Raw genomic sequence first — 49,934 nt, forward strand, 5'->3', positions numbered from 1 at the left:
CGCTATGATCTTAGAATGAAGCTATTCGCCGGTGTTGTTAATTTCGAGCTTAACCTATGACTTTTGCAAGAGGTCTAATGGATAGTAACTTTTATATTAATAGAAGCCGCTTCTGGTGGCTCATTGTCCAAAGCGCCGTCAACGATGTGAGCGATTTTCATTGCTTCTACTTCTTTAAGCTCAAAGCCGTTTGCTTTGGCACCTCTCATCACTTTTTCATAAATTTCTTTTTCGCTTGTGTAGCGCTCTTTATTCTTAAACGATAACTGCATAACTTTAGAATGAGTAACGCTAGACATCTCCATCGGCTTTTGCATTTTAAACCTATCTAAACTAGGATCAGCTGAACTACTAGCAGAAGCCAACACTAGGGTTGATGCTACCATCGCAATCGATAAAATCTTCATTTTGAATTCCTTTTGGATTAATTTATTCCTTCTAAGTTAAAACACTATTAGCGAATATATTCGCTATATCAACTATATCCTAATAAATTATTAATTGAAAATTTAAATTAATATTAGTAATACTAATATTATTAAGTAATGGGTAATTTTAATCAGTTATCCCTATTTTGATTTTCTGCACAATATTAATTATTACTTTAAATCAAACAAAAAAAAGCCCTGCTATCTTTCGATAACAGAGCTTTTAATAGTCAAATAGACTTTATGACAAAATCATACTTTTAGCGAAAAACGATTTACCGAGGAAGATAAGCAAAAATAGTACTTATTGTACATTGAGCGTATCTGACAAAGATAAATCGCTTTGCAGCAGAAGTAAAATTACATCATGCCGCCCATTCCACCCATACCGCCCATTCCACCAGCGCCGCCCATAGCAGCCATACCATCATCACCTTGTGGTAAATCAGTAATCATCGCTTCAGTGGTAAGCATTAAGCCAGCAACAGACGCCGCGTTCTCTAGTGCTGAACGAGATACTTTGGCTGGATCAAGGATACCCATCTCAAGCATATCGCCGTATTCGCCAGAAGCAGCATTATAACCGTAGTTACCAGTGCCATTTTTTACTGCGTTCACTACGACTGAAGCTTCTTCACCAGCGTTGGTGACGATTTGACGTAATGGCGCTTCCATTGCACGACGTAGAATGTTGATACCAGCGTCTTGGTCGTCGTTATCGCCTTTTAGCTCAGACAATGCATTCATTGCACGAACTAAGGCAACACCGCCGCCAGGTACAACGCCTTCTTCAACCGCTGCACGAGTCGCATGTAGCGCATCATCAACACGGTCTTTCTTCTCTTTCATTTCAGTTTCAGTTGCTGCACCGACTTTGATAACTGCTACGCCGCCTGCCAATTTCGCAACGCGCTCTTGTAGCTTTTCTTTGTCGTAATCAGAAGTAGACTCTGCGATTTGACGGTTGATAGACTCAACACGGTTTTCGATGTCAGCTTTGTTGCCAGCGCCATCAACGATAACAGTGTTCTCTTTACCAACAGTGACTTTTTTCGCAGTACCCAATTGCTCTAGAGTAGCAGTCTCTAGGCTTAGACCAATCTCTTCGGAGATTACAGTACCGCCAGTTAGCGTTGCGATATCTTCTAGCATTGCTTTACGACGATCGCCAAAACCTGGTGCTTTAACGGCACAAGTTTTCAAACCGCCACGCATGTTATTTACAACTAGGGTTGCCAACGCTTCGTTTTCTACGTCTTCAGCAATGATAAGCAATGGCTTGCTCTGCTGCATGACTTGCTCAAGTAATGGAACGATCTCACGGATGTTGCTGATTTTTTTGTCAACCAATAGGATATATGGGTTTTCAAATTCAGCAGTCAAGCTGTCTTGCTTGTTAGCAAAGTACGGGCTGATATAACCACGGTCAAACTGCATACCCTCAACAACTTCTAGGGTATCTTCGAAGCTTGAACCTTCTTCAACAGTGATAACACCTTGCTTACCCACTTTTTGCATCGCTTGCGAGATCAGCTCACCAATTTTGGTGTCTGAGTTAGCAGAGATAGAACCTACTTGCGCGATGGCTTTTTCGTCATCAGCTGGCGTTGATAGGTTATGGATTTCTTGCACAGCTGCGCGAACGGCTTTGTCGATACCGCGTTTCAAATCCATTGGGTTCATGCCAGCGGCGACTGACTTCATGCCTTCTTGCAGGATTGACTGAGCCAATACGGTCGCAGTCGTTGTACCATCACCAGCAACATCATTAGTACGGCTAGCAACTTCGCGAACAAGCTGAGCACCCATGTTTTCGAATTTGTTTTCTAGCTCGATTTCTTTGGCAACTGAAACACCATCTTTAGTGATGGTAGGTGCGCCAAATGATTTGTCGATAACAACGTTACGACCTTTAGGGCCTAGTGTTACACGTACTGCGTTTGCTAGAACGTTTACGCCGTCCATCATTTGTTTACGGGCATCAATGCCGAATTTTACGTCTTTTGCCATGTTAAATTACTCCACTATTATAAGTATGAGAATACAATTGATTGATTTGATAGTTGCTTATCAAAAGCGATTATCAGAAACTGCTATCAAAATGTGCTGAGTATAAAATAATACTCAAAAGGACTAGCCTTCTAGCACACCCAATACATCAGACTCTTTCATAATCAATAGTTCTTCACCGTCAACCTTTACGGTTTGACCAGCATATTGACCGAACAAAACTTTGTCGCCAGCTTTTACATCTAACGCACGAGTTTCACCGTTGTCACGAACTTGACCATTACCAACTGCAAGCACTTCACCTTGTGAAGGTTTCTCTTGTGCTGAACCAGGAAGCAAGATACCACCAGCAGTCTTTGTTTCTTCTTCTATACGGCGGACGACAATACGGTCATGTAAAGGACGAATGTTCATCGATATGACTCCAAAAATTAGTTGTTTGAATAAAGGGTTTATTTGAATTAATAGTCTCAATACCAGTATCTATAGGGAACACTGCCAAAAACAACGCTTTATAGATAAGCCTTGAGCTTGTAACAAAAAGTGGGGGCAAGGTGAGTTCGGTTCAAGTGTAAAGCCCAAAAATTTACAAGATTATTTTGCAAAAATTGATCAATCAACGTTTCATATAAATGAATGAGGCTTAGTAAAGCCGATATGCTATTCAAATAAGGAACAAGAAGTAGGAATATTTAGAAATATTAGCGAGCTGAATTTATATTTTGACCAATGCCAAATTAGCTATAGAAACATTTGCTACAAGCACTACACGAAGCGGTATGACATCACGCTTGAAAATGTAACAGCGTATGACCATTATAGGTCTGGTAAACATAATAAGAACGAACGAAAAAAGTTGCTATATCGGCAATAAATTAATGAAGGGGTATCTATGAGTTTTTCATCAATGTACAAAAAGTCATCAAGCGACAATGTTGATAATGCTAATAACGCAAAACGCAGTCCATCTAAATTTTTATCTGCCTTAGTGACAGGCATCAGTATCTCTACCGTTGGAGCTTTGAGTATGACCGCACCTACCCTTGCTAGCGCAAAAACTATTCAACCATCAACGGCCAGTTATAGCTTTACCGTTGAGGACAAATACAAAGGCACAGCAACTCGTACGTTAAGTAAATCTGGTAATACTTGGAAATACAACGTTAAGGCGCGCGTCGCTGGTGTGGCTAGGGCCTCACAAAATAGCACCTTTACAATTAACGGTAACAATGTCAGCCCCACGCAAGCGAGCACCACTTACAAATTACTTGGCATGGGTCGCACGCACAAACTAGATTTCAACCCAAGCAGCAAAAAAGTCACCAGTAACTATAAAGGCAAGTCGACGACTATGAATATGTCGCAGCAAGCCTTTGATGATTTAAGTCTTGAGGTACAGATTCGTCAGGACTTATTAAACGGTAAATTCTCTGGTAACTACTACATGGCGAAAAAAGACAAAATTGAGAAGACGCCATTTAAAAAATCAGGCAGCACTAAGATTACCGTACCAGCGGGTACCTTTGATACGGTACGTGTTGACCGTGTCCACGATGACGACAGCCGCTCTACCAGCTTTTGGTTAGCTCCAAGCTTAGACTATATGCCAGTTAAAGTTAGCCAAATTAACGATGGTAAGAAAATGGATTTAGAATTGACTAAGATTAACTAATCTACTTATTTTTAACGTTATAAACAAAAAAGCGGCGCTCTAGATGGAGTGCCGCTTTTTTATGGTTTTAGATTGATAGGTATAATTTATTAGGCTTCAGGTAATTTCAATTATTGACGAGGTTTCTTCACAACGTTGTTCATCGAAGGCAAACGTTTGAGCAGAATAAATAGCCAAACATTAATGGCAAGCAATAGTAAGAAATCCGCTAAGTACACAGCGATTTCTGCCCAGCTACTGCCATATATACGAGTAAACAGCACCACGCCACTCGCACCCAAATATACCAAGGTAAACATACTACTTATCAACAATGCATAAGGTGAACGACCACGCAATATCCATGGCGTCAGAATCAACGCGGGCACTAGCCATAATGCCTGCCAAGCAATACCGCCAACGATATCAGGGCTACTAGGATTAAAGATACTAATAAAGATAGGCAATCCGAGCAGTCTATAAACGAGCCAAATTAACCACGTAACCTTCAAGCGCTGTGAAATAGGTGCGATAGGCTTAACCGTTTTAAGAGGCTTTGTATTAGGGCGGATTGTGGCCATTAGATATTTTGATTTCCTAAATGAATAATATACTGCTGAAGATGAATAAGTAGCTCTTTGTTATAACCACTTGCTTATAATCAGGTGGTTATAAACATTCAGTCATAGACTTTGAGACTCAGACGATTCTAGACAGCAGGTTTATAAAAGTTGCTTATCGGCCCCAATCAGCCTTTGCTAATGCAGCTGCAGTAATCGCTAAACGGCGACCCTGCGCAATACCCAAATCTCGCTCGTCAGTAGATATAGGCTGATCATGTGATGCACCGCTGACATGACTGGCACCATAAGGCGTGCCGCCGCGATGAGTACGGTTCAATGCTGGCTCTGCATAGGGCACACCTACGATGACCATACCGTGATGCATCAGCGGCAACATCATCGTCAACAATGTCGTTTCTTGGCCACCATGCATAGAGCCTGTCGCCGTAAACACCGATGCAGGCTTGTTTTGTAGGTTCCCTGCCAGCCATAGGGTCACGGTATTATCCCAAAAATACTTCATGGGTGCAGCCATATTACCAAAGTGCGTTGGGCTACCAAGCGCTAGACCGCTACAGTCCTTGAGATCGTCCATCGTACAGTACAAATCACCCTCATCAGGTATCGCAGGCTTACTTGACGTGGTTTCAGGTGCCACTGTCGGTACCGTACGGATACGCGCAGTCATGCCAGCATCTTCAATACCTTGAGCGATAGCATATGCTAATGTCTTAGTCGTACCGTAATTAGAATAATAAAGCACCAAAACATAAGGGTCGGTCTGACTCATTAGCAAAGCTTCCTTATAAAATCGTTAGTCGTACTGGCCACCAAAAATGCGGCGAAATATATGACTAACTGGCATTGTAGAATATGTGCACATTATGCCCGAGTCATTCACTGTCATGCAAATACCCATGATTGATAACCTAACTTATATTGTATCTGATGTGCTACGCGGTGCATTTTGACACAATTAAACCGCAGATGATAACCGTTCATCTTTGTTACACTATTGTCACTCTTACTTTTGCTTAATGGTCGACATGGAAAAATTCTCACAAAAACTGCCATTTCTACAACAACGCTGGTTTCAATTCTTGCGATTTTTGGTTCGACATTTTTTTGAAGACAACTGTCAGCAAAAAGCAGCATCGCTAACCTACACGACTATGCTGTCGATCGTGCCTGTATTAACGGTATTACTGATGATTTTATCATCTGTACCGGCACTGGCATCCGTCAGAGCGCAGATATACGAGGTCATTTATAGCAACTTATTGCCGCAATCGAGCATGCAAGTCAGTGAGTATATCAATGACTTCGCCGAAAAATCCTCCAATCTAACCATCATCGGTGCGATGGTGCTATTTTTTACCACCATCATGACCTTGACCACCATTGAGCGTGCCTTTAATCAAATCTGGCGAGTAGAAGATCGCTCTGGTGGCATCAAAAGCATGCTGCGTTATTGGACTATCGTTACTTTGGGACCATTGGTATTGGGCACCGCTTTTATCGCTTCAAGTACTGTACAGAGTCTGAGTTTTCTTAATCGTCAAATTGCTGGCTACGGTATCGACTGGAGCTTTTGGGTACAAATGGCATCGATTGGTATTACGATGGCGGGTTTTATCGGTATGTACTGGTTTATTCCAAAGGCGCGCGTACCAGCAAAAAATGCAGCCATCGCTGGCGTGTTCGTGGCCATTGTCTTTGAATTAATGAAGCATCTGTTTGGTACAGTGATGGCTAACTTTACTAGCTATGAAGCGATTTACGGCGCTTTTGCTGCCTTGCCTATTTTTCTACTATGGATTTATCTGTCGTGGAATTTGATTTTATTAGGCGTTGAAATCAGCTATACCTTGACGATTTTTGAGACAGAAGAAGTCTACCCTCGTCACCCGTTACTCAGCTTGTTAGACATGTTGAATTTGGTTTATACCCACCACTTAAAAGGTGAAGCTGTTAGCGAGCAAGCACTGCGTAATGTCTTAGGTCGCAAAGAGCTGCCAAAATGGTATACCTATATCAACTACCTACAAGACAGCAATCTGATTACCATGACAGATGATGACGACTATGTACTCAAAAAAGACCTGAGTAGGATGACGTTATGGGACTTTTATCGTACCTTGCCCTACCCACTTCCTATCAAGGATGAGTTGGATGAGATGAAATTGGAAGGTCAAAAACCTTGGCTAAGTTTACTGGTAAAACGCTTTGAAAATACTGAGGCGTACGCCAAACAGCAACTGCATCTGCCGCTAAATGCTATCTTTGCCAATAGCGAACCGCGTAAACAATCTACTAGTAAGCATGGCGATGACCGTAAGCTATTTAGAAAAACCTCTACCGCCACTGAAAATGTACAACGACATGATAATCTAGATAGACATAATGAGAATATTTATAACGGTAATGATTCAAATATTGAAGCCTCACCGCACCTAGAGCCTATGGCTTATGATAAAGACAGTGATATTGAGTATGACGATCACGACAATGAAGCCATCATACCTCTAGGGACTAGTGAGAGTCATGCTGAGACAAATATGAGCAGACGTACGCACAAAAACGCTATTATTACAGAAGCAGATAACCCTAAGGCTCATCACAGTGAATAAAAATGATGGAGACAGTGTCTGGACACGTACGATCAATGCAGGTCAAAACAGGCTTAAGCAGTTCACTAAGTTGTGGTCAATACAAACGCTGACCGACTTGCCTGATCGCTTAAATAACTTGTGGCAATGGCTGATTGGCTCTTATTGGTTTATTCCAACCGCTTGTGTCATCGTCGGTATTTTGCTTGCTCCTTTACTAGTCGCGATTGATCAGCATTTTGATCGTGAAACCGTAAAAGAGATCTCCTTTGCTTTTACTGGTGATGACGAGGCGGCGCGCGCGATTATGACCGCCATCGCTGGTGCGGTACTGGGCGTGGCGGGTACGACATTTTCGATTACAATCGCCGTCCTGTCGATGGCATCCTCACAGTTTGGTCCAAGACTACTACGTAACTTTTTGACTGACACTCCAAATCAGTTTGTCCTTGGCGCTTTTATCGGTACATTTAGCTATAGCTTACTGGTATTGAAGTCTATCCATAAGTCTGACGTAGCTTTTGGTGTGCCGCAATTGGCAGTAACTTTTGCTATTATCATGGCGATTATCTGTGCGCTGCTTTTAGTTTATTTTGTACAGCATATGGTACATGCTATTCAAGCGTCACACGTCATTCAAAATGCTAGCAACGATGCGATTGCAAACATTTACTATTGGTATAATGATCGATGTGATATTCAACATCAACGCGATGCTGAGCACCATGATATCGAGCAGTTCCAAAACTGGCCTGCTATGCCGATTTATTCACCAAATTCAGGTTATTTACAGCAGATTTATCTTGAGTCATTGATTGCGCTGTCACAGGATTATGGTGGCGTGGTACAGATGCATGTCAACCTCGGTAATTACGTCACTGACAAAAACGTCATTGGCTACTTTTATCAGCGACCTGAATCTCATCCAAATAACCAACAGAAGACAGCAACCCCGCATCTGGCAGTGATACCGCGAGCGCCTGATGGACTGTTTTGGCAACGTCTTGCAAATTGCCTGCGACTTGAGCAACGATTGGCGCACTCTAACGACATTGCATATAGCTTAGGTCAAATGACGGAAATTGCTGTACGCGCACTATCCCCTGGTATCAATGATCCAAAAACTGCGGTCAATTGCGTCCAGTCTCTAACCAGCTGTCTGAGTATTATGATGCGTCGTCAGCCACCAAGCCCTTATCATTTTCACATACCGCAGTCAGACACTAACGATAGCTCTGAAAATACTATCAAACAGAAGCGACTGGCCATATTGGCGCTAGTGACTCATATCCCCAAAATTTCTGACTTTATCAATGTATCACTTGGTGAGATACGTCGTTATGCAGCTGCTGACCTAATGGTCTTAAAAGCACTATGTCAGGCAATGGTCAATCTGAACTATGCACGGGTAAACAGCGCGCAGCAGCAAACGCTATTACATGAATTGCATCTGATTCAGCGCGCCGGAGAAGAGAATTTAAATTATCAAGAGTTGGTCGATGATTTGGTCGCTATGTGCGAACAAGCAAAGCAATTTATCCTTGATAATGATGCGCAGCACAAGCATTTTAATTACGTGAGTAATTTTGAAGCCGATATTCGTCAAGCGTTACAGACACAGTCTAGTTAATGACATGAGCAATTAACTGTTTAAATATATGGCAATACCAGCCTTTATAAATACATCACTTATAAACACAACCCCTATAGCTAGCAACACTTATAACGTCCCTATAAGCCCTGTGCTTTAGATACTTTTTATATTTATACGAGACCTACTTTTTATGGCATCTGCAACCAGCCTCACCATTCTAGAAATTAGCGCCATATTTTTGTCGATTACCGCTTCGTTAACTTATATTAATCACCGTTTTATTGGTTTGCCGACCACTATCGGTGTCATGGTCATCTCTATCTTACTGTCAATCGGTGCGATATTTTTGGGCTTCTTAGGGTTTGATCAACTGATTGATTACGAAGTCAGTTTATTGGAGCAACTTGATTTTACCGAAGTGCTCTTAGACGGCATGCTGTCGATGTTGCTATTCGCAGGTGCATTACACGTCAATATTGGTGACTTAAGACGCTACAAGCTACCTATTGGTATCCTTGCCGGACTTGGTACGATCATATCGGCGATGCTCATTGCGACCGCGATTTACTTTATGCTGCCGCTATTCGGTTTCGGCTTACCGTTTCTCTGGTGCCTGTTATTTGGTGCGCTTATCTCCCCTACCGATCCTATTGCTGTCATGGGCATTCTCTCATCAGCAGGCGCTCCAAAAAGTATCGAGACCGTCATCGCTGGCGAGTCATTGTTCAATGATGGTATCGGCGTGGTCATCTTCGTTTTATTACTAGGGATTTTATCTAGCGGTGATATTCCTACTGCCAACTATGTCGCACATACATTAGCGGTTGAAGCTGGTGGCGGCGTTGTATTCGGACTGGTACTTGGTGCGATTTTGTATTACTTACTCAAAAGTATTGATAGCTATCAAGAAGAAGTGCTATTAACATTAGCAGGTGTCATCGGTGGCTACGCGCTGGCCAGTCATTGGCACTTATCAGGGCCACTCGCCATGGTCATGATGGGTCTGATGGTCGGTAATCGAGGTCGCGAGCTAGCCATGAGTGATAAGACACGGCACTATATTGATTTGTTCTGGGAATTGATTGATGAGATTTTAAACGCCATTTTGTTTGTGCTCATCGGTCTAGAAGTGGTCATGATTGCTTATTCAGGCAATTTATTTATTGCGAGCGGTTTGACGATTTTGATTGCGCTCGTTGCCAGATTTATCGTGGTAGGCATGACGACCAAGACCTTTCATCGTCAGCTTGATCTGCCTACGGGCGCATGGAAAGTTTTGACTTGGGGCGGTTTACGTGGTGGTATCTCAGTCGCGCTAGTATTACAGTTACCGATCGGGGCTGAACGAGAGATTCTATTGGCACTCACTTATGCGGTGGTGATTTTCTCCATCTTGGTACAAGGTCTAAGCGTCGGTAAAGTCGCCAAGAGCATTCGTACGGATGAAAAACCAGTAGACGTATAAGCTAAAAATATAGCAGGCACAAAAAATCCAGCATCAGATACTTGTCTTATGCTGGATTTTTTGACTTAAATTTAAACGTTATATCAAGCCCTTTCGTTTCATATTGCGATAAACCACAATAATAATGAGCAGATTAGAAACCAATATTCCAAGCTTAAACCAGTCAAATGGGCTAACGATCAGATAGTAGATTTCTATAGGAATAAATACCCCATAGCCTAACACCCCGAACCAATATGCCCATGTTTTGTCATGCCATAAGCCATAGGCTTCTAGGAAGCGCAAACTGGCGTAAGCAAATATCAATAATAAAAACATCGGCCAGTTTTTACTTGCCTGCTGAGCAATACGTACGGCACTATCGATTTGCGGGGCAAGCATATGGCCGAAGCTGCGCTGCCAAGTAACGGTTGCCGTCGTCAGCCAATGCTCAAGATTGGTATGCCACCACCATAATGCCCCTGCTCCTAGTAACGCACCAACACCTTTCACTACCTCATAAATGGCCACTGCTTTGATAGACTCACTCGCCGTACTGCGCGATTTTTCTTGCTGACCATTCATGGTAACCCCTTTATCCTTCGAGGATGGCGGCAGACGGTCATCCTGTTGGGGCAAATTAGCCAAAGAATGTCTCCACAACACGTCCTTGCAACTGCTGATTGAAAAACGGCGTGTTCTTACCACTCGATAGCATCGATTGCGCGGTTACTTGCCACTCAAGGTTAGGATCGACCAATACTGCACCGCCGATAGCTTCATACTGCTCACTAATACCTGCGATTTTTGCAGGATTTAGGCAGATTTTGTCTACCAGTTGCGAGAGTGTTAATACCTCGTCATTTACCAGCTGACAAGCTAGCGCCATAAACGTATCAAAGTTTGAGATACCTGGCGTACTTTCAGCAAATGGTGCTTTTTTGGCGGTACTATTCAGTGGCTCGTGATGACTACAGATAGCATCGATAGTGCCATCCTTTAATCCACGGCGGATTGCCTGCTGATCCGTATTACTACGTAGCGGTGGCAACACGTACGCCTGAGCATTAAAGCCTTCAAGATTGTCATCAGTTAGATAAAGCTGATGCATCGCAACATCGCACGTAACAGGCAGACCTTTGTCTTTTGCCCAGCGCATGAGCTCGATGGAAGACTTACATGACAACTGGCTAAAATGAGCAGCGATTCCAGTCTCTTCAACCATCAATAGCTGCGTAGACAGTGCAACCGTTTCTGCAATCCAAGGAATCCCTTGTAGACCATGATAAGAAGCAATATAGCCCTCATGTGCCACGCCATCTCCAGACAGACTTGGCTCGTCAGGATAAAAGAATACTTTCATACCAAAAGTCGCCGCGTATTCTAGTGTACGTAGCAATACTAAGTCATTACGAAAAGGTCTACGCGCATTAGATACCGCAATACAGCCGCCCTTTTTAAGCCCTGCGATATTAGATGGTCGTTCGCCCTCTAACCCTGTGGTCAATGCACCCAAAATATGCAAGTAAATCCCGCCATCACTCAAGGCACGCTCACGTAAACCTTTTAAGAGTGAGCCATTTTCTAAAATAGGATTGGTATCAGGTGGCGTCACCACATGCAAAAATCCATTACCATGAGCAGCGCTGCCTTCTGATTTTAGCGTACCGTGTTGCTGCTGGCCTGGCTCACGCAAACGCGCGCATAGATCTACTAGTGGTGGCAATAACCACATCTCACGGTCAGAATCGAGTGTAGATAGTTTTTCTGTTGCAGTTTGCGGCAATGCATCTTTAAATACTTTTGGTAAATGGTCAAGAATGGGTGCATCCGTATTAAGCATGGTAGACATAACGTTATTACCGTATCAATAAAATTAAATAAATGAGAATAAGTCGCTCGGCAGCCTATTATTTGCCAGCCGCTTGATGAGCGCGTTGACCTTCCATCGCAAGTGATAAGACTGCCATGCGAATGGCAATGCCGTTATTTACCTGCTTTAAGATAACGGATTGCGCGCCATCAGCCACACTAGAGGCAATCTCAACACCGCGGTTCATCGGCCCCGGATGCATCACTAGTGCATCAGGTTTAGCGAGAGCTACTCGCTCTGGCGTGATTCCATAATGCTTATAGTATTCACTTGAGGAGGCCAATAGCGGCGAACCGATACGCTCATTTTGTATTCTTAATCCCATGATCACATCACAGTCGGTGACACACTCGTCCATGTTTTCATATACTTGCACGCCAAAACGCTCAATACCTTTGGGTAGTAGAGTACGCGGCGCACAAACACGGATGTCTGTCACACCTAGTGTTTGCAATGCACTGATATCAGAGCGTGCCACGCGTGAGTGCTTAATATCACCAACGATTGCGATAGACAGCTCTTCAAACGGGCGCGGAGCTTCACGGTGAATGGTCAACATGTCGAGCATTCCTTGAGTGGGATGCGCATGCCAGCCATCACCGCCATTGATAATAGCGATATCAGGCGTCACTTCTGTCGCCATAAAATGCGCGGCACCTGATGCTGAATGTCGAACTACAAAGATATCCGCAGTCATTGCCTGTAGATTCCACAACGTATCGCGCAGACTCTCGCCTTTTTTGGTACTAGAACGTTCGATATCGATATTGAGTACATTGGCACCCAAACGTTTTTCTGCCACCTCAAATGTCGTCCGGGTACGAGTCGATGGTTCAAAGAACAAATTCATGACCGTATAGCCGTCTAACTCAGGACGATTAATTAACTGTCCGTTTTCATCAAAGAAAGTCTCTGCTTTTGCGATAATAGCTTTGAGCTGTGCTTTGTTAAGACCTTCAACACCTAAGAAATGCCTAATACTGCCATCGGTGTTGAGCTGCGGACGACTCAATGAGGTATTGAGCCTTTGATGAATCGTACTGGGATCAAATTTTGCATAATCAGTCGGTGAGACTGGTTGTGTAGCGCTACTATCGATAGGATTTGACATAATGGCGAGTCTTTATTGTGGGTTTATATGAGTCTATAGTAATCACTTATTCATCTTTGTTCGATCATTTATCACTGATAGGCATAGATACAAAGGACATTTTGACGCTTATTTGCTACAATTTACCGTAATCAAATTCGACCGAAAAATAGCCTCAGCAGACAATCAGAAAGCGTGAGTAGACATGCTGTATTCTCATAGAGAATAATTCTGACAAAACTATAAATGAATAACAATAGATATAGTGTAGCCGATTTTGTGGTCGGGACAAAGATGCCGTATTAGCTATTTAAGAATTTACCTATTTCAGGTGTGCGAAACGCCACCCATTTCTTTACTTTGACACCTATCCGTTCTTTTACTTTCCATACCATTTATTAGGAAGCCTTATGACGACCTTAGCAGACTATCTAAACCAACATGCCACTAGCCCTGCACTTAACGACGTGATTACCACTGTCACTGATGTCGGTAAGACGATTTCACAGTTGCTCAGAAAAGGCGCTTTAGCAGACATTTTGGGCGAAGCGGGTAATCAAAACGTCCAAGGCGAAGATCAGAAAAAACTAGACGTACTGGCCAATGACTTATTGCTAGATGCATTGGCAAAAAACACGCACTGTGCAGGCGTTGCTTCAGAAGAGCTCGATGATGCCACCCCTGCTAATGATGACGGTAGTTTATTGGTTTTATTTGACCCACTAGATGGCTCATCAAATATCGATATCAATATGGCAGTAGGTACGATTTTTTCTGTTTTACCGTATGAGCGTCAAGGTCAAACCAGTGAAAACAGCGACTATTTGCAAGCAGGTAACAAACAGCTAGCCGCCGGTTATCTGCTATATGGTACGTCTACCGTACTGGCGCTGACTATCGCAGACAAGGTCGTGATGTTTAGCCTAGACCCAGAGACGTCTGACTATGTGCTGATAGAAGACAACGTCCAAATCGATACCGATACGAGCGAGTATGCTATCAATAGCTCAAACTATCGCTACTGGCGCGCCCCGATGCAACAGTACATCGACGAGCTCATCGCTGGTGAAGCAGGCGTACGTGGACGCGATTTTAATACGCGTTGGGTAGCCGCCATGGTCGGTGACGTCCATCGCATCTTATGCCGCGGTGGTCTGTTCACTTATCCGTTTGATACCAAATATGCTCATAAAGCGGGCAAACTGCGTTTGATGTATGAAGCCAACCCAATGAGCCTATTGATTGAACGTGCCAGTGGTGCTGCGACAGACGCGGTCAATCGTATCCTAGATATCGAACCGACTGATATTCATCAACGTGTCCCTGTGGTACTCGGCAGCAAAAACGAAGTTAATTACGTGAAAGACTTACACGTCAATTATTCTGAAAAATAATTGATTTGCACGCCTGTTAAGAACAACCAGTAGAATGCTAAATCAATAATAGGCATTGTGCTGGTTATCTAAACAACTCCTTTACTCTTCTCTAAGCGGTCCACTATGGTATTAAATCCCACCGAGCTGATTACCTCAGATAAGAACACAACAGTGAAGCTTGTGAAAGCACTGTTGTCCCAAGCACGCCAGCGTAAGAAGAACGGTCAAACAGTCATAGAAGGCGTCCATTTGATAGATGCTGCGCTGCGTAGTGACTATCCTTTCACCCAGATATTACTGTCCGAATCAGCGCGAAGCCATCCTGAAGTTCAACAGGTACTCACTCGTCTGCCCACTTATACACCTATTCTTGTTTTGTCAGACTCGCTCTATGAGAGCATACGTAGCTTGGGTACTGGCATTGATATCATGGCAATTATCAAGGTGCCAACGCCTAGCTTGCCAATGATCGATGAGGATTGCTTGATCTTAAATGATGTACAAGATAGCGGAAATGTCGGTACGCTATTACGCACAGCGGCTGCCATTGGTATTCGCAATATCCTATGTACCAGTGCGACAGCTCAAGCTTGGTCGCCTAAGACGCTACGAGCAGGTATGGGTGCACAGTTTGCCCTAACTATTTTTGAGGGCTTGAGTACGCAAGGTATCCTAGATCATGTACAAGTGCCTTTACTAGCAACCAGCTCACATACAGATACTATTATTTACAACCACGACTTATCAGCACCTGTGGCTTGGATTATGGGTCATGAAGGTCAAGGTGTTAGTGACGAGCTAATGCAATGTGCGACGCCTATAGCACTACCGCAGCCAAACGGGCAAGAGAGCTTAAACGTAGCCATTGCTGGTTCTCTTTGTCTTTATGAGACCTTGCGTCAAAGACAATACTCTTAGCCTCCATTTATAACTGCGATCAAAACAATACCTATCAAGCATAAAAAAACCCACTATCATTTAATAGTGGGTTTTTTATTATCTGTCTATTACTGATATGGTCAAAGAAGTCTAGAACGAATACAAGGCAGCCGACTGCAGATTGTACAAGTAGTACATCTAAGGAGGGTAACGCCGTAACCGTTTAGTAGTTCTGTGACTATATATTAAACCTTGCTGGTTAGCTCAGGCAATGCTTCGAACAAATCAGCTTCTAAGAAGTAGTCAGCAACGCTAGCGATAGGGGCTTCTGGGTCATTGTTGATAGCAACGATAACTTTAGAGTCTTTCATACCAGCCAAATGCTGAATCGCGCCTGAGATACCAGCAGCGATATATAGCTGCGGTGCAACGATTTTACCTGTTTGACCAACCTGCATATCGTTTGGTACATAGCCTGCATCAACAGCGGCACGTGATGCACCAACAGCAGCACCTAGCTTGTCTGCTAGTGGCTCGATATATTTAGTGAAGTTTTCACCGTTCGCTAATGCACGACCACCAGAAACTACGATACCAGCTGACGTTAACTCTGGACGGTCAGACTTAGCCATCTCTTCGTTCACAAAGCTTGCTTTGCCAGTTTCTTGTACGTTGTCGATAGTTTCAACAGTCGCTGAGCCACCTTCGCTTGCTACTGGGTCAAATGCAGTGGTACGTACAGTTAGTACGACTTTATCTTCTGTCGTTTTTACTGTCGCCGTTGCATTACCTGCGTAGATAGGACGCTCAAACGTTTGCGCATCTACTACACCTGAGATTTCAGACAACATGCTGACGTCAAGTAATGCAGCAACGCGTGGCATAAAGTTTTTGCCAGTCGTGGTCGCAGCCGCTAGGATATGGCTGTAATCACCAGCGATATCAGCAACCAATAGTGCCACGTTACCTGCCAATTGATGCTCATAAGCAGCGTTGTCAGCCAATAGTACTTTAGTCACGCCTTCTGCTTTTGCCGCTTCATCAGCAACAGCTTGGCTACCACTACCAGCAACCAATACATGGATATCATCACCCATTTGTTTAGCAGCAGCGATCGTGTTTAAAGTTGCCTTTTTTAGACTGGCATTGTCATGTTCTGCATATACCAAAATTGCCATGGTTTTAGTCCTTTATATATTCGTATTATCTATTCATGCGGTTGTTTGTGTACAAAGCTATTTGAGAAACTATCATTTAATCTAAGATAAAGCAGTCAAATTCACAGCCTTGTACAGGATATGCCGTAGCGAAGTATCCAATCATTAAAACATTAAATGACTTTTGCTTCGTTTCTTAGCTTATCGACCAACTCATCAACTGACCCTACTGTAATACCAGCTTTACGGTCAGCAGGTGGCACGACTTTAATAATCTCTTGCTTAGATGTCATATCAACACCGAAATCTGCTGGCGTTTTCTCATCAAGTGGCTTTTTCTTCGCTTTCATGATGTTAGGCAATTTAGCATAACGTGGCTCATTCAAACGTAGATCAGTCGTGATGACTGCTGGCAAATCAAGAGCAACAGTTTGTAGGCCACCATCGATTTCACGTGTTACGTTTACTTTGTCGCCTTCAACCTTCACTTCTGATGCAAACGTACCCTGACCGATACCCATCAATGCCGCTAGCATCTGGCCCGTTTGGTTGTTGTCATCATCAATCGCTTGCTTACCTAATAAGATGATATCAGTGCTTTCAGCTTCAGCGATGCTTTTTAGAATCTTAGCAACTTGTAAAGGATATGGCTTTTCGTCACTTACGACTAACACACCACGGTCAGCACCTAGTGCTAGGGCTGCTCGAATCTGCTCTTGTGACTCTTTTGGACCGATTGAAGCAACAATGATCTCATCAATGACGCCAGCTTCTTTTAGACGAACCGCTTCTTCTACTGCGATTTCATCAAAAGGGTTAATTGACATTTTAGTGTTTGATAAGTCAACGCCAGAGTTGTCGGCTTTTACACGAACTTTTACGTTATAATCAATGACACGCTTGACCGCTACTAATGCTTTCATACGTTCCTCGTTTATTAATGTTATGAGTTAAAAATTGTCAGTTAAGAACCAAAGGTTCGTTGTGGTTCAAATTGTCGTTCAAAATACTGCTCAAGGTTATTACTACATCAACAGAATATAGTTAACTAAGAAAGATAAGCCAATATCTAAGAGCATATTAGCATTGTATCTCTTACTAATGAAATCTGCTAAAGCTAAGCCAACCGTTATTATCAGACCTATGTATCTTGCGTCAGCAGGCAGATAAGGTCAAGACACTGCCGTGAATAATGCGTCATAAATTTGTCAACACTCTATAATAAATAGTCTATAAGCGCATCATTTCACGATTTTCATTGTTCACTAGCTTGAAATGCTCGTACCTTTATAGCATTCTAAGCCTCAGCTTTACTTAATATTTTGTTATTATTTATCTCTTCAAAGTTAACGGATGAGAATAGTTAGGCAAGCTAGACCTGCGACTTACTATTCTTACTAGCACCAAGCAATAATTCACTATCTCGTATATCGTCAAATAAAGACCAGTCAGGTTCAACATCGTTACTTTTGATGACACTCATATCACCTGTCGTCTCCATAATTACTGCGAACACTTCTGTTTTCGCTTTGATACCATTTTTACGTAGCACTTCCTGCACATCGCTGGTACTAAGATTGGCTTCTTTTAAGTTGTCTTCTAGATACTCACCATGAGCCATTAGGATAATAGCTTGATTGTCTATCAGTGCTTTTAGCGGTTTTATTTTGCGCCTGATAACTGAAATAACGCCCTGAATTAAGAATAATACCGCAACAGCAAACAATCCTTGAAATAGAGAGGGCTTATCTGACAATACCGTCGACGCCAATATACTACCAATACCAACCGTCATCGCAAAATCATGGCTTGATAACTTAGAAAAACTGCGTAAACCCATCAATCGAGTAAACAACATCAGCCCTACATAAAAGCCTACAGCAGATAAAGAAATCCCGAGCACCTGTTGCCAGTCAATTGAAAGCCAGTTTTCCCACTTCATAGTACAACCTTATCTATTACATCTTTATTAAATTATTGTTCGTTATTACCTGATGATGTTAACCGTCAAAATCAATAGCACTTTACATTAGCAACACTTTGCCATACCAAAAAAGTCCCATAAAAAAAGCAACCTGATAAGAGGTTGCTTTTTTTTAAAGTCGATACAGTATTTTTATTGTTTTAACAAACAAAGTAATCAATGCATATTGATAATCTTATTGTCATTAAGTTTACTGACAAGCAGTTAACCTAATAATAAATGAGATTAGATAGCTTCGATTTGCTCAGCTTGTGGGCCTTTTTTGCCATCACCTAAGATGAAAGACACTTTTTGGCCTTCGGCTAGAGTTTTGAAACCGTTACCTTGGATAGCGCTGTAGTGAGCGAATACGTCTTGTCCGCCGTTGTCTTGAGCGATAAAACCAAAACCTTTAGCTTCATTAAACCACTTTACAGTGCCTTCAACTTTATCTGACATAAATTTTCCTGACTCTTTAACTGTTGGCGAGACTTGTGTCATCACCGATTAATTGATATATACCCTAATATTTTCTGCTAAATGCGGCGGCCAAAAATACTAAACAATCTTAAAGAAAACTTGAATTTTTTGCCTCAAATATTTTGAGTACCGTCTGATTATAACAGTTTTCTATGGTAGGAACAGTCTAAATTGCTGATTTTTGTAAATAAATACTAACCATTGTTGCAAGCGAACATCGATAGTAATCAGTTTCATATCTTATTGATATAAAATAGTTTTTATTTATAGATATACTACAACTTCATCAGTAAATCACTAATTAACTAAGTCGACATAGATGATAGCAGGTTGGAATATTAGTTACTGCAATGGTGATGTCGGTAGCCATGCTGAACTCAATACGAGCAAACATAACGCAAAAAACACCAATGAAAATGACTGACTGTAGGCAATATATTTTGCTGGAATGACCAAATCTTTAGGAGAGTCAGGAATGCCTTTGCGCTTAAGTAGCTTGGTACCATATATCCAACCAAAGGTCGTGTATATGCCATATGCAGCAGGCACTGCGATAGCTAACGGGGTCAAATCAATAACGTATAAAATCACCACTGATATGAAGAACCATAGAGTATCTAACAATGAACTGACTTTAAAAAATTTAGATTGAGGCAGTTTACCATCGGTCTGTTTGAGCATCTCCCCTTCTATCCAAATTAAAACTGCTACCACAGCGCTAAGAGTAATATATACGAATTGCGGCGTTAGCCAGTCTGAATAAGATATTTGCACAGCATACAACCTATTATCTATAGAAAGTGAGAATGAAGCATTCACCCGATTCAATTACTTAGAAACGGATTGGAACAATGACGGATGTTAATCGCAAAGGCACTTTGGCCAATGTTAAGGTGCCTGCTTATATTGGGTAGCAATTACTGGTTTTCAACCGATAACCCTGATTCAAATAAAAGCGAAAAGCATCTATCAAATACTTTGCATAAAAAAACCCATGCTATCAAGTGATAACATGGGCTATTTAATCTAAATCAGATTTTTATCTGAATAAGACTTTCATTTGTATAAAACTTAGTTTTTGTCTTTATCGATGATTTTGTTACCACCAATCCACGGCATCATGCCACGTAGCTTAGCACCAGTGATTTCGATTTGATGATCAGCGTTGTTACGACGACGCGCAGTCATTGATGGATAATTGGTTGCGCCTTCAGAGATGAACATCTTCGCGTATTCACCAGACTGGATGCGTTTTAGTGCATTACGCATAGCTTCACGTGACTGCTCATTGATAACTTCAGGGCCAGTAACATATTCGCCGTATTCAGCGTTGTTACTGATTGAGTAGTTCATGTCAGCGATGCCGCCTTCATACATCAAGTCAACGATAAGCTTTAGCTCATGTAGACATTCGAAATAAGCCATTTCTGGTGCATAGCCCGCTTCTGTTAGTGTCTCAAAGCCCATTTTAACTAGCTCTACTGCGCCACCACAAAGAACCGCTTGCTCACCGAATAGATCCGTTTCAGTCTCATCTTTGAACGTTGTTTCGATGATGCCTGAACGACCACCACCAACGCCTGCAGCATACGATAATGCTAACTGTTTGGCTTGACCAGAAGCGTCTTGATAGATAGCGATAAGATCAGGGATACCGCCGCCTTTAGCGAACTCTGAACGTACAGTATGACCTGGTGCTTTTGGTGCAACCATGATGACATCAAGATCACCACGTGGGACAACTTGGTTGTAATGGATTGCGAAACCGTGAGCAAAAGCTAATGTCGCGCCTTCTTTAATGTTTGGCTCGATCACATCATTATAAAGCTCTTTTTGGAACTCATCAGGCGTCAAAATCATGATAACGTCAGCAGCTTTTACCGCTTCTTCTACTTCAGCGACTTTTAGACCAGCATTTTCAGCTTTTTTCCATGAGCTTGAGTTTGCACGTAGACCAACAGTTACATCGACGTCTGAATCTTGTAGGTTAAGCGCGTGTGCATGGCCTTGTGAACCGTAACCGATAATGGCAACTTTTTTACCTTGGATAATAGATAGGTCACAATCTTTGTCATAATAAACGTTCATAAATAGAGTCCTTGTTCTCAATCATGGCTTGCCATGGATAGTAAACGCTTATGCTGTAGTCAATATAATAACTAAGATAAGCGCTTTGTTGATTAGATAAATAAATATTGGTTTAAACTGGTTTTGATAAATAATTAAATGCTTAGTGTTTTTTCACCGCGGGCAATACCGATAACACCTGAGCGAACCACTTCCATAATGCGCTCACGGCCAATCACATCGATAAAACCATCAAGTTTGGCTTTGTCACCCACGATTTGAATCGTATATAAGTTCGAATTTACATCGACGATTTGTGCGCGGAAAATGTCTGCGCTACGTTTAATCTCTTCACGCACACTGCCTGTTGCGCGGACTTTGATAAGCATCAATTCACGCTCAACGTGTACGTTCTCCGTCAGGTTAAGCACTTTAACCACTTCAATCAATTTATGCAATTGTTTGGTGATCTGCTCAATTCTTTCAGGCGACGTAATGGTCGTAACCGTTAGACGTGAAATACTTGGATCATCAGTAGGCGCGACGTTCAAAGTTTCGATATTGTAGCCACGTTGTGAGAACAAGCCGACTAACCGCGACAACGAACCCGCTTCGTTTTCCATCAATACCGAAATCAGATGTTGTTGTTGCATTAGGTACGCTCCCCTTTTGTTAACCACATATCACGCATGGCCTGTCCAGCGATTTGCATTGGATATACATGCTCATTACGATCGACGTAAACATCGATAAATACCAGTTTATCTTTCATAGCCATTGCTTCAGCCAATTGTGCTTCCATGGTCGCAGGGTCAGTAATTTTGATACCGACATGACCATAGCTTTCAGCCAATTTGACAAAATCTGGTAAGGAGTTCATATAAGACTGGGCATGACGACCTTCATACAGCATATCTTGCCACTGCTTCACCATACCTAGCTGCGCATTGTTAATGTTCAGAATTTTAACTGGTAAGTTATATTGCAAGCAGGTTGATAGCTCTTGGATATTCATCTGAATAGAGCCTTCACCCGTGATACAAACCACATCACGCTCAGGATTGGCAAGTTTGGCAGCCATTGCATACGGCAGACCAACCCCCATGGTACCAAGACCACCTGAATTCAGCCATTGACGTGGCTCATTGTAAGTATAGTAAAGTGCCGCAAACATCTGATGCTGACCAACGTCACTTGTGATAATAGCGTTGCTGTTAGTCACTTTATCTAGAGCTTGTACGACACTTTGTGGCTTAATACCATTATCTGTGCTGGTGTCATAACGTAAGCCATGACGCTTACGCCACTCATTAATTTGTGACCACCAATCGAGCAATGCGTGCTGCTCTAACTGCTTGTCTTGACCAACAATCTCTAGCATGTCCGTTAAGACCGACTTCACATCGCCTACGATAGGAATGTGCGCAAGAATCGTTTTTGAGATCGAAGCAGGATCGATATCGATATGAATGATGGTTGCGTTAGGGCAGAATTTTTTAACGTTGTTGGTCACACGATCATCAAAACGCGCGCCGACAGCTAAAATCACATCAGCGTGATGCATACTCATATTGGCTTCGTAAGTACCATGCATGCCAAGCATACCTAAAAACTGACGATCAGAGCCAGGGAATGTACCAAGACCCATCAAGGTGTTGGTCACCGGTAAATTCAGACGATGCGCAAGATCTGTTAACTCTTCGTGCGCATTGCTCCAAATCACACCGCCGCCTGCATATACAACAGGACGCTGCGCTGCTAATAGCGTTTCAATGGCTTTTTTGATTTGACCGCTATGGCCTTTGAGTGATGGCTGATACGAGCGTATAAACACTTCTTCTGGATATTCGTAAGCGAATTTTTCGCTAGGCGCAGTCATGTCTTTTGGCACATCAATGACGACAGGGCCTGGGCGACCAGTCTGGGCAATATAAAATGCCTTTTTTACAATCATTGGAATTTCGCTAGCATGGCGTACTTGGAAGCTATGCTTAACGATAGGACGTGATACGCCTACCATATCTGTTTCTTGGAAAGCATCTTCACCGATTAGGCTGCTTGGCACTTGACCTGCGATTACCACCATTGGTACAGAGTCCATAAAGGCAGTAGCAATAGCTGTCACAGTATTGGTCGCACCAGGGCCTGATGTGGCCAACACGACGCCAGTATTACCAGTCACTCGAGAATAAGCATCGGCCATGTGGCCCGCTGCTTGCTCGTGACGTACCAAGATGTGCTCAATATTTTCTTGCTGAAACAGCGCATCATAAATGTGTAAGACCGCGCCACCTGGATAGCCAAAGATGTATTCGACACCTTCGTCAGTCAGTGCTTGCACCAGCATTTCAGCGCCCGATAGCATCACAGGCTGTGCGCTACCTTCTGCAAGACATTGTTGCTTTTGTTCAAAATTTTTGGCGGCATTACCCGTTTGGGTATGTCCCGTCATGTTCGGACTTTGCGTGGTTTGCGTCACTGTCATCACCTTTTTTTGCGGCGAGAATTTGCGGGATTCTATGAGTAAAAATAATTACTTACCGTCATTATTTTTACTTACTGAATGATCGCTAATTCTTGTCCATATCAAGAATATCTGCCTAATAGGTTTAATCAAAACTGTCTCATAGGACAATACTAATCAAACATAGCAGTGTATTTTAGGTCAGCTTTGTGATGGATGTTTATCGATATACAGTGACAAGATGCGAGTGCATCTATAAAAGAAGACGCTTATTATTGAGATTCGATAATAGCAAGTACCTATTGTGACTTTATTTGTACAGATGCATCGATATACACAAGCAAAAAAACTTCATAACCAATGCTAAATTATAAGATCTTTAGAACTTACAATCGGCTTTAGTGAAACCTCTTAACGGCGTACTATATCGCGTTTGATACAACTGCTAAAAACACATTTAGCACATTTCAAATAATAAGTTTATCTTAGTCATTGTAGACAGATAAGTCCGGAGACAATGTATCGCTATCAACAGTGGTCGTTATGCCACTATGCTTGCTATATCATTATCACAAAGGAAATAAAACTGCGTTTGCTACCGATAAGTAACTCGTCGTTTTCTTTCTCAAGTGCCACGGCAACATCGTAAAAGCCGCTCACTGACCAATCAACTGCTATTATATTCGATGGTTTACGAGTTATTGTCAAGAAAAACTTCTAAAGCCTATCCCAAACTATTAGTTATTAAATAATATACATTGATAAGTATTATTTGCTAGAATCGATAGTCGATACATTATTACTACCAATAAAACGTTCAAGTGTTATATTTACACCCATATACATTTGATTTTTATTAAATAAAAGGATTGCTACTATGGCATATGCGTCTAAGATAAATACCGCTGCCAAACTGTTGATGAGTACTGCGTGTATGCTAATGCTGTCCATGAATGCCAGTCAGGCTATTCAAGTTTATAAATCTATTGGGGCACATGGTGAAGTAAAATATAGCCAACATGCGCCGCAAGTCGGCAAAAATATTGAACTGATTGAGTTTCGTAGTGACGGCAGACAGAACAATGCAGGACAAATGGCAGGAAAAACAGATCCCAACCAGAGCAGCAATGCTCAAACGGCAGAAGAACAACGAGTAGCAGCACTTGAAGCACGTATTAAAGAACAAGAAGCTCAGGCTAATGCTCAGCGCTGCCAATCATTACGTAATAACTTGACCAACCTAAATGTAGGCGGACGTATCTATGAGATGGATGCTAACGGCAAACGCCAGTATCTAGATGGTCGTGAGATTGAGCTTAAGCGCGAGCGCGTACAGCAAGCGATTACTCAGTATTGCTCCAACCCTTCTACCTAGTCAAATCTCTTGAAAGCAAATATCAAACTATCATAAGCTGCATGACGTGACGAATGGCTGCTGGCATATCTTGAGCTTGTAGCCCTCTTTGCCCCACTAGCAATGTATTGGTGTTGTTATTCGCTTGACTCACCAATACATCTCCTGCAAACCCATGTATAAGAACCGCTTGATGTAAGCTACGTGCCTCTGCTGATAAGTCTTGCTGTGCCAATAGTCCCGCGGTCACCCCAGATAGTACATCGCCCATGCCAGCAGTGGCCATACCAGCATTACCAACATTACATACATATATTTTCTGTTTTCCTGCTATTTGCTCCAGCACCAATGAGCCTACCCCCTTTAGCACCCAGTCGCCACCATAAACATCAGCCAAATGTTTGATAGCGTTTAGCCTATCTCTTTCTACCTCGCTTATTTTTTGATCGAGTAATCTAGCCGCTTCGCCACTATGCGGCGTCAAGCAGACTCGATAATTGGCGCTATATTCTCGAAGCTCTTTTACCAGTGCATGATTGCACCTGTGCAGCGATGCCAAATGATAAAGTCCATCGGCATCAATCACGATTGATTTTTGCTGTGCTATGCCAGTCTGTATATAATCGATAAATAGTGCTTTTGCTTTTTCGTCACGGCCCAACCCCATGCCAATAGCCACGACGCTGGCTTGCTCAATCAGCGTCTTTACCCCCTCTACATCATGTAAGTTGATAGTCATCGCATCTGGCAATGAGGTTAGTAGGGCACCATGGAAGTCCTCATGACAGGCAACGGTTATCTTCCCCGCGCCCGTTGCCATCGCACTACTTGCAGAAAGTATCGCCGCACCGCCCATACCTTGAGAGCCATTGACACGATTGCCACCGATAATCAGCACATGTCCATAGCTACCCTTATAGCTGTTTTGGCGTCGCGGCTTCATACTGTGTGCCGCTGTCAATAAGGTGGCAACTGGCGTAAATGCTTGGCTAGCATTTTTTTCAGGTATCGTGTGATTGCTGGCTGTTTGCTGAAGCGCCATTTGATAAGGTATCAACGGTATATCGACTATATCTCCGCTATAGTCTGTACCATCTTTGGTATGTAGACCAAACTTGCGCGCAATCAAACATAGAGTCACGTCAGCTTGTATCGCTATACGTTCGAAAACTTCACCAGTAGAGGCCACTAACCCACTTGGAATATCAACTGCAATTGGTAGTGCGTTATTTTGCTGAGTAAGACTATTGAAGGTATTGATAGCTAATTCATAAATACCTTTTGGTGCACGATCTAAGCCAATACCAAATAATGCATCGATATAAATGTCAGCTGGCAAGTTTATTTTATCCGCATCATCGTGACTAACAATATCTTCAAATCGTTGATAGTGACAACTGCTAGCTAGAGCTATCTGTAATGCCTTTGTCGCGTCCGTTATATTTCCACTGTCACTGTCTCCATTGTTAGGATTTTTAGAAGTTACTGGTTGATCATCGATAACAAAATCATTTTCGCTAAAACCAACCGTCATTACTTCTACTTGCCAGCCAGCTTGCTGTAAATAATGAGCGATAAGCCAACCATCACCACCATTATTACCTTTCCCTACCCAGATACTTGCTCGACGTGGATGAGCACTACGGTGATAAACGTTAGTATTGGTAGAATGGCTGGCACTGACGGTTTTTCGCTCATAAATCTGCTCTATTTGCCGTGTCATTTGCCAAGCAGCTTGTTTCATCAAACCAAAACTGTCGTATCCCTCTGCAAACCAAGCCTGCTCCATCGCATAAACCTGCTCACTATTATATAGCGCAATAGGTTTTGTATTTTTTATAGGTGACAAATTGGTATTATTTCTCATAACTTATCCTTGGTGTTTCTACTCATTTTTTATTCTATTTAAATTTGATTGCTCATTTCTCATATCAGCTTAGCAAAAGCTTACCTCGACTTATGTATCAATATGAATGTGAGTTTATTTTCTTTTATACTTGCACTCATTGCTCACTGGCTTATCATAGCGGTATTTACATTATCTCTTATTGTCAGATATGAATAATCTGATTAAAACAAACGAGAAAACCATCTAATAAGCACCTACTCTCTATGCCTACTGATAAAAACAGAATTACCATTACCAATCCAACTGTATTTGCAACCACAGCTGATGTTAAGCAGTGGATTACAGCACAAGCACAGGCACTAGGATTTGCTGATTGTGGTTTTTTATCTGTGCATCATCCTTTGTTTACTCAGCAGATTGAACAACTACAGAAGTGGCTAGATAAAGGCTATGAGGGCCAGCTGCAGTTTATGCATAATAATCATGATCTGCGCGCTCATCCTGATCAGCTAGTCGAGGGCGCAAAGACCATCATCAGCGTACGTATGGATTATCTAACTCAATCACCGACGCCGCGTGCTGTCACTGATAGTGATCATCCCAATAAAGGCATCATCGCGCGTTATGCAAGAGGGCGCGACTACCATAAGACAATGCGTAGCCGTTTAAAGCAATTGGCTTTAAAGATAGAAACAATGCTCCCTGAATGGCAACATTTGGATATCGGTTCAGAAAAAGAATTTGTGTTTAGACCTTTTAGCGATTCGGCGCCTATCTTTGAGCGGCCGATTGCAGATGCAGCAGGTCTCGGTTGGACAGGTAAACATACATTACTTATAAATAAACAAGCTGGCTCATTTTTTGTGCTCGGTGAGCTATTTTTGAGCCTTGAGCTGCCCGATGACAAACCGGTCAAGGAGCATTGCGGTAGTTGTAGCGCTTGTATTGACATATGCCCTACTCAAGCAATTGTAGCACCCCATGAGCTCAACGCCTCTGCTTGTATCTCTTATTTGACTATCGAGCATGATGGTGTCATCGATACTAAATATCGACGCGCGATTGGCAATCGGGTCTTTGGCTGTGATGATTGCCAGTTAATCTGTCCATGGAATCGTTATGCCAATCTAACTACCGTTGATGACTTCGCACCAAGGCATGGATTAGACAATAGTAGCTTGATTGAACTATGGCAGTGGCAAGAAGCCGACTTTATGAAGAACACTCAAGGTAGCCCGCTAAGACGCACCGGCTATATGAATTTTTTACGTAATATCGCTATCGGACTTGGCAATGCTAATGCCAGCTTAGAAGTGGTCAAACAATTAAAATCTAAATTGACCTTACATAATGACATGCTAGATGAGCATATCGAATGGGCTCTAGCTGAGCAGCACAATAAGCTAGACTCGACTAATTAACCAATCACTTTATGACTATCAAATGTCACTGAAATAAAGTGTTTATTTGAAGTGTACAACATAAAAAAGCCTCTTAATAATAAGAGGCTTTTTTGATTAGAATGTTATATTTAAAATACTATCTTTCTGTACACTACCTTTCTATACGCTTCTTCTAGCATTACGGCTTAGGAATGCGTAATACTTGACCTGGATAGATTTTATCTGGATCAGATAACATTGGCTTGTTCGCTTCGAATATCTTCATATAATCGCCAGATGAGCCATAAACTTCTTTAGCAATCTTAGATAAGCTGTCACCAGACTTTACCGTATACATTGTAGATTCAGGTGCATCTTCTTCAATATCAATGTTATCAATAACTTTTGCAACGTTTTGCACGTTACCGATAGCGATAATTGCTTTTTCACGATCAGCTTGAGTTTTAGCGTTACCACTGATTTCTGCAGTATCTGTAGAACCATTATATTTAATTTTCAGGTTACTGATATTGAGGTTCTGCTGCTGAATACGGCGCAACAGAATATTAGCAACTGATTGTGCACTCGGTTCACTGCTTTGTACTGGTGTATTAGCATCTGCTTTCGTTTCTGTCTTAGCATCATGCTTTTCGTCATCACGGTTAAAAATCTTATCACCGATATCTTTTGCAAAGCTAAACATACCCATATATCTACTCCTTGAAATATTATTATTTGTCATTCTTCTAATAAAACACATAGTCAGACAATATACTAAATGTCTGACTGCCATCTTTTTCTACGACTTACTATTACAAGTATAGATAAAAGGAGTCGATGTGGATAGTAATAGTATGTTGAGTAATGTTGAATTGACGTAGTCAATGTTAAATTCGATTGCTGCATTTGAAAATAACAATCACGCGCCCATAAAAAAACCGCCTATCTAATCAGATAGGCGGCATTATAACTCTGCTAAATAAGTAGCAAATTATAGTTGGGCTTGTACGTAATCGATTGCTTTTTGAACAGTAGTCAATTCTGCAGAATCTTCATCAGGAATAGTGATACCAAAATCACTTTCAAATGACATAACCAATTCAACTAGGTCTAAAGAATCTGCACCTAGGTCTTCCATGAATGAAGCATCGTTGTTGATGTCTTCAACATTCATACCTAGTTGCTCAGCTACTGCTGCTTTTACTCTTAGCTCGATATCATTACTCATGTAGATCACTCCGTTATCATCTATTATTTTTAATAAACTGCTATATCGCCTTATTTAACGCTATAGCATGATATATAAAATGCGTTTGCCAGACCAGCAATGCTGTCTGAGTACTCTATGACATGTTATACAGTTTGTCTGATGTCTAATAAAGCCCTGCTATCATACAAGGCTTTGACTCAAAAGTATCCGTCATTATAGCACCCTTTATTATAGTTTACACTCGTTCACACAGTTTTTTATTATAACTATGTAACGCTCGTATATTGACTACATATACATGCCGCCATTGACAGGAATAACAGCGCCTGTGATATAGCTGGCCTCGTCGCTAGCCAAGAAATGTACCGCTGCAGCGATGTCCTCTGGCTGACCAAGACGGCTGATAGGCACAGCATCTAACATAGAGTTCAATAGGCGCTCATCAAGCTCATCTGTCATATCCGTTTCGATCAAACCTGGTGCAACGCAATTGATGGTCACTTGGCGTGAACCAATCTCACGTGCAAGCGTACGACTAAACCCTTCTACGCCAGCTTTGGTCGCCGCATAGTTAGATTGGCCCGCATTGCCCATTTGAGCGACGACAGAGGTAATGTTGATAATACGACCACGGCGTGCTTTCATCATACCGCGTACGGCACGTTTACTCATGCGATATACCGATGTCAAATTGGTATCGATGACATTTTCCCAATCTTCGTCTTTCATGCGCATCAGTAGGCCATCTTGAGTGATACCGGCATTGTTAACCAATACTTGTACAGCGCCATAGACGCTTTCGATCTCTTCAAACAGTTTGTCAATTTGAGCAGTATCACGTACGTCTAGAACACGACCAATACCACCAGTATCATGAAGGTAGTCATCGATAAGCTCAGCGCCCTTCTCAGTGGTCGCAGTTCCGATGACAAAATGTCCTTCTTTAGCAAAACGCTTGGCCACTGCCTTGCCGATACCTCGGCTAGCGCCAGTCACTAATGTAATCGTACGGCTCATGATAACACCTCCAATAATTTTTCTAGACGGGCAGGCTTGTCAGTAGGATAGCTGGCGATTGGCTGCGCCTGACGCTTCGCCAAATTGCTCAGTACATTACCACTGCCACATTCGATTAAGATATTGATTTGCTTGTCAGCCAGCTCTTGCATGGTCTTTGACCACAATACTGGCTCGCTCAGCTGTTCGGTCAATGCTTGCTTGATACCGACCGCACTGGTTTCGACGCGTGCATAGCGATTTTGTATAACAGGAATGGTTGCCTGATCAAACTTGATACCCGCTAGTATCTCAGCCAATGCATTGCTGGCAGGTTCCATAAGTGCGCAATGAGACGGCACACTCACTTTTAGAGGAACAGATTTTTTGCCCGTGTTTTTGACTTTATCAATAACAGCATTAACACCAGCAGCGTTACCCGAAATAACCACTTGTCCTGGACTATTGAAATTGGCTGCCCCAACAACGGCATCTTCGACGTGTTCGGTTGCTTGCTCACACAAGTTTTCAACTCGGTTGTCTTCTAGTCCTAATACTGCAGCCATAGCAGTATCAACCCCTACAACGGCCTCTTGCATCAACTGACCGCGCTTATGTACTAAAGTGACTGCATCACCCAGCGATATCACATTGGCAGCACACAGGGCACTGTACTCGCCTAGAGAGTGACCAGCTAAATAACAAGGCGTCTCTTCTATTTTTTGTTGTAGAACACGCCAAATAGCAATACTAGCGGTCAAAAGCGCAGGCTGAGTATATTGGGTCTGATTGAGTTTTTCTTCGTCCTGACAGATTGCCCACAAATCCTCACCAAGCGCATCACTCGCTTCGGTAAATGTATCGCGTATCTCTGGATAGATTTCGGCAAGCTCACTCGTCATCGCGACTGCTTGAGATCCTTGTCCAGGAAAAATGACCGCGATACGAGCGGGTTGCTTTTTTACCATATCGGGTACAGAAGCCATAACCAATATTCCTTATCTGATTAGAAATATCCCTAAAAACAATGGGGGGTATTATATTATGAGATGTTATACAAAGCCGCTACTTCAAGTATTTATGCAAGAAAACAGATTGTCAGTAAACTATACACTGACAGACACTATTATCATAGCGGATGCAAACCAAACAGCAAGAGTAACGCTGCCCAAATTAAAGGAGCAGATTATATCAGCACATTTTTAAATCTACTAAAAATAACAAGCGAATTAAGCAATAAGTCTAGTTATAAATAACAAAAAGCCAAGTTATCCAGCCACATAATATATGATAGCGAAATAACTTGGCTTTTTTTAGCTCAAAGCTTATTGACTAATAATAACTAGGCAAAAACAATAATAGTCACCAGTACTATTATCATCTTCGCCTAAGCTATCACAGAGCCAATGTCTTAGGCGTCTTGGCTGACTTTGAACAGTTGACGACCACGGTAGAAACCATCTTTAGTCATGTGATGACGACGATGTTTTTCACCAGTAGTAGCATCTACGCTTAGTTCAGCAATTTCCATACGGTGATGTGAACGGCGCATGTCACGACGAGAACGGCTTTTACGACTTTTTTGAACAGCCATGATATAGCTCCTATACTTAAAAGGGATAAGCTTGAAATTCAGCTTAAGTCGATACTGACAGAGGCTATATAATCACAACAACCTAAGTCTTAAGCATCATTAGTTAAATAGATTGCCACTCACATAAAGCACTGACCAAGGCTGAATTTTATAAAAAAATTACCCAGTCAGTTTCTATCAGCAAGCAACAGGTTGCTCGAATGCAATAAACCGGACATTATACGCATGTTTATTAAATTAATAAAGCCCTGCCTTGCACTCTTCTGTACAAAGCTGATAAAAGGTTTTTCAAATGCATCGAGTAGATAGTTTTGGTGCTTATAGTTTGCCTTTTAGCGAGGCTAAAGCAGCAAAAGGATTTTCACCTTCTTCTTCTTCTGGTATTTCACCAAACTGCTCAACAGACATTTCACAATCGTCATGCTTTGGTGCCATAGGCGTTTTGAGCAAGATTTCATCTTCTACCAATTTTTTAAATGGTAACAGACGCTCTGGAGATTGCTCGGTGACGATTTCATCCAGTAATAAATAATCTTGTTCATCTTTAACTAAACGAACCTGACTATCGTTTTCGAGTAGCGCGATGTCATAATCATCAGATAAGTCTATAGCGATTGGTTGTAAACAGCGCTGACAAGTTAACCAAACATCACCTGTCAAAGTAAATGCTAAATGCAAGACGTTGTTGCGACGATACAAGTTAGCGTTGAGCTGTATATCTGACTGCTCATGTTCAGTACTCAAAGTAGTAGCAAGGCGATCAAACGAGCTTGGTTTGACCTCTCCTGACCATTCATAACCAGTGTCTGCCCACTTATCTAAGGAGATGTGCTCAGGCATGCCAGTAGATACAGGCGCTTTTTTATTGTCAGCGTGAGGTGCTGACGGTTTAGTTTCTGGAGTGCTTGACATGCGCGGCCTCATTCATAAAAACGGTGTATAATATTGCCTGCCATACTAACGGAAAGTGCCATATTCTGCTAGCGCTAGTATGTTAAGATTTTTTGATAGTAAATTTGTTTAAGCTCTTTTACTACTTACCTTTTACCTAAAGTTTTTTGTCTTTAGTATTTATTAAGTCAATGTCTTCTCTATGAATCTATCCGATAATAAAATTAATTTTTCTGATTTACTTTCTCCTACTGAAGCAAGTTCGTTACTACAACAGCTTATTCAATTAAAGAGTCATACTGAAAAGCCATCTAGCAATATACTCTCTTATGATAAAAATGAGTATTTAAACGAATTAAGAAGTCAGTGGCAAGAGTTGTCTATTACTCAATTTGACAATACTCACACAGCAGAATTGATAATCGATAGCGAACGACTAGCTACCGACTGGCTCATACAGTTATTTAATACTTTATTCGCTGATCAGCAAGTTATATTGATTCGTAGTGATGGAGAACCCGAGTATTTTCCAGCTAAAAATGATAAACCTGCCAGAATTGAGTTCGCTCATGACTTTTTTGCCAGTGCTTTACATGAAATCCACACATCTCCTTATAGGTTGACATGCTAGAAACCTCTTATTCTAATAGTGTACATCGCTATATTATTTGTAGGCATCTAAATTAAAACTATCACTTCGGTGATTATTACAACCTATCAGAACAAATCACTTTTACCTATCCAAAAGATAATGGTCGTTCTATCAATTAGGTATCATAACAATTAAGTTTTTCAGGTATCTTTCACATCTTCAGAAGCATTCTTTCTAATATCATCCTATCTAAGCTATAAACGCGGACATGATGCGCTTCGCTACGTCTATCTATTAATGGTTACTTTTGATCAATCGTACCATCCTCTAATCCAGTAGATTTTATCTATGTCAGATAGGTAGAAGTAAAAGTAGTTTTCTGCTATTCATGTTTATCATTAACGTCTTTGCACATAGTATTGTCAGTTGCAAGATATCGAATCATATGAACACGGATATAATGATGGTAATATTAAAGCACGCGAGTGTAGATAGAAGCAGACCCAAGGATGTAATTCACCACGGTGATATTAGGTCTTAATGCTTATCTATTCACTAAGCGAATAAGCTGACTAGCTATAGCATTATTATGTTTGTGGGCAGAATAGTTATTCTTTATTTCGGAGATGGCTGGACGAGAGTTAGTGATACTGGACTAGTAATCTTACATAGGTGAAATGATTTGATAAATATGATTGAATAGCACAATTAATTATGTTTCATCTTTCGATACTGGCTGTGAAAAGCAATACTATAATAGCTTAGCAACGTCGGGCTCAAACTATAAGAGCTAATTATCTTCGAGCGCTATCTTAGTATAGTGAGCATGTAGCAAAGCTTTTACTTCCTTGCTAGTTGCAATTTTACCTTCCTCAAAGTCTTGAAAGATGTGCTGAGTATCTGGGTTAATAGGAATATTATCGACTGCGAAGCTGCCCAAAGTATCAAAGTTAATGCGGCGGCGCTTTTCTATTTCTTGTTTGCTAACGAGGATAGGACGATCATCGGTAATCGATGCTTCAAATTTAGAATCTTCCATACTAGCTCCTATCAGTAGTAATAAAATTGTTCAGCAAGTCATATAATATTCTATCTAGATAACTTTTCTCTCACTAGTATGGCTTATTCGGCTAATTTAGTTGTATTAATGATTTAGACGTAGGTAGATCATGATTGTTTGATATCAAGAGCTATTGTGACTGAATAAATAGTGTTTCTAGCGTTTCCTAGAGCTGCATAACTTATTGGCTCTAAAGCTTTCTGAGACCTATATGGGCTGAATATCTCATCAATAGTGTAGTGAAAACTACCATCATCTACTCCAAATACATAATCAAAAAATATTTTGGCCATTGCAGACTGAGGATGGCTAGCATCGCGAAAAGATTTATTGTGACTCCAACTACCACTGTATATTTTATTGAATACTCTCTCTATATTACCAGAAACAGAATTTGAAGCATGTTTTCGAGTAATACCTGGTTTTTGCACGTATGCAGCAGCATTTTCCACAGACTTCCAAATGATATAATGCATGGTTGATACAGAGCATTCAGCTAAACATGATCTGAGAATACTAATTAGCTTTTCGCCAATAGGCGGTGCTAGATAGTTCAATCTTGACCTAGTAATCAGGTAGCTTAAACACTCTCCTAGCTGTAACTTTTCACACCAGTTCTTAAATTGATCATTCGCTACTAGAGCACTGGTATTTTTCTGAGATTTAGCGTTTATCAAGATTTTAGTAAGATTCTCAATACTATAAGCAAACTCAAAGATCGCTTGATAGAAATCTATCTCTAGCTCTTTTTCTTCGTTGATAGTTACGTATTCGTAGCTATTTTCAGAAGCGAGTATGAGCAGATTTCGGTTAAAAAGATGCTGTAGTATCTCTTCATCTAATTTAGAGAACGGTGATAAAGGTAATGATAAATTGTCACGTAGAGAGACTGTATTCCTTATATTATCTGCCCCTAGGCTCTCTACAGTCGCTGCGAGTAGAAGTTTATCCACATCGTTAAGCTCAGTGACTGAAGGAATACTGCTTAATTGAATGCTTCGGCATTGATTGATGTACTCTAGAGCGGTCTGTCTCTTTTCTTCTGCTAAACGGTCTTGTTTAAGACGATACTCTAAGTACTCTTGATCCATTCTTTTTTCAAGCGCCGCCCTGCAATCATCACACCGCCATCTAATAAGATCCAATCGAGTTAGCTGTGAGCGAGTATAGCAAATCTTAGTTGTACCGCAGTCTATGCATTGGCAGTCTAGTACGACAAGATGAGCATTTATTTTAACGATACTAGGTATATCCTGATGCTTAACATCAAACTCTTGACCTATTTCTTTACAGGTATATATAAAACCACTTCGTTTATCGCCTTCTCTTAACCAGTACCTCTCACAGATCAGCTTATTAGTTTCTGTTATATCTGGCTGATACTCTAGTTTTGTTTTCATACTCACCTCATAATACCGACTATATCCCGTGGATATTATAGCCCACCACTGTGAGTATTGCTATTTTTAGCAGTGGTTGGTGAGATGAAGACAGATGAACGCATGATAGCCTTTGGAAAGCGTATCCGTGATGTGCGCAGAAGCAAAGGAATATCTCAAGAAGTGCTGGCAGAGATGGCAGATATTGATCGAAGTTATATGGGAAATATCGAGCGTGGAGAGAAGAATGTCACTCTCAAAAAGGCCTATGATATTTGCGATGCATTGGATATAGATATTAAGGATCTAGTCTAAATTGTTCGATTCATAATAATATGATAGTTAACTATAGTCAGTCTAGAATAAAAGAGATACAACCCATATCATGAAACAGCTTAGGTAGATTATTCTCCATCCAGCCTTGACGTAGAAATTTTGCCTGTGCCCACTTCTTTTCAATGGGATTTAGATCAGGGCTGTAGGGTGGCAACCAAAGAATACGAGAGACCATCCCAGATTCTGTGTAACTGACGTTTAGATTAAATACTTACACAAAATTTAGGAAGGTCTCTGAAAATTAACCACCTGACACAACTCGTCACCTACTAACAGATCTTGGCGGTCATAAAAGTTGCCCCAACGCTTATAATTATTATCCGTTCTCGACTCAGGGTTATAAGTAATGGCGATGTAGGTTTGAATTTTATTAGTGTCCTAAATTAGTTGACCACCACCAGATTCTTATCAAAGACTTCATCATCTATTATTCGCCAAACGGCAACTTGCTGATGGTCTTTGGTGGTGACTAGATTTAAAGTTTGTTCAATCATTGCTTGAGGTCTCATATCCTTATGATGTTTATTTGCTTCAAACCCAGTTACTTTACACTTAGCGGTTTAATTAAGCTACTTACTTGAGCTATTTGCTTCAGTTATTAGGCTTGGCTACTTACTCAACTTCAATATTCTAAAGGCGCCCTGAATAACTAAAGCAAATACGATGCTACCAATAATCAAATCAGGCGTACTAGAGTGTAACCAATTAACCAAAATCCCTGCAACAATTACCCCTAAATTGATAATCACATCGTTTGAAGTGAAAATCATACTGGCTTGCATATGGGCTTCTTCTCCTTCTTTGCTTTTCGATTTTTGTAGTAAATAGAGGCAAATCAAGTTTGCAATTAGCGCAAGAATCGATATGACTATCATGGTAGAAAAGTCAGGTAACTGCTCATTGCCAAAGAAACGTCTTAGTACTTCTAAAAAACCAAGAATCGCTAGCGTAATTTGAAAATATCCGGCAATTCTAGCAATCCGTTTTTTCTTAATGACCGTTCCACCGACCGCAAATAAGCTAATTCCGTACACCAAGCTATCTGCTAACATATCTAAGCTGTCGGCGACCAACCCCATCGAACGAGAAATCAGTCCCGTGCTCATTTCAATAATAAAGAAAGCAAAGTTAATGACCAGCACTATCCATAGTAGCTTTCTTTGCTCAGCATCTTTTTTGTGACTAGAGTCAGCATCAATTTTAAAATTATTGTTGGGATCAGAGGGGTCAATGGTTTCGGTCGAGAGTAGGGTGTCTCCTAATTTTAGGTCATGAATAGCAGTCTCTATCCCTTCTATATTGTCATGATGAAACACAGTTAATTGACGGTTAGGAATGTCGAACTCAAGATGTTCAATATTCGAGTGGCCCTCTAATTTCATTCGGATTAGGTTTTCCTCCGAAGGGCAGTCCATCTTCGATATTTTAAAAGTTGTTTTATTCATAGTTACATTTATATCCGGGTGGTGGTTCAAAAAGTAGGCTGAAAAAAAACAGGCTGAGAAATTGATAAATAGTGAAATGCAAATGACACTATACATCAAATGCCCAGCCTGTCTAAGTAACATTACCTTCCAGTTCACATTTTATAAACATACTCAAGTATAAAAAGTATTTTTCCGTATAGAGTGAATACGACGCTAGTTCATTTTGTTTGTGATAATCGGCATCAATGTGCTTATTTATTACGCTTACTTTCTAAAAATATCATGTCAATTATAATCAATGCGACACCGACACAGACACCTATATCTGCAACATTGAAAAGAGGATAATTCCAGACATCAGCATAATGCACATGGATAAAGTCAACCACTTTACCAATTCTTAAACGATCGATTAAGTTGCCAATCGCACCACCAAGCATTAAGGCCAACCCCATAGATAATAGCTTGGCTGCACGTGGCGCTTTGATTAAATAAACCGTTAAAAAGATAGCCATTACAAAAGCTACGCCTGAGAAAAACCATTTCTGCCAACCGCCAGCGTTGGCTAAAAAGCTAAATGCTGCCCCATAGTTATAAGCGAGTGTCCAGTTGAGAAATGGTTCAATGACCGGTACGGGGTCATTGAACGCTAATGTGGTTTGGGCCAACCACTTAGTCCATTGATCAAGTATTAATACCATTATCGCCAACAAATACCAGATAAAAGCGCGACTGCCATTGGCAACCATTTTTGGTATTTTGTCCAACTTATCTTTAGGTGTTATTGAGTTGCCTGAAGTCACGTACATAGCTTTAGGCGTATGATTTATGGTTTTAGAGTCAATCGATTGATGAGTACTACTCACAGCTATAGGTACCTTCTTGTCAGCAATATTAGTACTAGCCGATTCAACGCTATTCAATTTAGTACTATCTAATCTGTCGGTAGATTCAGTCATAGTTGTTTCCTTTATCTATGTTTATACAATGAACAATGTTAAACGTATATGTTTTTGGTATACGATTATTAATCGCGCCACTTTCATAAACGGCTCCACTTACCGCTCTGGTATTATGAAACTTACGGTAATAATTTTTTATTAGGGAATCTGTTGATTGATTTCAACATTAACCTGAGTCTGTTCAACGCTAATCATTATAGGATTACCCGATAAGTCGCCTGATTCTGCTATGGCATTACCGCTATGACTAATACGAGCAACGACTGCTAACTGAGTTTTGTCACTACGAGCTGAATTTAACGTGCGATCTGGCATCATCGCATCAAGATTGCTTAAGCGGATACTAGCCTCACCTTGCTTGATAATACTAATGGGTAAACGTTTGGCGGCAAACGGAGGGCCCCCTTTCACATCACGTATCGCTACAAACAACACATCATCAGCTTTCACTAACGGTAATAAATTAGCGTTAATTTTCACTGTCACGTCAATACCTTCTAGCGCTTGCTTTTCTTGCGTGCTAACGTAGTTGCTTAACTCATCTAAGCTTGCTAAAGCTTTAGTATGATCACCTGGTTTGGCCACAATGCTGCCTTGTAAGCGTTTAATCCAACCTTGCGCTTGGGCAAAGTTACTACCACGTGCCTCACCCATTGCCATTAGCATCTGCGCACCTTCATGCTGTGGATTTTTGGCAAGGACATCTTGTAATACACGGCGGCTACTGGCATCAAGCTGACCTTTATTGGCAAAAAAGCTAATCTGCGCATAAGTGGTCGCAATCTCTTCATTGTCTGGTGACAGACGGTAAGCGCGTGACAAAGCTTCAATCGCTGAGTCGGTAGCTTCAAGCGATAAAAACAGCTCTGACAAACGCATCCAGCGATCAGGATCATCGGCATGACGATAAACGTTGGTCTGCATCGCGCTGATAAGCTGCTGGCCGTTTTCGATTGCCCATACAGGTGGCTGATCGATTTTGCCAGTCAACAAGTCATCAGCGACTTTTCCGACCTTGTCTTCGGCCGTCCACAGATCAAACACAGGCGTTCGGTCACCCACCATCAGATACGCCAGCGCAGCCAATACAGGCACCCAAACCATGAGGATCAAGCGGCTTTTGATACCAGGGGTGACCATCGGCGTGACTTCACGCTGGGCATCCAATAGCTGACGCTCCAGTTCCAGCTTTTGATTTTGATAATGGCTATTATTAATAGTACCGCTGTCTTTATCTGTTTGTAGCTCAGCTAAACGTTCGCGAAATACTGCAACATTAATATCTAGCAGTTGATTGTCTATTGGTTTGGACTGCAAACGCGGTGCTCGTAGCCATGGCATAATAGCAATTAGCGCAAATATAAGAGCAATCAGCAAGCTTAGAGCTACAAATAAGCCAAAAGTAGAAAATAGAGTCATTTTTTGTCCTCTATGCTAGTAATATCGTGGTCGACATTCTCAGCTTGCGATAATAGACGATCAAGCTCAGCCTTTTCCGCAGAGGTCAAGGCAGCAGTACTGTTCACTGTAACGCCGTTTTGGCCACGGGCGACAACTTGGCGGCGTTTACTTTGCCAAAACCACCCTATCAATAATACGATCAGTAGCAATGGCGGAAAAAACCATAAAATCCATGTCGATGGACGTACAGGCGGCTTGTAGCTGATAAAATCGCCGTAGCGCTCTTGCATATAATCCCGGATTTCCGCATCACTACGTCTGTCTTTAATCAAATCATAGACTTTTTGCTTTAAGTCTTGGGCAATCGGCGCATCAGAACCTGCCAAGTTTTGGTTTTGGCATTTCGGGCAACGTAGCTCTTCGATTAGCCCTCGATATTGGGCTTCTTGTTGTGCAGAGTCAAAATCATATACCTCTATCGCCGCATAGCTGGTCACACTTAGGAGACAGGCAAGTATTAAGCTCGCTACTTTTATCGTAACGGCCTTTATTGAACGGGCTATCATTTGCACACCTCTTCAACCTGAATCGCATCTGGACTGACGTTATTATCATTGGCATCATTGAGTACCGTTAAGCAAGGCTCAATACGATCTTGCCAGTTACTCTCGTTAATCTCACCAACAATGTGCTGGCGAATAACGCCTTCACCATCGACAGTGAAAGTCTCAGGCGCACCCGTCAACCCTAAGTCCAAGGCAAACTGGCCGGACAAATCCTGAATAGACATCGAAAAGGGATCACCGCCTCGGTTGAGATAGCTGAGCGCATCACCGATATCGTCTTTATAATTCACGCCAACCAGATTGACACCACGCTCTTCTAGTTGCATCAAAAAAGGATGCTCAATAACGCAAGTTGGGCACCAAGAGCCCCAAATATTCATCAAAAAGGGCTCATCAGGTAAGTTGTCATTGGTCATGATCCGACTGGTATCGGACAACAATGGCAGCTCAAACGCTGGTACTGGGCGTTCAAGCGCGGTATTGGTTACGATTTCAGTCGGCTGCCCCAAACGAAAATAAAGCATAACCATAACAGCAGCAAAGATGATCAGCGGGATCAAAAACCATATTCTAAATTGGCTTTTTTTCATTGTTCGATTACCTTTTGTTTCAGGGGGTTGCTCGGAAAAATGATTAGACTTAGTCATTTTGCTTCTCCCCTATTAGTGTCGTGTTATTAGTAGTGCTTTTAACATCTAAATCAGTAACCGTCGTAAAGCCTGACTTACTCGCTGCAATTTGTGCAGGGGTCTTGGATGTTTTGAGACGATAGCGCCTATCAAGCATACTCAGCAGACCACCCAATGCCATAATAATAGCGCCGAGCCATATCCAACGAATTAATGGTTTTACATAAATCCTTAATGCCCATTGGTTACTACCATCGGCAATAGGTTCGCCCAGTGCGACATAAACATCGCGCATAAGACTGGGGTCAATAGCAGCTTCAGTTGTTGGCATCGTGCTGATAATATAAGTACGCTTTTCTGGAGTCAGTTTCGCCACTTCACGACCGTCTTTGGATACCACCACTTGCGCTTGCGTTGCATCAAAGTTACTACCCTTTATTTCAAAAAATTCAGTTACTTCAAAATCGTAACCTTGAACATTGACTGTATCGCCAATACCCATTGCTACGTCACGCTCAATACTCAGGCTACTAGTAAAGGCTATGCCAATGACAGCAACCAATACGCCAATATGAGCAGTCTGTTGACCCCAATAGCTCAGACGCAACTGCCGCAAACCGTTAAAAAGATTAGGCGCATTCTTAGTTTTATCTTTAAAATCAACTGCCATCCATAGCAGTGCCCAAAAGCTAACGGCTAAAGTCACACCAATATTAAGCATAGACGATGGATTAACAAAGTAAGTAATAATGGCGGCTAATACTAAGCTACTAACGGCGATGACCATGCCTATACCCAGTAGTGGACGGGTGTCTTTTTTCCAGCGAATATTTGAGCCCATACCCATAGCTATTAATAACAGCCACGTTAAAGGTACAAATAATGCATTAAAATAAGGAGGGCCAACGGACACTTGTCCTAAACCAAAAGCATCAGCGATAATAGGGTAAAGGGTGCCGAGCAGCACCACTAAGGTTGCAATCAAAATGATGGCGTTGTTGATCACTAAAAAGGACTCACGTGAAATCAGCTGATATTGACTTTCAACGGTTAAACGCCAACCTCGAACGGCAAACATTAATAGACCACTACCGATGATAATGCCAAGAATAGCTAAGATAACCAAACCACGCGTCGGATCAGCGGCAAACGAATGCACTGAGGTAAGGACTCCAGAGCGTACCAGGAACGTGCCAAGCAAGCTTAAGGCAAAGGCGAAAATAGCCAGCATGATGGTCCATGCTTTAAACACCCCGCGCTTTTCAGTGACTGCTAATGAATGCAGCAATGCTAAGCCGACAAGCCAAGGCATAAACGAGGCATTCTCTACCGGATCCCAAAACCACCAACCGCCCCAGCCAAGCTCGTAGTAGGCCCACCACGAGCCCAGTGCAATACCAATGGTCAAAAATCCCCAAGCCGCGAGCGCCCATGGACGTGACCAGCGTGTCCAAGCAGCATCTAAACGCCCTTCCCACAATGCCGCCATACAAAATGCAAAAGGTACTACCATACCCACATAGCCCATATATAACATGGGCGGATGAATAATCAGACCGAAATCTTGTAGGACAGGATTTAAATCAGCGCCATCGACCGCTAGATTGGGTAAGGTACGCTCAAACGGTGACGAGGTAAATATCAGCATCGTTAGCATCATTAACTGTACACCGGCCAAAATAACTAATACCCGCGCACGCATTGATAACGGCAAGCCGCGACTAAAGTATGATACCAGTGCACACCATGTGGCCATGATGGTCATCCATAGCAGCAAAGAGCCCTCGTGTCCGCCCCATGTCGCCGATAACTTATAGTACCAAGGCAACAGCGTATTAGAATGCTGCGCGACGTAACTGAGGCTAAAATCATTATAATAAAAACCTGCTATCAAAGCGCCAAATGACGTTATCATGGCGGCAAACTGTGCCCAAGCTAGGCTAGGGGCTAGTCGTTGCCAAGCAACTTGGTTACGAATAACACCAATAGTTGGCAGAATTACCTGCAATAACGCCAGTACAAAAGCGGTAAGCAAGGCAAAATAGCCCAATTCTGTAATCAACATACGGTCTAACCTTATTTACTCTAATGCGGTTGCAGTTTACTGTGGCGGTGGAATTTTTATTATTAGAACCCACCCCGAAATCTGCTGCTATCTCTAGTTTTTAATTGATTTCGAAGGGTTTTATTTAACTACTTTAGGCGGATTTACCAGTGGAGGCGCGCCTTTAAAGCGCAGTAAACGTAACGCATTAAGAGTAACGATCACTGTTGCTCCAGCATCAGCTAGAACCGCAATCCATAGTCCAGTAATGCCGAATATGGTCGTGATCAGAAAGACGCCTTTGAGACCTAAAGCGAAAATGACGTTCTGATGAATGTTGCGCATGGTGGCACGTGAAAGTGCGATGAGATGAGCCATGTCCGTAACACGACTTTTTAATAATGCGATATCGGCCGTCTCAATGGCCACATCGGTACCACCACCCATCGCGATGCCAACATCGGCAGTTGCTAGCGCTGGCGCATCGTTAATACCATCACCAACCATCGCTATTTTGCGGTTGTTCTTCATCTCGTTAAGCAGGCGCAGTTTGTCCTCAGGCAACAGCTCAGCTTCCCATTCCACGTCTAAATTACTGGCAAGTGCTTGAGCGGTTAAGCGGTTGTCGCCTGTTAGCATGACGGAGCGCACACCCATCGCTTTGAGCTGAGCCACACCTTCATGAGCGTCGTCTCGTAATTCGTCTCTTAGCGCGATTAATCCAAGCACTTCACGGTTTTGCTCATCGAAAAGAACAGAGACGGTCTTACCCTCATTTTGCAGCGCCTCAATTTGCGCCTGTTGTGTGGATGAAATCAATGCCTCATCGGCTGCGTAAACAGGCGAACCGATAGCTAGCGCGCGCTCCGCGACAGTTGCGTGTACCGCTTTACCGGCAGTTGCAGAAGTATTGAAGGCCACAGGTATGAACACTTTAGCAGCTTCAGCATGACTAACAATGGCTTCAGCAAGCGGGTGACTAGAACCAGTCTCCACACTGGCAAAAAGTGCCAATATCTCATCTTGACCTTGAGAATTCTGACCTTGAATACTTGAGTCCTCTTGTGTAAAGGCAACAACATCGGTCACGCGTGGTTTGCCTTCAGTTAAAGTGCCTGTCTTGTCAAAAGCGACCGTCTTCACTTGGCCGATAGTTTCTAAAGCACTACCGCCTTTGATCAGCAAGCCACGGCGCGCACCAACAGCAAGACCAGAGGCGATGGCAGCGGGTGTTGATAGTACAAGAGCACAGGGACAGGCAATCAGCAACAGTGCTAGACCGCGATACAACCAAGTCGACCAATCTCCACCCATGGCTAACGGTGGAATGATAATAATTAGTGCGGCAATAGCCATCACTGCGGGTGTGTAATAGCGACTGAATTTCTCAATAAAACGGGCAGTGGGTGCTTTGGAGGCTTGGGCTTGCTCTACCAGCTCAATAATGCGCGAAATGGTGTTATCGGCGGCTGTCTTTTCTACGCGCACTTGGAGCACACCATCGATGTTAATTGACCCTGCAAATACATTGTCACCCATCGTCTTGGCAACAGGAACAGACTCTCCCGTCACGGGCGAATCATCAAGGCTGGACGCACCTTGAACAATGGAACCATCAGCAGATACCCTATCTCCAGGACGCACCAGCACAAGGTCATTCACTTGTAATGAAGTCGCTGGAACGTTACGCTGCCCACCTTGAGCATCAAGTAAAATTGCACTTTTCGGAACCAGCGATGATAAGGCTCTGATGCCAGCGCGAGCGCGATCAGCAGCGATACTCTCAAACAGTTCACCGATTGAGAACAAAAAGACAACCGCTGCGGCCTCTTCAGCTTCACCAATGATAAGTGCGCCAAGCACGGCGACGGACATCAGCGTTTCAATTGAAAAGAATGAACCTGTTTTAGCCAGTGCTAAGGCTTTGCGCGCAAATGGAAAAACGCCTACAATCACAGCGATGGCAAACACCCATATCCCATAAGCGGGCAACAGTAGTGACAGTGCATAACCGCTGCCCATCAAAATACCGAGGCCAACAACCTGTTTGCCTTTTTGAGTTTGCCACCATTGCTTATCCTGCGGAGCCATCTGATTGTCGCTGTCAATATCAATAGCCGATACAGTTTGTTGACCAGTATTGGCAGAGATGCCGAACCCTAGGCTTTTGATTGTTTTTTCGATATCACTAGCCTGAGTCGGCGCACCAGGGGCTAAATTTAGCTCTAGCGTTTCTGTAGCGAAATTCAGCTGAACATCAGAAACCCCAGGCATACGTTTCAAAGCTGTTTCAATCTTGCCGATGCAACTGGCACAGTCCATACCTTCAATATGATATTTCATAATAATTTACCCTTTGAATAATGATATTATGAACCCTATAGTGGCTTTAGAGTCAAGGTTATTTATCTACAGTTTCGTAATTTTAATTTCTCTAGCGCTAGTCTTTACAGCCACTTTAATTATTTAAATCATAGAGGTTGTTATGACAATCAAAATTGGTGAGCTCGCTAAACGCACAGGTGCCACAGTAGAAACCATTCGCTATTATGAAAAAGAGCGTTTATTACCCGAGCCTTTTCGTAGCGAAGGGAATTATCGTTTATATAATGAAGAGCACATTGAGCGTCTACAATTTATCCTACATTGCCGTACGCTCGATATGGCTTTAGATGATGTGCGAATCTTACTTGAATACTGGGAGTCGCCTGACAAGGACTGCGGCGATGTGAATAACTTGCTAGATGAGCACATTCATGCTGTGGAAATACGAATGGAAGAACTGATGCACTTAAAGCATCACTTGACCGTTTTGCGCCAGAAATGTGCAAGTAGTGCACCAGCGTCATCATGTGGCATTTTAAACGCGCTTGTCGATAACTCCTGTCATGAGTAATGATATCAGTAGTGTTCATTTCTGACGGATCAAATCATGAAAGGTTAAATACGCCCTGATGTTAAGCACAAAAAAACCCAGCAATGATATTAAGATCACTAGGGCGTGTTGAACATTGGGTATAAATTAATGGCAAAAAAAATAGCGAACGGTTAATCTTTAAGTTCTCACACAAAAAAGATATCGTTCGCTATGCCTCGCACTATGCTCAAAGATGAACACTGGACAAGACTGAAACCTATATTACTAGAACTTAATATCTATGACAAAGGAAATCTTAGACAAACGGTTGAAGGCGTGCTTTATCGCATGCGTGTTGGCTGTCCTTGGTGCGACTTACCCGAGTGTTTTGGCAAGCCCAATACCATCTATAAAGCTTACCAGCGCTGGTTTCGTAGTAATAAGCTGATTACGCTGTTTGCTTTATTAATCAAAGACGCAGACCTTGAGTGGGTCTTCATTGATGGTACTCATATTAAAGCGCATCAGCACAGCAGTGGTGGCAATGAGAACCTACAATCCATTAGTAAAAGTGTGGCAGGACGCGCGACCAAGATTCACTTGGCAGTAGATGCGCATGGCAATCCGATTACCTTTATCTTGTCAGATGGCACGACCCACGATGTTAAAGTCGCACCTGACTTAGTAGACAAAGTTAATTTGAGCAACACAGAGGTTTTATGTGCCGATAAAGGCTATGATTCTGATGCACTACGAGCGCATATTGAACAAGCAGGGACACGGGATAACATCCCTCGAAAACGAAATACTCAGTCTTCTAACGACCATATGGACTGGGACTTATATAAAGCGAGGCATCTAGTAGAAAATGCTTTCGCCAAACTAAAACAGTATAGGGCGGTTGCCACCAGGTTTGATAAGCTCAAGCAAAGTTATGAAAATACGGTCGCTCTTGCTTGTGCTTATATCTGGCTCAAATTATGAATGTTCAACACGCCCTAGTCAGTTCAAAATAACATGGTGATAAATTGAAGAGTGCTACTGGAATGAATGTTGCGCAGCCTCTGTAATAACAGCATGCAAGGAAAATTTATACCAGTAGCACGATGTCATTTTTGCAGTGAATCGACTATAGCTTACTGGCTGCATTTTTACCTCGTCGTTACAGCTTCTAATACTCGACTATGTTAGATTTATCATTAATCCTTGAAGTTATTTACCATAAGTCTTAATAAATTTGAGTAACGTTATGAGTCAAGAAGATGCCAGTCATAAGCAAAATAAGCATTTGCCTCCAAGTGAGCCTATTGATGTCTATAAAAACAACGATAGTAACTATACTGCTGGCAATCAAGACGCTCATGATCATGACACTCACCTAGAGCAAAACACCGCACCAAGAGATACCAAAGGCTATCAGCGTACGTTACTGATTAGCTTTGTGATCATCACAGGCTATATGTTTATCGAGGCGATTGGTGGCTTACTGACAGGCAGCTTGGCGTTACTCTCTGATGCAGGACACATGCTCAGCGACGCCATCGCCCTTGGTGCGACGTTGATGGCATTTAAAATCGGCGAAAAAGCCGCCACCCATCAAAAGACCTTTGGCTATAAACGCTTTGAGATTATCGTGGCCACCGTCAATGGTGCGACGCTAGTAATTATCGCCTTGATGATTTTTTATGAAGCGATCAAACGCCTTAACTCACCGCCTGAGATTGCTACCCAAGGTATGCTAATCGTCGCCACCATCGGTATGCTGGTTAATATCTTGGTCGCTTGGCTGATGCATCGTGGTAGTAGCGGCAGCGATGGACACACCCACAGCCATGGAGCAAATGCAGACAAAGTAAATAAAGAAAAAGCAAATAAAAGCAATGATTCCAAAGAGCCTGTCAACCTCAATATGCAAAGCGCTTACTTGCATGTATTAAGTGATTTGATGGGCTCTGTCGCCGCGATCATCGCCGCTTTACTGATGATGGGGTTTGGCTGGGTTTGGGCCGATGCCGCAGCGTCGGTGATCGTCGCGGTACTTATCTTAGTAAGTGGTTACCGCGTTGTACGTGATTCGGTACATGTCTTGATGGAGGGCACGCCAGAAGGCATATCGCTGGTAGATGTGGAAGACAAGCTGCTTGCCCATCCACAAGTAAAACAAGTCCACGACCTGCATATTTGGAGCATCACCAGCGGGCTAAATGCGCTATCTTGCCATGTGATGGTCGATGGGGATATGAGAATCTCGGATGCCAGCGTATTGATTGCCAATCTTGAGCAAGGGTTGCTTGCGCTTGGTATTCATCACGCCACCATTCAGGTTGAAAGCTTGTCACACCCGCAGACCAGCGCCCATAGCGATGCATTGGTCTGCGACATATCAGAGCAGCAAAGCTCTGCGAATAACCATATCGGGCACAGTCACTAGTCACTAGGGCGTGTTGAACCTTCAACCATGGCACTGACAGAGACTATTTGTGAATGTTCAACACGCCCTACTGGGTTGGAGGAAATAACAACTATGTTGTGCTGACTTAGAAAGTCTTATTTATCATTCATAGCAAGGTAGATATTACGATCTGATGCGGATGCGTCATCCACGTATTTTGAATCGCGCCATGTCGTATAAGCATAGACACCACTGTATGGGCTGATGCTGTTCTGACGGAAGTCAGAAATCCAATTTGTACCATCGAAAATTTGAATATGGCCATGTGGACGCTTTGATGAGCGATCATAGACAATAACATCACCTACTTGGGTTGGCATATCATTGCTGATTTTGCTGAAACCTGCTTTCTCAAGTGTGCCACGAGTAGCGTACTGATAGGCTGAAGGATTTGGAGTGAACTCATAACCAGCTGATTGTAGTGCTTTACGTACGTAACGGGCACAATATCCAGAGCTGCCAGATAAAGCCACTTTTGAGGCGCGAGCAGCAGCGATAGCGGGGGCTGAATTGCTGTCAGGAACCTTATTGACTTGCTGCTGTTGTTTTTCAGCGTATAAGCGGCTGTTTAATGATGAAAGCTGATTCTCTTTTTGCTTGGCCTGCGCACTTAGGTTGCTAATTGCTTGACTAATTTCATCATTATTAGAAACATAAGCACCACTTTTGGTGCTATAGATGTTTTTTGATGAACCGTAGTTTGATGCCACAGAAGTATTGGTGATGGTATTATTTGTTTGAGAGATTGTGATAGCAGCACCACTCGTTTGTGCTATGCCCATACCCAGTACTGACAAAATCAATAAAGCCTGTTTCATAAATCTAATACCTACGGTTAATTCAAAATCGTCTGTTATCAACAACAGCGCAGTCAATTAAATCTCAATAACTCAAGTATATATATGTCATAGTGACTGATACTTCTGCTGCATATTATTCATATAAAAAATGATTATTGGCGATCACAGCTCATTGAAGTCTTACGAAGCTGTTACAAATCAAGCTGCTGACCAAAACACAAAGCCGACTTTAGCATAGGTTGTTTAGCCTGTCATTCCCCTTAAAAACCCCAAAAATACTTTTTTGATGTCGAAAAAATTGCTAATATCCCACATTTTACAATGTAAGTTTGTGTAACATGTACAGAATATAGCTGACTAGATTGACCACAATTTCTACTGTTTTATAAGCAAAAAAACGTCTGAGGGTTAAATCTATAATTTAGATTTAACCCTCAGACGTTTTTCTATTGGATGAAGTAATTACCCTATATAGGGTCTAACTAATTATTAAGATAATATAATA

The 49,934-nt window shown here is 42.2% G+C and carries 46 protein-coding genes and 1 pseudogene; 13 read left to right on the top strand and 34 right to left on the bottom strand.

The features are described from left to right. Positions 1 to 74: 74 nt before the first annotated feature. The 3 genes from JMY00_RS11610 to groES all read right to left on the bottom strand — a co-directional run bounded on the left by JMY00_RS11610 (position 75) and on the right by groES (position 2,852). A complete protein-coding gene (locus JMY00_RS11610; protein ID WP_201580261.1) occupies positions 75 to 407 on the bottom strand; it encodes a hypothetical protein in 333 nt (110 codons plus the stop codon). Between the two features lie 381 nt (positions 408 to 788). Continuing rightward, positions 789 to 2,438 (bottom strand): chaperonin GroEL, encoded by a 1,650-nt coding sequence (groL, locus tag JMY00_RS11615; protein ID WP_201580262.1) that lies wholly within the window; start codon positions 2,436 to 2,438, stop codon positions 789 to 791. Positions 2,439 to 2,561: 123 nt separating this feature from the next. Then, positions 2,562 to 2,852, bottom strand: coding sequence for a co-chaperone GroES (gene groES, locus JMY00_RS11620; protein ID WP_057758860.1), 291 nt, complete (start codon positions 2,850 to 2,852; stop codon positions 2,562 to 2,564). A 478-nt stretch (positions 2,853 to 3,330) separates the two neighbouring features. Between groES and JMY00_RS11625 the strand changes: the two genes are divergently transcribed. After that, positions 3,331 to 4,110, top strand: a complete 780-nt coding sequence (locus tag JMY00_RS11625) for a DUF3108 domain-containing protein (protein WP_201580263.1) — start codon at positions 3,331 to 3,333, stop codon at positions 4,108 to 4,110. A 110-nt stretch (positions 4,111 to 4,220) separates the two neighbouring features. Here the strand turns inward: JMY00_RS11625 and JMY00_RS11630 are convergent, their stop codons facing one another. Then, a complete protein-coding gene (locus JMY00_RS11630) occupies positions 4,221 to 4,670 on the bottom strand; it encodes a hypothetical protein (RefSeq protein WP_201580264.1) in 450 nt (149 codons plus the stop codon). 154 nt (positions 4,671 to 4,824) lie between these two features. Then, the gene (gene wrbA, locus JMY00_RS11635; protein ID WP_201580265.1) at positions 4,825 to 5,442 is read right to left on the bottom strand and encodes an NAD(P)H:quinone oxidoreductase; all 618 of its coding nucleotides are present in this window, start codon (positions 5,440 to 5,442) and stop codon (positions 4,825 to 4,827) included. A gap of 256 nt (positions 5,443 to 5,698) precedes the next feature. On the opposite strand from wrbA, the gene JMY00_RS11640 reads away from it, so the two are divergent. The 3 genes from JMY00_RS11640 to JMY00_RS11650 all read left to right on the top strand — a co-directional run bounded on the left by JMY00_RS11640 (position 5,699) and on the right by JMY00_RS11650 (position 10,320). Next, positions 5,699 to 7,282, top strand: coding sequence for a YihY family inner membrane protein (locus JMY00_RS11640; RefSeq protein ID WP_201580266.1), 1,584 nt, complete (start codon positions 5,699 to 5,701; stop codon positions 7,280 to 7,282). Then, the gene (locus JMY00_RS11645) at positions 7,275 to 8,891 is read left to right on the top strand and encodes a DUF2254 domain-containing protein (RefSeq protein ID WP_240990741.1); all 1,617 of its coding nucleotides are present in this window, start codon (positions 7,275 to 7,277) and stop codon (positions 8,889 to 8,891) included. Before JMY00_RS11640 ends, JMY00_RS11645 begins: the two co-directional genes overlap by 8 nt. Positions 8,892 to 9,045: 154 nt before the next feature. After that, a complete protein-coding gene (locus JMY00_RS11650) occupies positions 9,046 to 10,320 on the top strand; it encodes a sodium:proton antiporter (RefSeq protein ID WP_201580267.1) in 1,275 nt (424 codons plus the stop codon). Positions 10,321 to 10,398: 78 nt separating this feature from the next. Here JMY00_RS11650 and JMY00_RS11655 read toward each other — a convergent pair whose 3' ends face one another. Genes JMY00_RS11655 through JMY00_RS11665 form a run of 3 tightly spaced genes read right to left on the bottom strand, consistent with a single transcriptional unit; the run spans position 10,399 to position 13,283 of the window. After that, positions 10,399 to 10,947, bottom strand: coding sequence for a DUF2127 domain-containing protein (locus JMY00_RS11655; protein ID WP_201580268.1), 549 nt, complete (start codon positions 10,945 to 10,947; stop codon positions 10,399 to 10,401). Beyond that, positions 10,940 to 12,151, bottom strand: coding sequence for a dihydroorotase (locus JMY00_RS11660; RefSeq protein ID WP_201580269.1), 1,212 nt, complete (start codon positions 12,149 to 12,151; stop codon positions 10,940 to 10,942). The genes JMY00_RS11655 and JMY00_RS11660 overlap by 8 nt, the downstream gene beginning before the upstream one ends. A 58-nt stretch (positions 12,152 to 12,209) precedes the next feature. Next, a complete protein-coding gene (locus JMY00_RS11665) occupies positions 12,210 to 13,283 on the bottom strand; it encodes an aspartate carbamoyltransferase catalytic subunit (protein ID WP_102093277.1) in 1,074 nt (357 codons plus the stop codon). A 389-nt stretch (positions 13,284 to 13,672) separates the two neighbouring features. Here JMY00_RS11665 and JMY00_RS11670 point away from each other — a divergent pair, with 389 nt between their 5' ends. Continuing rightward, on the top strand, positions 13,673 to 14,656 hold the full coding sequence (locus tag JMY00_RS11670) for a class 1 fructose-bisphosphatase (RefSeq protein WP_201580270.1): 984 nt from the start codon (positions 13,673 to 13,675) through the stop codon (positions 14,654 to 14,656). Between the two features lie 105 nt (positions 14,657 to 14,761). Next, positions 14,762 to 15,556, top strand: coding sequence for an RNA methyltransferase (locus JMY00_RS11675; RefSeq protein ID WP_201580271.1), 795 nt, complete (start codon positions 14,762 to 14,764; stop codon positions 15,554 to 15,556). A 206-nt stretch (positions 15,557 to 15,762) separates the two neighbouring features. On the opposite strand, the gene JMY00_RS11680 is transcribed toward JMY00_RS11675, so the two are convergent. The 8 genes from JMY00_RS11680 to JMY00_RS11715 form a co-directional block, all read right to left on the bottom strand. Further along, positions 15,763 to 16,695 carry an FAD-binding protein gene (locus JMY00_RS11680; protein WP_057758839.1) on the bottom strand — a complete coding sequence of 311 codons (933 nt, stop codon included), beginning with the start codon at positions 16,693 to 16,695 and terminating at the stop codon, positions 15,763 to 15,765. 152 nt (positions 16,696 to 16,847) lie between these two features. Further along, positions 16,848 to 17,597 carry an electron transfer flavoprotein subunit beta/FixA family protein gene (locus JMY00_RS11685; RefSeq protein ID WP_057758837.1) on the bottom strand — a complete coding sequence of 250 codons (750 nt, stop codon included), beginning with the start codon at positions 17,595 to 17,597 and terminating at the stop codon, positions 16,848 to 16,850. A 449-nt stretch (positions 17,598 to 18,046) separates the two neighbouring features. Then, positions 18,047 to 18,616 carry a YetF domain-containing protein gene (locus JMY00_RS11690; RefSeq protein WP_179799542.1) on the bottom strand — a complete coding sequence of 190 codons (570 nt, stop codon included), beginning with the start codon at positions 18,614 to 18,616 and terminating at the stop codon, positions 18,047 to 18,049. Between the two features lie 267 nt (positions 18,617 to 18,883). Beyond that, positions 18,884 to 19,096 (bottom strand): cold-shock protein, encoded by a 213-nt coding sequence (locus tag JMY00_RS11695; protein ID WP_057758834.1) that lies wholly within the window; start codon positions 19,094 to 19,096, stop codon positions 18,884 to 18,886. A 363-nt stretch (positions 19,097 to 19,459) separates the two neighbouring features. Continuing rightward, positions 19,460 to 19,891: a hypothetical protein gene (locus tag JMY00_RS11700; protein ID WP_101204855.1), complete on the bottom strand. Its 432-nt coding sequence runs from the start codon at positions 19,889 to 19,891 to the stop codon at positions 19,460 to 19,462. A 297-nt stretch (positions 19,892 to 20,188) separates the two neighbouring features. After that, positions 20,189 to 21,205, bottom strand: a complete 1,017-nt coding sequence (gene ilvC, locus JMY00_RS11705) for a ketol-acid reductoisomerase (RefSeq protein WP_101204856.1) — start codon at positions 21,203 to 21,205, stop codon at positions 20,189 to 20,191. Between the two features lie 134 nt (positions 21,206 to 21,339). Then, entirely contained in the window at positions 21,340 to 21,837 is a 498-nt protein-coding gene (gene ilvN / locus JMY00_RS11710) for an acetolactate synthase small subunit (RefSeq protein WP_201580272.1), read from the bottom strand. Further along, entirely contained in the window at positions 21,837 to 23,549 is a 1,713-nt protein-coding gene (locus tag JMY00_RS11715; protein ID WP_197411831.1) for an acetolactate synthase 3 large subunit, read from the bottom strand. The genes ilvN and JMY00_RS11715 overlap by 1 nt, the downstream gene beginning before the upstream one ends. A 976-nt stretch (positions 23,550 to 24,525) precedes the next feature. Here JMY00_RS11715 and JMY00_RS11720 point away from each other — a divergent pair. Beyond that, the gene (locus JMY00_RS11720; RefSeq protein ID WP_102092415.1) at positions 24,526 to 25,023 is read left to right on the top strand and encodes a DUF4124 domain-containing protein; all 498 of its coding nucleotides are present in this window, start codon (positions 24,526 to 24,528) and stop codon (positions 25,021 to 25,023) included. Positions 25,024 to 25,045: 22 nt separating this feature from the next. Here the strand turns inward: JMY00_RS11720 and JMY00_RS11725 are convergent, their stop codons facing one another. Further along, positions 25,046 to 26,869, bottom strand: a complete 1,824-nt coding sequence (locus tag JMY00_RS11725) for an NAD(P)H-hydrate dehydratase (RefSeq protein WP_201580273.1) — start codon at positions 26,867 to 26,869, stop codon at positions 25,046 to 25,048. 245 nt (positions 26,870 to 27,114) lie between these two features. On the opposite strand from JMY00_RS11725, the gene queG reads away from it, so the two are divergent. After that, positions 27,115 to 28,272 carry a tRNA epoxyqueuosine(34) reductase QueG gene (queG, locus tag JMY00_RS11730; protein ID WP_201580274.1) on the top strand — a complete coding sequence of 386 codons (1,158 nt, stop codon included), beginning with the start codon at positions 27,115 to 27,117 and terminating at the stop codon, positions 28,270 to 28,272. A gap of 160 nt (positions 28,273 to 28,432) precedes the next feature. Here queG and lysM read toward each other — a convergent pair whose 3' ends face one another. The 6 genes from lysM to JMY00_RS11760 all read right to left on the bottom strand — a co-directional run bounded on the left by lysM (position 28,433) and on the right by JMY00_RS11760 (position 32,945). Continuing rightward, the gene (gene lysM, locus JMY00_RS11735; protein ID WP_057758817.1) at positions 28,433 to 28,942 is read right to left on the bottom strand and encodes a peptidoglycan-binding protein LysM; all 510 of its coding nucleotides are present in this window, start codon (positions 28,940 to 28,942) and stop codon (positions 28,433 to 28,435) included. 282 nt (positions 28,943 to 29,224) lie between these two features. Beyond that, entirely contained in the window at positions 29,225 to 29,461 is a 237-nt protein-coding gene (gene acpP, locus JMY00_RS11740) for an acyl carrier protein (RefSeq protein WP_057758815.1), read from the bottom strand. Positions 29,462 to 29,731: 270 nt separating this feature from the next. Beyond that, positions 29,732 to 30,460, bottom strand: coding sequence for a 3-oxoacyl-ACP reductase FabG (fabG, locus tag JMY00_RS11745; protein ID WP_057758813.1), 729 nt, complete (start codon positions 30,458 to 30,460; stop codon positions 29,732 to 29,734). Further along, positions 30,457 to 31,425, bottom strand: coding sequence for an ACP S-malonyltransferase (gene fabD / locus JMY00_RS11750; protein ID WP_191114795.1), 969 nt, complete (start codon positions 31,423 to 31,425; stop codon positions 30,457 to 30,459). The genes fabG and fabD overlap by 4 nt, the downstream gene beginning before the upstream one ends. A 425-nt stretch (positions 31,426 to 31,850) precedes the next feature. Beyond that, positions 31,851 to 32,033 carry a 50S ribosomal protein L32 gene (gene rpmF, locus JMY00_RS11755; protein WP_057758809.1) on the bottom strand — a complete coding sequence of 61 codons (183 nt, stop codon included), beginning with the start codon at positions 32,031 to 32,033 and terminating at the stop codon, positions 31,851 to 31,853. Positions 32,034 to 32,351: 318 nt separating this feature from the next. Beyond that, positions 32,352 to 32,945, bottom strand: a complete 594-nt coding sequence (locus tag JMY00_RS11760; protein ID WP_102077932.1) for a YceD family protein — start codon at positions 32,943 to 32,945, stop codon at positions 32,352 to 32,354. A gap of 424 nt (positions 32,946 to 33,369) precedes the next feature. Here JMY00_RS11760 and JMY00_RS13740 point away from each other — a divergent pair. Beyond that, a pseudogene (locus JMY00_RS13740) lies at positions 33,370 to 33,525 on the top strand (elongation factor P hydroxylase); the annotation flags it as partial. Positions 33,526 to 34,306: 781 nt separating this feature from the next. On the opposite strand, the gene JMY00_RS11770 reads toward JMY00_RS13740, so the two are convergent. Next, positions 34,307 to 34,555 (bottom strand): antitoxin VbhA family protein, encoded by a 249-nt coding sequence (locus tag JMY00_RS11770; protein ID WP_057758803.1) that lies wholly within the window; start codon positions 34,553 to 34,555, stop codon positions 34,307 to 34,309. Positions 34,556 to 34,683: 128 nt separating this feature from the next. Continuing rightward, positions 34,684 to 35,976, bottom strand: coding sequence for a hypothetical protein (locus JMY00_RS11775; protein ID WP_201580276.1), 1,293 nt, complete (start codon positions 35,974 to 35,976; stop codon positions 34,684 to 34,686). Positions 35,977 to 36,060: 84 nt separating this feature from the next. On the opposite strand from JMY00_RS11775, the gene JMY00_RS11780 reads away from it, so the two are divergent. Next, a complete protein-coding gene (locus JMY00_RS11780) occupies positions 36,061 to 36,270 on the top strand; it encodes a helix-turn-helix transcriptional regulator (RefSeq protein WP_058025361.1) in 210 nt (69 codons plus the stop codon). 37 nt (positions 36,271 to 36,307) lie between these two features. On the opposite strand, the gene JMY00_RS11785 is transcribed toward JMY00_RS11780, so the two are convergent. From JMY00_RS11785 to JMY00_RS11820, 8 genes are all read right to left on the bottom strand, one after another. Next, positions 36,308 to 36,466: a transposase gene (locus tag JMY00_RS11785; protein WP_224737862.1), complete on the bottom strand. Its 159-nt coding sequence runs from the start codon at positions 36,464 to 36,466 to the stop codon at positions 36,308 to 36,310. A 433-nt stretch (positions 36,467 to 36,899) separates the two neighbouring features. Then, a complete protein-coding gene (locus JMY00_RS11790) occupies positions 36,900 to 37,736 on the bottom strand; it encodes a cation transporter (RefSeq protein WP_057758797.1) in 837 nt (278 codons plus the stop codon). A 233-nt stretch (positions 37,737 to 37,969) separates the two neighbouring features. Beyond that, on the bottom strand, positions 37,970 to 38,677 hold the full coding sequence (gene lspA / locus JMY00_RS11795) for a signal peptidase II (protein WP_057758795.1): 708 nt from the start codon (positions 38,675 to 38,677) through the stop codon (positions 37,970 to 37,972). A gap of 141 nt (positions 38,678 to 38,818) precedes the next feature. After that, a complete protein-coding gene (gene ccmI, locus JMY00_RS11800; protein WP_191114792.1) occupies positions 38,819 to 40,099 on the bottom strand; it encodes a c-type cytochrome biogenesis protein CcmI in 1,281 nt (426 codons plus the stop codon). Then, positions 40,096 to 40,647, bottom strand: a complete 552-nt coding sequence (locus JMY00_RS11805) for a cytochrome c-type biogenesis protein (RefSeq protein ID WP_191114791.1) — start codon at positions 40,645 to 40,647, stop codon at positions 40,096 to 40,098. Before JMY00_RS11805 ends, ccmI begins: the two co-directional genes overlap by 4 nt. After that, entirely contained in the window at positions 40,644 to 41,294 is a 651-nt protein-coding gene (locus JMY00_RS11810) for a DsbE family thiol:disulfide interchange protein (RefSeq protein ID WP_105244428.1), read from the bottom strand. Before JMY00_RS11810 ends, JMY00_RS11805 begins: the two co-directional genes overlap by 4 nt. Next, positions 41,287 to 43,341, bottom strand: a complete 2,055-nt coding sequence (locus JMY00_RS11815) for a heme lyase CcmF/NrfE family subunit (protein WP_105244429.1) — start codon at positions 43,339 to 43,341, stop codon at positions 41,287 to 41,289. The genes JMY00_RS11810 and JMY00_RS11815 overlap by 8 nt, the downstream gene beginning before the upstream one ends. Before the next feature lie 120 nt (positions 43,342 to 43,461). Beyond that, on the bottom strand, positions 43,462 to 45,663 hold the full coding sequence (locus JMY00_RS11820; RefSeq protein ID WP_201549280.1) for a heavy metal translocating P-type ATPase: 2,202 nt from the start codon (positions 45,661 to 45,663) through the stop codon (positions 43,462 to 43,464). A 142-nt stretch (positions 45,664 to 45,805) separates the two neighbouring features. Between JMY00_RS11820 and cadR the strand changes: the two genes are divergently transcribed. The 3 genes from cadR (at position 45,806) to JMY00_RS11835 (ending at position 48,608) form a co-directional block, all read left to right on the top strand. Next, positions 45,806 to 46,216, top strand: coding sequence for a Cd(II)/Pb(II)-responsive transcriptional regulator (gene cadR / locus JMY00_RS11825; protein WP_007394845.1), 411 nt, complete (start codon positions 45,806 to 45,808; stop codon positions 46,214 to 46,216). Between the two features lie 192 nt (positions 46,217 to 46,408). Beyond that, positions 46,409 to 47,161, top strand: coding sequence for an IS5 family transposase (locus JMY00_RS11830; protein ID WP_191114789.1), 753 nt, complete (start codon positions 46,409 to 46,411; stop codon positions 47,159 to 47,161). Between the two features lie 265 nt (positions 47,162 to 47,426). Further along, positions 47,427 to 48,608 (top strand): cation diffusion facilitator family transporter, encoded by a 1,182-nt coding sequence (locus tag JMY00_RS11835; protein WP_077448184.1) that lies wholly within the window; start codon positions 47,427 to 47,429, stop codon positions 48,606 to 48,608. A 116-nt stretch (positions 48,609 to 48,724) separates the two neighbouring features. Here JMY00_RS11835 and JMY00_RS11840 read toward each other — a convergent pair whose 3' ends face one another. Then, positions 48,725 to 49,447: a CHAP domain-containing protein gene (locus JMY00_RS11840; RefSeq protein ID WP_068405068.1), complete on the bottom strand. Its 723-nt coding sequence runs from the start codon at positions 49,445 to 49,447 to the stop codon at positions 48,725 to 48,727. Positions 49,448 to 49,934: the final 487 nt, after the last annotated feature.

The sequence above is a fragment of the Psychrobacter sp. Pi2-52 genome, from assembly GCF_904846705.1.
In the GTDB taxonomy this organism is placed as follows: Bacteria; Pseudomonadota; Gammaproteobacteria; order Pseudomonadales; family Moraxellaceae; genus Psychrobacter.

What these genes read in the sequence shown, in the direction of transcription:
- JMY00_RS11610 (WP_201580261.1), bottom strand. Translation starts at nt 407, where the DNA reads ATGAAGATTTTATCGATTGCGATGGTAGCATCAACCCTAGTGTTGGCT.
- groL (WP_201580262.1), bottom strand. Translation starts at nt 2,438, where the DNA reads ATGGCAAAAGACGTAAAATTCGGCATTGATGCCCGTAAACAAATGATG.
- groES (WP_057758860.1), bottom strand. Translation starts at nt 2,852, where the DNA reads ATGAACATTCGTCCTTTACATGACCGTATTGTCGTCCGCCGTATAGAA.
- JMY00_RS11625 (WP_201580263.1), top strand. Translation starts at nt 3,331, where the DNA reads ATGAGTTTTTCATCAATGTACAAAAAGTCATCAAGCGACAATGTTGAT.
- JMY00_RS11630 (WP_201580264.1), bottom strand. Translation starts at nt 4,670, where the DNA reads ATGGCCACAATCCGCCCTAATACAAAGCCTCTTAAAACGGTTAAGCCT.
- wrbA (WP_201580265.1), bottom strand. Translation starts at nt 5,442, where the DNA reads ATGAGTCAGACCGACCCTTATGTTTTGGTGCTTTATTATTCTAATTAC.
- JMY00_RS11640 (WP_201580266.1), top strand. Translation starts at nt 5,699, where the DNA reads ATGGAAAAATTCTCACAAAAACTGCCATTTCTACAACAACGCTGGTTT.
- JMY00_RS11650 (WP_201580267.1), top strand. Translation starts at nt 9,046, where the DNA reads ATGGCATCTGCAACCAGCCTCACCATTCTAGAAATTAGCGCCATATTT.
- JMY00_RS11660 (WP_201580269.1), bottom strand. Translation starts at nt 12,151, where the DNA reads ATGTCTACCATGCTTAATACGGATGCACCCATTCTTGACCATTTACCA.
- JMY00_RS11665 (WP_102093277.1), bottom strand. Translation starts at nt 13,283, where the DNA reads ATGTCAAATCCTATCGATAGTAGCGCTACACAACCAGTCTCACCGACT.
- JMY00_RS11670 (WP_201580270.1), top strand. Translation starts at nt 13,673, where the DNA reads ATGACGACCTTAGCAGACTATCTAAACCAACATGCCACTAGCCCTGCA.
- JMY00_RS11675 (WP_201580271.1), top strand. Translation starts at nt 14,762, where the DNA reads ATGGTATTAAATCCCACCGAGCTGATTACCTCAGATAAGAACACAACA.
- JMY00_RS11680 (WP_057758839.1), bottom strand. Translation starts at nt 16,695, where the DNA reads ATGGCAATTTTGGTATATGCAGAACATGACAATGCCAGTCTAAAAAAG.
- JMY00_RS11685 (WP_057758837.1), bottom strand. Translation starts at nt 17,597, where the DNA reads ATGAAAGCATTAGTAGCGGTCAAGCGTGTCATTGATTATAACGTAAAA.
- JMY00_RS11690 (WP_179799542.1), bottom strand. Translation starts at nt 18,616, where the DNA reads ATGAAGTGGGAAAACTGGCTTTCAATTGACTGGCAACAGGTGCTCGGG.
- JMY00_RS11695 (WP_057758834.1), bottom strand. Translation starts at nt 19,096, where the DNA reads ATGTCAGATAAAGTTGAAGGCACTGTAAAGTGGTTTAATGAAGCTAAA.
- ilvC (WP_101204856.1), bottom strand. Translation starts at nt 21,205, where the DNA reads ATGAACGTTTATTATGACAAAGATTGTGACCTATCTATTATCCAAGGT.
- ilvN (WP_201580272.1), bottom strand. Translation starts at nt 21,837, where the DNA reads ATGCAACAACAACATCTGATTTCGGTATTGATGGAAAACGAAGCGGGT.
- JMY00_RS11715 (WP_197411831.1), bottom strand. Translation starts at nt 23,549, where the DNA reads ATGCTATCGGGCGCTGAAATGCTGGTGCAAGCACTGACTGACGAAGGT.
- JMY00_RS11720 (WP_102092415.1), top strand. Translation starts at nt 24,526, where the DNA reads ATGGCATATGCGTCTAAGATAAATACCGCTGCCAAACTGTTGATGAGT.
- JMY00_RS11725 (WP_201580273.1), bottom strand. Translation starts at nt 26,869, where the DNA reads ATGAGAAATAATACCAATTTGTCACCTATAAAAAATACAAAACCTATT.
- queG (WP_201580274.1), top strand. Translation starts at nt 27,115, where the DNA reads ATGCCTACTGATAAAAACAGAATTACCATTACCAATCCAACTGTATTT.
- lysM (WP_057758817.1), bottom strand. Translation starts at nt 28,942, where the DNA reads ATGGGTATGTTTAGCTTTGCAAAAGATATCGGTGATAAGATTTTTAAC.
- acpP (WP_057758815.1), bottom strand. Translation starts at nt 29,461, where the DNA reads ATGAGTAATGATATCGAGCTAAGAGTAAAAGCAGCAGTAGCTGAGCAA.
- fabG (WP_057758813.1), bottom strand. Translation starts at nt 30,460, where the DNA reads ATGAGCCGTACGATTACATTAGTGACTGGCGCTAGCCGAGGTATCGGC.
- fabD (WP_191114795.1), bottom strand. Translation starts at nt 31,425, where the DNA reads ATGGCTTCTGTACCCGATATGGTAAAAAAGCAACCCGCTCGTATCGCG.
- rpmF (WP_057758809.1), bottom strand. Translation starts at nt 32,033, where the DNA reads ATGGCTGTTCAAAAAAGTCGTAAAAGCCGTTCTCGTCGTGACATGCGC.
- JMY00_RS11760 (WP_102077932.1), bottom strand. Translation starts at nt 32,945, where the DNA reads ATGTCAAGCACTCCAGAAACTAAACCGTCAGCACCTCACGCTGACAAT.
- JMY00_RS11770 (WP_057758803.1), bottom strand. Translation starts at nt 34,555, where the DNA reads ATGGAAGATTCTAAATTTGAAGCATCGATTACCGATGATCGTCCTATC.
- JMY00_RS11775 (WP_201580276.1), bottom strand. Translation starts at nt 35,976, where the DNA reads ATGAAAACAAAACTAGAGTATCAGCCAGATATAACAGAAACTAATAAG.
- JMY00_RS11780 (WP_058025361.1), top strand. Translation starts at nt 36,061, where the DNA reads ATGAAGACAGATGAACGCATGATAGCCTTTGGAAAGCGTATCCGTGAT.
- JMY00_RS11785 (WP_224737862.1), bottom strand. Translation starts at nt 36,466, where the DNA reads ATGGTCTCTCGTATTCTTTGGTTGCCACCCTACAGCCCTGATCTAAAT.
- JMY00_RS11790 (WP_057758797.1), bottom strand. Translation starts at nt 37,736, where the DNA reads ATGAATAAAACAACTTTTAAAATATCGAAGATGGACTGCCCTTCGGAG.
- lspA (WP_057758795.1), bottom strand. Translation starts at nt 38,677, where the DNA reads ATGACTGAATCTACCGACAGATTAGATAGTACTAAATTGAATAGCGTT.
- ccmI (WP_191114792.1), bottom strand. Translation starts at nt 40,099, where the DNA reads ATGACTCTATTTTCTACTTTTGGCTTATTTGTAGCTCTAAGCTTGCTG.
- JMY00_RS11805 (WP_191114791.1), bottom strand. Translation starts at nt 40,647, where the DNA reads ATGATAGCCCGTTCAATAAAGGCCGTTACGATAAAAGTAGCGAGCTTA.
- JMY00_RS11810 (WP_105244428.1), bottom strand. Translation starts at nt 41,294, where the DNA reads ATGACTAAGTCTAATCATTTTTCCGAGCAACCCCCTGAAACAAAAGGT.
- JMY00_RS11815 (WP_105244429.1), bottom strand. Translation starts at nt 43,341, where the DNA reads ATGTTGATTACAGAATTGGGCTATTTTGCCTTGCTTACCGCTTTTGTA.
- JMY00_RS11820 (WP_201549280.1), bottom strand. Translation starts at nt 45,663, where the DNA reads ATGAAATATCATATTGAAGGTATGGACTGTGCCAGTTGCATCGGCAAG.
- cadR (WP_007394845.1), top strand. Translation starts at nt 45,806, where the DNA reads ATGACAATCAAAATTGGTGAGCTCGCTAAACGCACAGGTGCCACAGTA.
- JMY00_RS11830 (WP_191114789.1), top strand. Translation starts at nt 46,409, where the DNA reads ATGCCTCGCACTATGCTCAAAGATGAACACTGGACAAGACTGAAACCT.
- JMY00_RS11835 (WP_077448184.1), top strand. Translation starts at nt 47,427, where the DNA reads ATGAGTCAAGAAGATGCCAGTCATAAGCAAAATAAGCATTTGCCTCCA.
- JMY00_RS11840 (WP_068405068.1), bottom strand. Translation starts at nt 49,447, where the DNA reads ATGAAACAGGCTTTATTGATTTTGTCAGTACTGGGTATGGGCATAGCA.